The organism is Massilia genomosp. 1, assembly GCF_011682185.1.
Classification (GTDB): Bacteria; Pseudomonadota; Gammaproteobacteria; order Burkholderiales; family Burkholderiaceae_D; genus Telluria_A; species Telluria_A rubra.
On the sequence record NZ_WHJF01000051.1, the window covers coordinates 1 to 48,401 of the forward strand.

Consider the following 48,401-nt stretch of genomic DNA (forward strand, 5'->3'; position numbering starts at 1 on the left):
AAAACGTCGCCTCCGAAGGCAGCTTTGCAAACGGCGGAAATCCGCAAATGCGCCGCAAGGTCTTGTCCATGGTCAGGCGCTCGACCAGCCCGACGGTGGTGGTGATGCCCAGCACCGCCTTCGCCACGAAAGCATTCGCCAGCCAGGCACGTACATGCGGCGGTCGGCCAATGCCGTCCCAGGAATCGTCAGCGAATTCCTCGATACGCGCCCACTCCAGAACGTAGATAAGGCGCTCAAGTTTCGGCGTCACGACGCCCACTTCTGCGCACAGTTCCGGCAGCACGTCATATTGAACTGCGTTCCAGCGTTGCATGATCAGGGCGGGTCGGGTAGCATTCATGGTGTGGGCGTTTTGATTAAGCTTCAGAAACTAAATCATGCCAGAAATGGGCGCCCACTCCCACCTTTTCGCTTGCGCTGCCAAGCAATTTTCATCCGTTCCGCTAGTTTTGCAAGAGGCTCTTATTGTAATGCAGCCCTGTTTCGTCGTCGTATTGCTGTCCTTGGAATCGGAGCGGTTGCTCGATCGGCGTCTGCGTTTCCGAGGTTTCGTTCGTAACTGTTTGATGAGTTGGCGCCGATTTCACCAACCACGGCTCGCCCCAGGTCGTCCAATCGGCATCCCAAACGACCTCGCCCTGCTGGTTCGTCAGTTCCAGCGGGGTGCCGATCTGGTCACAGTGATACCAAAAAACCTCGTCTTGCTGTAGCGTCGCCATCGGAACGAAACTACCGGGCTCGTAAAGAAACGTGGCGCCCTTGCTGCCGCGCTGGCTTTGGACCATCACGTCCCCATCCCACAAGTAGACGGTTCCGCCAAACGCATCGCCTTTCCTCGTCCTCCTGCCCAATGCATCGTACTCGTAGCTGGTCGTGCGTGTCACGCCGTGGCGGACAACGATGGATTTGGCCAATTGATGATTCGCATTCCAGCGAAAAAACGCCTGTTCGTGCGCACCCTTGTTTCGAGTGATGACGTTGCCATAAAAATCGTAGGTGTAGCGCACGTCCTCGACGACGTCGACGCGGTTTCCGCGTACGGGACTGTGTGCGCATTGGGGCTGAACCGGACGAACGTTCCCGGTTGGATCGAATGCGAAAAATTCGTCGCGATTGCCGGTTGAGGCAATCAGGCGCCCGCCACGGTCGTATGTGTAGGTTTTCTTTCCCCGTGCTGCATCGTCAGCAACATCCAAATTGCCGGCGAGATCGTACCGGTATTGACGGTCAATCGCGTGCGCGCTGCCGCGACGCGTTGTAGTGGCCGTGCCCGTCACACGTTGCCGGGCAAGCCGACCCATCGGGTCGTAGCTAAAATGGCTGTCGATATGTCCCTGGTAGCGCTTGACCTCCCGGTGCAGCCCATCGCGCTCGATATCGACGATGAGGCGGTGTGTATCATGCGTGCCCGGCGCTTCGACATTCACCTGGTGAAGGTGCCCGGACCCATAGAACAGGCGATGGATGGCGCGTTGATCCGGGAAGGTGGTCTGGACCCGGTTCCCGAGGACATCGTAGCGGTGGGTCAGGACACGTTTCTGTGCAGTGGGACCGCCGAGCAGCGTCTGGGTTTCACTGAGGCGCTGACCGAGCGCATCGTAGCCAAAACTGAGCTCCGAATTCGCGTTGCGGGCGCTGACCAAACTTCCCAACACATCATATTGGAAGTGAGCGTCGCAATCCGGCTCTCCCTCGCACTGCCTGCCAAGCATCCGCCCGAGCGGGTCGCGCTGGTAGCGTGTTACCTTGCCAGGCCCGAGATCGCTACCTCCGGCTTCGATTTCGTGACTGAGCAAGCCGGCCAAGTCGTAGCAGTAGCGCCGATGGCATCCGTCGAACCCAATCTCGTCGGTGAGCCGGTTCTCGAGATCGTATGCAAAGACGCTGGTCTCGCCATTTTCATTGATCAGTTGCACCAGCCTGCCAACTGCGTCGTACACATACTTCACGCTATGTCCGTTGGCGTCACGTTCCTCGCACGGTTCTCCATGGATGTTGTACCGATAGGCCGTAACCGCACCTAAGGGATCGACATACCGCAGCAAGTTCCCGCCGGCACTCCACTCGTAGCGGTGGGTGGCGCCGTCAGGTTCGATCAGAGCCGTTTGATTGCCCGCCAGATCCCATTCGAATTGCGTGCAGTTCCCGAGCGCGTCGGTTTCACTCACCACCCGCCCCATGCCGTCGTACGCAAAATGCGTGGACTGGCCTGAACAGTCGGTCGATACGGTCAAGTTTCCCGCCGCGTCCCAGTCGAGCCTCGCGATGCCGCCACGCGCATCGGTGACCGATGTCGGCAGGCCCCGTGCATCGTAGGCGTACCGGGTGGTTTGCCCGAGCGGATCCACCTCGGCCACCAGGTTGCCGTGCCCGTCGTACTCGCTCAGCCACGAATGCTTCAGTGCGTTGGTATATTTGACTGGGCGATCGCGCGCGTCATACACAAAGGCGGTGCGGGCGCCTGTGACGTCGACAGCCTCGGTCAGGTTGCCGCCGGCATCGAAACGAAACTGCGCTTGCCGTCCCAGCGCGTCGACCGGTCCACGCGGGTTACCGTTGGCGTCGTAAGGCGACTCGGCGCGGCTGCCATCGGCTGCGACAATGGCGATGATGTCCTTGCGCTCGTCGTATTCGTAGCGGGTGACCCTGCCGATGGCGTCGGTCACGCTGGTGGTGCGGGCGCGCTCGTTGTAGTCGAAGGCAAGGCCCAGCCCGTCGGCGGCGGTATACGACCGCAGTACACGCCCCGCCGGCGAGTATTCGTCGTAATCGGCACAATAGCGCGTGCCGTCCAGGTTGGTGTAGGCGGTTAATACATGATGGCGCCATTCGTAGCTGCGTTGCGCACCGCTGGCATCGGTTTGCGTTGCCAGCTCGCCAGATTCGGTGTAGCTGTACGCTGCCAGCGTCAGCGCTGGCGCGACCGGATCGACTTGCACGGACACGCGTCTCAACAGGCCTTGCTCGGTCCAGTCAAGCAGCAAGCGGCGTGCGCCGGCGTCGACGATCGCCCGCGCGCGCCAGGGAAGGAATACATCGTCCGGGGGGGCAGCGTACTCGAACTTGATCAGATTGCCATTGCGGTCGCTGATACGCGCCAGCGGCAAGACGAACTGGTCGTCGCGCACGCGCCGGAAGTGTTGCGTTTCGCCGTCCTTGAACGCCAGTTCCCATTCGTCCGGCGTCGGGTGCGCTAACGTCATGCCTTCGTACGCATCGACATGCACGACACCTGGCCCGATGGCCGGCAGCGGGACGCAGCGGCCGGATGCGTCGTGGTAGGTCAATTGGTGCGCCGACAGGGTCAGTTCCACCGCCAGCGGCGTGCTCCAGCCCTGGCCGAACCAGCCGAACCGTATGTCGCCGGAGCGGTACTTGCGGATCCATTCCAGGTCGATCAGGCCAGGTAGCGAAAAGTCGCTTTCGGTCAGCGATTTTTCTCCGCTGGCGATGATCACGGGCGATTTTGTGCCGCACGCGCAACCGGTTTCTTTTGGCGGATCTTTTTTGTTGCCGACGTACTTTTCGTCTGTGTCTTTCGCCAGGGTTTTGGCTTTCCCTGATCGTTTGAGTTTGATCTTGCCAATCACCGCCAGCAATACCCTGGCGCCGCCACGCAGTATCCAGCCCTCGAACGCCTTGCGCGCGACTGCTTTCTGGGCCGGGGTCATGGGTTTGTCCCAGGTCCCCATGATTTCTTTCAACTCGGCGTAGACATCGGCTGCGGTCTCGGCTGCGCTTTTTGCACGCATTGCCACCGCTGCGCCACCAATCACCCAACCCACTACCGGTATCGCCGCTGCCGCCGCCATCGCGGCGGTTTTCGCCAGTTCAATCAAGGTCTCTATCGACATCAACTCGTCGAGCATTTCCTTGCCTTCGGCAATGCCTGCTTCTTTCAGGCTTTCCGGGGTGATGCCGCCGATAATATCGTGCGCATTCTCGACTGTCTTTTTCAGTTCCGGGGCCAACTTGCTCCAGACGACGTTGACGGTGGTACTGACACCGTCCATGACCGCCAGGCGGCCCTCCATCCAGAAGTTTTTGGCATACGTCCCGAAGCCATTCGGACCGTTGAGCAGAAAAGTGTATCTGCCCATCAGGACATTCGCGGCATGCCTGCCGTCGTCCAGATAGCTGTGTTCCGTCGCTACCGGCGTGTTGTGATCATTGACGGTATTGGCCGGGTTGGCGATTTTTTTGCTGCTGTTCGCATGCAGTGCGAAGCCGGGGTCGGCCTTGGGTTTGAGAACGACCGGTGATAATTGCTGGCTAACAGTTCCTTGTGCATATTCCGAAATCAGGCTCTTGCCGTTTGTGAAAACGTTGGTTGTCATGGCTTGCCCCGTTTCCGGACATTAGTAAGGGGAACGTTCAAGCACGCAGGCGGCGGTGTCGCCGTTGGCGTCGATCGTCCAGTTCAATACGCTGTTGACGCGCTCGACGCTGTGAACATGCAGCAGCACCGGCAGGATCCAGCAGAGCAGGCCAAGCGCCGCGCCGGGCTGTCCCAGCGATTTCGCGGGGTGTAGAAACGCCGGCAGGCCCGATTCGCCGGCCCTCACCCTTTCCAGGGCCGCCGATTCGATCACCGAGCGCCACTCGGAGCCGTCCATGTCGCTTTCCAGATGGCTGATCTCCGACGCCGCCAGGCACGCGCATGCAAGCGCGCCGGCCAAGCTGTAGGCCAAGGCTGTCGGATCAGCTTGGTTCTCGTTTGGCCAGGGGCGCGTGTTGGCTGCCCGCAGGGTCGGTCGGTGCAGTGCGAAACCGTGTGCGGGCACGTCGGTGATTTGCCCGACCCGGCGCAGGTTGATGCAGGCGGCCGCTTCCCCCGGTATGCATCCTTCCTGGTTATCCGTCTGCAGCAACCAGCCGGCCTCGGCCGCGCTGCGCAGGATCGCTGCTTCGCACGCGCTATCGACGGCGGCGATCAGGATCTCGGTGATCCGTGGCCGCGCCGCCATCGCCCGGAAAGCGTGTTCGAGCGCGATCCACGCGCCCGGGCTGCCCGCCTGGATTACCTGGCGGTGCCGGGTGCCGGCGCACCACGCGTCGTACGACCCGAGCCACTGGTCCAGCAAGCCGCTCATGTGCTCACAGTCCGGTTGCGAAAGCCAGGAGGGCAACACCAGCAATTCGAGGCGTTCGTCCTCCTCGGCGCAAGGCCCTGGCATCGCTATCACATGGTCGAATGCCTCGGCAACGGCCGACCCCAACAATGCGGCAAGGCGCGCCGTGCCGCTCAGGCCACTGGTCACCGTGTGACAGTCGATGATGGTGAAGGGATCGCTGAAACCGTCGAGCTTGATGAGCCTGAGCTTGCGCGCGTGGGTCAGCCACGATGCGGTCGTTTGCAGCGACGAGTTGCCAATGGCGGTGACCGCGCCGAAGGCACGTATAGCGAGCAGAGGATCGGCAGCGGCGTGAGATGTCATGGCATGGGGCTTCCGGTTTTGAACAAGTGCAGCGAACGCAGCGCGCCGCCCTGCACGCCGTCGGGAAGCAGCGCGCGCCACACCACCGAGAGGCGGTCGTGATCGGGTTCGATAATCAGGGTGTCGGGACGCAGCGCCATGAGCGGGCGGGTGTCGCCACCTGCGGTGCGCCCTTGTACCGCCAGCGCAAGGGCCGGGAATTGACAGTCGATGATGGCGCGGCTGGCCAGATGCACCAGCCGGATCGGCGTGCCCGCCGCCGGCACATCGGGCAATTGCAGGCTCGGATGGGCCTCGTTGTAGAAGCGCGTGTTGAAGTCGCCGGGCAGGTCGGCGCTGTGCGCGCTCCCGCGCGCCTTGCCGAAGGTGCCGACATGGCATTGGCGGTGCGCGGCAGCTTCCGGCCAGTAGCCCAGTCCGGCCGGTACGCGCGCATGCCGGTCGTGCTGGCATTGGCTGTCGGGTGCTTCGATCCAGGGCAGGCGGGCGGGCTCGGCGTCTTCCTGGCGGCCTGGCGCTCCCAGTGCGAAGCCGGCGTCCCAATCGGCCAGCGCATAACTGATCGGCACCCGCCGCACCGCCGGCGCCAGCGCCCTGGCCTTGTAGCCAAGCCAGGTCTTTTCCCAGATCCGCGGCGCGAATGCGCGCATGCTCGCGCTGCGCGCGCCGATGCGCAGCCCGGCGTCGATGAACAGATGGGGGTGGCCGGGGGGCGCTGTGACATAGCCGGCGACCAGGACGTCGAACGCCGGCTTGGGTGGCGATACATCGTGGTTGACCCAGACAATGTCCTCGTCGAGGCGCGTCCTGAGGGCCATTGTCTGGGCTGGTTCGAGTTCCAGGTCGCCCAGGCGCAGGCGCAGCGGCTGGCGATGGATGCCCACCTGCTGCTCGGCCGGCGCCAGGCGCCCGTTGCTGAGGCGCCAGCTGCCTTTCGCGATGACCAGCAGGTGGGCTTTGCCATGCTGGTCGCGATGTGGCTGGACGGTCGCGGGCAGCGGGGTTTGGTTAGTCAGCATCGGCCTGGTCTGCCAGTTGGGCAATCATGAGCGCCAGTTCCTGGCGCCGCGCCACGTCGACTGCCGACATGGAAAAGGGAACGTTGGCGCAGACGGCACGTTCAATATAGAGCCACTGACGCAACCCATGTGTGAGCTCGGCCATCGCGGCGTCGAAGGGCGGCACGAAGCCGCGCAAGACGGCGCCATGGCGCACCCGCACGCCGGCGGCGATGTGCGGATGGGCGAGGATGGCGTCGGCTTGCCAGGCGCAACGGTCGGCGTCATTGCTCACGCCAATGTGACAGGCGCGGCAGACGCGCAACACCAGCTTGCGCAGCGCCGCTGACTTGCTCTGGCGATCGTTCGGCTCGACGCGCGCCTCGAGCGGCACCTCGCCAAGGCCGAGCAACAAGACATCGGCTTGCTCCGGGCTAATTGCGTTCTCGCTGGCGGCGATGTCGGCACAGGCGGCGATCAGTCCATCCATGTAGCCGGCCAGCGCAATCACGCGCGTTCGTAGCGCTACGGGCAGGTCGATGAGGGTCGCTGCGCAGTCGCAGCGCGCGCGCGGATGGCGGCAGGTCAGCATGGCCCAGGCAAGGTCGTCGATGGCTCCGGGCGCACCGGCATCGATGCCCGCGCGGCAAATGGTGTCGAGCAGGCCGTCATCGGCCAGGCGTGGATCGGCAGCGGCGATGGCAAGTGCGCTGCCGATGCTGGCCTGTTGGCCCGAGCCAAGCACGCTGGCGACATAATGCCGGGTTGCTTTGCCGGCCACGCCCATGCGCGCCAGTGCCAGGTGCGCCCAGGCGGACAGCGGCTCGACCTCAAGCAGTGCCTCGATCGGCGCCTGCAAGCGCGCCACTTCGCGTCGGCCGGCCAGTTCGAGGGCGAGCGTTTGCACGCTTTCGTGCTGCGCGCCGGCCTGGAACAAGCGCTCAATGTGGTCGACGCTGTCGTCGAAGGTGCCGAGCGGGCGGGGGAAGAACCAGTAAGCGTCGTGTACCGACCTGCGGTGAAGCGCACTGTACTTCAATGCCAGATCGGGCAAGGCCCCGTCCCTCCCTTCGATAGCGAGCGCGATGCGCAGGAAGACGGCGGCATCGCGCACGCGCCCGGTGGCGGCGGCGATGCGCGCATCGAGCAGCAAGGCGGCATCGCGGCCGTACAAGCAGGCGCCGATGACTGCCCGGTCGATGGCCATGTCCGGTACGCTCAGGGCGCCCAGGTGCATTCCCGGATGATCGACGACCAGCACGCGGCGCTGGCGCGCGCGGATGGCCTGGTCGAGCGTATCGTCGAGCAAGCCGGGCAACGGCGGCAAGCGCAGGGGGCGTTCCGCCAGATCAGTTGAGGTCAATGCTTGCTCCCTCGATCCGGTTCGACCCGACCGCTGCCGAGACAATCTCCATCCCTTCCAGATGCACCCGGCCATCGAGGCTCAGGCGCAGTAGCGCGTCGCCGCAGCGCAGTTCGATGCTCGCCAGCGCCGCCAGCGTCAGGCGCGCCGCGTCGATGCACAGCGTGCCGGTGGCCTCATCGAAGCGCAGGGGCGCGCTGGAATGCCCGGGCGCGGGCCAGGCGGCGTAGACCAGCCAGCCGGCATCGCCGGCGAACAGTGCCGCCACTTGTTGGCCGACAATGAGATGCAGCAGATGAGGCGACACGCTGGCGCGGTAGGTACGCGCCGCGATTTCGATCTCGCAACCGCTGCCGGCAACCGATGTCAGGGTCGCTGTCGCGCTGGTGCCCGGTTCAAACAACGCCTCCACGGGCGCGCTGCTGGCCTTGTTGAGCATGAAACACCCCCGGAAGTTAATTGTTGTGGATATTCGGACTGATGATCGACACATTGTCGGCACCGATGACAGTGAGCTTGTCGCCCGTGAGCGTAATCTCGCCGGATTTTTTCAAGGTGAGTGACGACTTTCCGATCGACAGCGTGATCGAATCGGCATCCATGTGCAGCGTGCTTCCGCCGTCGCCACCGGCTTCCACGGTGTAGCTTGTCCCTGCCGAGTTGGAATAGGCGGCGCCGACACTGGTCATCTTGTCTACGCCGACAACGGTCGACATGATCATGCCGACATTGAGGCTGTATCCCATGCCGACGTTTTCCAGCCGGCCCATGCCGACATTTTGCATGTAGGCCATACCGATGGTTTCGGTCTTCATTTTGCTGACATTGATCGACCAGTTCTTGCCGATCCTGTCCTTTTGGTTCTTGCCGACGGTTCTGCTGCGGTTCGCGCCGATGCTGATCTTTTCGTCGTGGTCGACCCGTTCGCTGCGGTTGTTATGAATGGTGATCGTCTCGTCATGATCCACCGTTTCGGTACGGTCGCGATGGACCGTGATGGTTTCATCGCGCTCAACCGTTTCGCTGCGGTCTCGCTTGATCAGGCTGGTCTCGTCGCGATCGACGGTCTTGCGGCGGTCGTTGCCGACCCATTTGTCCTCGTTATGTTCGACTTCGGTCAGCTGGTCCTTTTCCGCATGCAGCCAAAGTTGCTCCTGGCCCTTCTTGTCTTCGAAGCGCAAGGCGTTGGCATTGTCGTAGCTACCTTGCGGTGTCGAGCGGGTCAGGATGCCGCTCTGGGTTTTGTTCGCAGGCAAGGTCCACGGCGGCATCGTATCGGCGTTCGGCACCATGCCGGTGATGATGGGCCGGTTGGGATTGCCGTCCAAGAACTGCACCAGCACTTCCGTTCCGATGCGTGGAATGGCGGTCATGCCAAAGTTCGCTCCAGCCCACGGCGTGGCGACACGCAGCCAGGCCGAACTCTTTTCATCGTTGCTGCCGGCCCGGTCCCAATGGAACTGCACCCGGACGCGCCCATATTCATCGGTGTGGATTTCCTCTCCTTCGGGACCGACCACGGTGGCTGTTTGAATGCCATGAATCTTCGTTTCCACGCTGTTGTGGTCGCGGCCTGCACGCCACGGCACAATTTTTCTCAGCGCGGTCAGGCTGTTTTCGTAATGCGACTCGCGCGTTTCTTTTACATGATAGTTATTCGAGGCCGTATGGGTGACCGATACAAGCAGAAATTCCCTCGCTTGGGCATCGTCACCCGTGCCGCTCGTGTCGAAATGTCCGGACAGGCGAAACCAACGTCCCGGCATGAGATAGCGGTTATTGCCGATGCCATCGAACTGCTTGGCCGCTGCTTCGATCTCTTCCATGCGAAGCTGGGCCAGTGGGCGCCCGCCTTCCTTGAAACCGAGAGCGCCCGTGTATTCATACGATTCAATGTTGGGAACGTCGCCCTGCTGGTTGACGCTGGGCAGCGCCGTGACGACAGGGTGGGGCGCTTTGAAGTCGAACGATGCCAGTGCGACGCTGCCCTGCGCCACCCGGCGCGACGGTGACCACTCGCCGAGACCGTCTTCTTCGGTGGCGCCGCCATGCCGTTGGAACGGTACTTCCGGATCGCCGTCGATGGGCGCGACGCTGGTGGTATCGTCGGACAGCACCAGTTTGTGTCCGCGTTCCGTATGCTCGAACCAATAAACAATGCCGGCAGCGACCCAGCGCCGCTCGAGGAAGTTGCGGTCGCTCTCGTCATACTGGCAGCAGTCCGTCAGCGTGTCGGCGGCGCCCTGGACGCGCCAGTCCCAATCAGCCAGGCTGCCATAGTCGCCGAAAATGCTGGCGGTCTGCTGGTACATGGTGGTGTAATGAAACAGATAGTTATCTTTGCGTAAGCTCAGATACTGGTACCAGGGACCCAGCCTGGCTTCGTAGAACGACATCCCGCCGTCGACGGATTTCAGGCGAAAACCAAAAACCCGCCCGGTGAAGTAACGCATGCTGCCGTCCTTGCGCACCATCTGCACGCAGAGCATCTTGCCCTGGAGGTCCTTGAGCGGCACGTGGGGGTCGTGCGACAGCAATTCGACCGTAAATTCGAAGGGACGGGAAAGGCCTTCGATGGCCTCAAGGGTGTTTACCAACAATTCCGATGCCGGCCCATCATTGTTTGGAAACGAAAGTCGTAGAAGCCGATTGTGCTGGTGTTCGCTGATCGCTGCTGTCAAACCGGTTGGGGCGTCGTTCATGCCTGTTCCTGTCGCTCGATAACTGCTGGTGTTGGCGCCATGCAGGCGCTGGGAAACACATGCCGCTGCGTTTTGCTCCGACATGACCCCGCTATCGCTGTTGGCAATGCGCAGGAACGCCGAGACACAGCGTGAAAGAGAAGAGCCTACGCCTGCGTCATCAGGACGAGGTTGCAACTGCTCAACTCTAGGAGAGATGGGTTGATCCCAACGGTAAAATTCTCATACATACCACTCGTCAACTTGCATTAATTCTAATGCAGTAAATATGATGGAATCTGTGCCGGACCGGGTTTTTTCTCATTTGGGCGCAGAAGCGCCACAATTTCATGCATTGCGCATGAAGTGATCAGCAATCGGGTTTGCCCCACGGGTTGTCATCGTCATACGGCGCGCCATATCCGAATGAACTTAGCTCGACTTTGTCCAACTATCTCGCGTAACGGACGGTTCCCGTCAGGCGCTCGAACAGGGCGCGCGCAATGTTCACCCTGTCGCCTTGGCTCCCCGCCCCTTTCTGATTGCCGTTACAACTGCCCGCTTTCCTTGATGTCCAGGTAGCGGTTCACCAGCGCGGTGCTGAGCTGGTCGGGGGTGATGTCGATCAGGCGCTCGGCGCGGATGCCGAGGCGGCGGATGGCGTCGCGCCGCTGCTGCAGGTAATGCACCGTGGCGCTGTAGCGCAGGGCGCTGGCGAAGGTGTCGACCTGCTTCGCGCGGGTGCCGTCCATGACCTTTTCGCGCAGGCTGGCGCAGATCACCAGGTGCTTGCTCGACATTAGCTCGCAGGCCGAGCGCAGCGCCGTGTCGTCTTCGTCGCGCAGGTTGGTGATGATGACGACAAAGGCGCGCTTGCTCAGGCGGTTGAGCAAATTGCTGGCCGCTTGCAGGTAGTCGGGCGCCATTTCGGCCGGCTGCACGTCGTACACCCCGGCCAGCAGGCGATCGAGCCCGTTGCGGCCCTTGCTTGGCGCCAGCCAGCGCGTCTCTTCGCCGCCGAAGGTCATCAGGCCGACCGCGTCGCCCTGTTTCTGGGCCAGGAAGCCGAGCGTGAGCACGGCGTTGAGCGCGTGGTCGAAGTGGGTGGTGACGTCGTCGCGCGCGAGCATGCGGCGCCCGGTGTCGAGCAAGAACACGACTTGCTGGTCGCGCTCTTCCTGGTATTCGCGGGTGATCGGTTTCTGGCGCCGCGCGGTCGCTTTCCAGTCGATCGAGCGCATGCTGTCGCCATCGCGGTATTCGCGCAGCTGGCGGAAATCGGTGCCTTCGCCGCGCCGGCGCTTGCGGATCGCGCCGGCCGCCGGGGCGCGCCGGTCGGTCGCCGACAGGGTGTGGCCGAGCAGCTTGGAAAAATCGGGGAATACCTTGATGCTGCTCGACTCGCCGAGGCGGTGCATGCGCTGCCACAGGCGCAGCGGCGAGCGCACGCGCAGGTGGGCCGCCCCGAAACTGGCCGGGCCGCGCTGGTCGGGGCACAAGGTGTAGGTGACGGCGGCGTAGGCGCCGGGCGCGATCGCGCTGGCGTGCGGCAGGCCCTGCATGCCCCAACTGGTGGGATAGTCGTCGTACAGGTCGAGCGCGAGCGCGCGCGCGCCGTCGTTGTGCAGTTTGAGCGTGACCTTGTTCCAGGTCCCCACCGGCCACACGCCGGCCAGCTCGCGCTCGACCCGCAACTGCGGCGTGCGGCGCGAGAGCCAGGCGTCGGCGCAGGCGGCCACCAGCGCGGCCAGCCCGGCGCCTTGCCACAGCGGCAGCAGCGCCGGCACGTGGCTGGCGGCCGCGCCCAGCAGCGCCCAGCCGCCGGCGACTAGCAGCAGGGTGCGCGACGGCGTCAGTGCGTCAGCCACGCGGAGCGGCGATTTCTTCGATCAGGCCAAGCAGCAGGTCGTCGCTGGAGAGGCCATCGAGTTCGCTTTCCGGGGACACCGCGATGCGGTGCCGCAGCACCGGCAGGGCGGCCGACTTGATGTCGTCCGGGGTGACGTAGTCGCGCCCGGAGGTCAAGGCCATGGCGCGCGCCATGCGCACCAGCGCGATGGACCCGCGCGGGCCGGCGCCGATGGCGATGCCCGGCCAGTCGCGCGTGGCGCGCACCAGCCGCACGGCGTAGGCGGAGACGGCGTCGTCGACACGGATCTTGGCCACCAGTTGCTGCAGCACGACGATGGTTTCGGGCTTGACCAGGGTGGCCACCTGGTTTACATCGAGGCCGTCGCCGACGCGGTCGCGCGTGACCATGCGCAGCATCTGTTCTTCTTCCTCGACGCTCGGATAGTCGATCCGCACCTTGATCAAGAAGCGGTCGAGCTGCGCTTCCGGGAGCGGGTAGGTGCCTTCGTTCTCCAGCGGATTTTGCGTCGCCAGCACCATGAACGGCGGCGGAAGCTGGTGCGATTCGCCTTCGATCGTCACCTGGCGTTCCTGCATCACTTCGAGCAGCGAGGACTGGGTCTTGGCCGGGGCGCGGTTGATTTCGTCGGCCAGCAGCAGGTGCGAGAACACGGGACCCTTGCGCACGCTGAAGGACTGGCTCTTCATGTCATAGACGGCGTGGCCCATGACGTCGGCCGGCATCAGGTCGGGCGTGAACTGGATGCGCGAAAACTCGCCCGAGAAGGTCTTGGCCAGCGCCTTGACCAGCAAGGTCTTGCCCAAACCCGGCACGCCTTCGATCAGTACGTGGCCGCCGGCCAGGCAGCAGGCCAGTACCTGGTCGACGACGGCCTGCTGGCCGATCACGGCGCTGCGGATTTCTTCGCGCATGCGCTGGACGATGCCGATCGCCTGGGCGAGGCGGTCGGCCGGAATGGCGGTGGCGGTGCTATCGTTCATAGTGATTTCTCAGTGTTTGTAGGGTGCGGATCTGGCGTGTGAATCGGGTGACGTGGCTGGCCGCGTCCTGCTGCAGGGCCTCGCTGACGTCGGCTTCGGGCAGGGCGCAGGTGCGCGCCAGGGTGGCCCACAGTTCGCCCTCGGGCATGCGGAACAGGGCCGGAACGCGGCGCCGGATCAGCGCCAGCGTGTCGTCGCGCGCCGCTTCAAGCAACACCTGGCGCCCGCCGTCGGCTTTCCACAGCCAGGCGCCGGAGGCGTCGATATGTTCGAGCAGCGAGCGGCGCTCGGCCTTGGGGGCCGGCAGGAGCGGGCCGAAACGGCGCAGCGCGCTCCACAGCAGCAACGCCAGGCAGGCCGCCAGGCTGATCAAGACCAACTTGTAGTGGCGCCACAGCGCCTTGTACCACGGCAGCACGTTGAGGCGCTTGACGATGGTGACGTGCTTGCCCGGCGTCAGTTCGGTCAGTGCCAGCAGCAGTTGGGCGTGGTCGCGCTGCGGCAGCTTGCTGTTGGTGAAGTAGCCGTCCGCGACCAGCACGATGCGGCCCTTGCCTTCGGCGTACACGCGCACCGCGCCGCCATCGTCGTCGCTCCAGAGCGGGGCGACGGCGCCTTGCAGGCTGACCATTTCGGTGGTGCCGGCGTCGAGTTCGAGCGCGTAGCTCCTGCCGGGCAGGGTCAGGCGGCTCAGCGCCTGTTCGCGCGCCCGCTTGGCGGCGGCGATCGCCTCCGGCTTTTTCTTGTCCTTCTCGTCCGGTTCGGTGCGGCACTTGCAGGCCAGCGCATCGGTGCGCGCGCGCACCCCGAGGTGGTCGGTGAGCGGGTCCTTGTCGTTGTCGGCCGGGTCGGCGCTGGCTTCATCGTCGGCGCTTTTTTCTTCGGCGCTCTCGCCCGCCGCCGCCGGCGCTTCATCGGTAGTGCTGGCGTCTTCGCCGGCGGCCGCTGGCGACGCATCTTCTTCCGCTTCCGCTTCTTCTTCCGGCTCTTCTTCCGGATCTTCTTCCACTTGCGCATCGTCGCTGGCGCCGGTCTCCACGACCAGCGCTTTTTCGGCCGGCGAGATCCAGCGCGGTTCGGCGATCAGCGTATTGCCGCGCCGAACCCACTCGAGCAGTTCGCGCGCCTGGTCGGGCGTGGCGGTGCCGGAAGCGCCGCTGACGATCATGGTGCCGGCCCCGGTCTGTGGCACCACCAGTTCGCCCAGCGAGCCGGCGCCATTGACGCTGCGGCCGTTCTGGCGCAACAGGCGGGTGGCGGCCAGCATCGGATCGGCCGAGGCCAGGCTCGACTCGCGCTGCACCGAGGTCCAGCGCAGTTCCATCTGGTCGTGCCACCACCAGTAACCGAGGGCGCCGAGGATCAGCAGGGCGAACGCGATCAGGATGCCTTTTGTGCTGTCGTTCATGGCGTCACCTCGCGCTTTGCGCCGAATTGGGTGTCCCAGGCGGCGCAGCAGGCCAGCAGGGCGTCGTCGTCCGGCCAGCGCGCGGCGTAGGCGCCGTTAAGCCAGAGCGTGGTGGCGCTGTCGGCCACGTCGAGCCGGCCGCGCGTCAGTTGGCCGCGCTCCCCGGCCTGGCGCGCCAGGCGCAGGCAGTCGCCTTCGGTATTGCCCTGGCGCAGGGCCAGCGCATCGTCGGTCACCAGGCGCGACAGGGTGGCGCGGTACAGCAAGGCCAGCGCGGCGCGCTGCTCGCCCCTGGCCCAGAAGGCGCGTACCTCGCTCGTCACGTCCGGCGGCAGCGATTCGGCGCGGATATTGAGGCCGCCGATTTCGGTTGCCATGCGCACCTTGGCGCCACGCTCGAAGGTGGGCAGGTGGTGACGGTAGCGGTACAGCAGCCAGCCCACCAGGCCGATGGCGAAGGCGATGACGAGCACTTTGAAGATGTCGGCGGCGAAGTTCATATTGGCCGAAGGCAAATCGAAGTCGCGCTCCTTGTCCTTCTTCTTTTCCTCGTCCGGCTTGCTCTTTTCCTTCATGTGCCAGGTTTCGATGCAATCATAGCCGCGCAGCTCGTCAGTGGCGTACAACTGGTCGATCTGCTTGCGCACGCCGGCTTGTTCGGGCGCGAGCAGCGGGCCGCGTTCGGGCTGGCGCGGGCCGTCCTCGGGCGGCTTGCACTTGGCCGCGGCGGCGGCCGGCGCGCTGACAGCGGCGGCGAGGGCCGGCAGCGGCAGGCTGGCGGCCGACAGCAGCACGCCGGCGCCGGCCAAGGCCAGCAGCGCCGACAGCAGCGGCGCGGCGCGCGTGCGCGCGGCCGGACGCTTCATCTGGCGCAGCTTGATTTCGATATCCCACGCTTCCATGCTGGCGCGCCGGTTCAGGTAGAGGGTGAAGCAGCACGCGGTATAGACCGGCGCCATGATGGCGGTGGCCACGCCGAAGGCGCCCAGGGTCATCAACGCCACCTCCATCGTCTGGGGGGCGGCGCCGTCGGCGGTGACGTACATGACGAAGGGATTGGTGGTCTTGCCATCGCTGATGAAAATGCCGATGAAGCCGAGCACGCCGAGTTGCAGCACCACTTCGAGGTGGGAGCAGACGATGCCGAACCAGGCGGCTGCGGAGGCGGTGCCGTTGTTGCCGAGCGTGCTGCGGCGCAGGTTGGCGACGCGCCCGCGCGCGCCTTCGAGCATCCAGACCGGATGCGACAGGCCGCGCCCGGCGCTGAACGGACGGCCCCAGGTCAGCAGGCGGAAGGCGCCGCCGCCGATCTGGCGCGGCCAGGCGCGCACCGCTTCCTGCCAGGTGACGGTGGTGCCGAACACCTGGCGCGAGAGCACGTACAGGGGCGCGCGTTCGAGCAGCGGCTTGAACCACCACGCCAGCAAGACCCAGGCCCAGCCCAGTTCGGGCTTCCAGACGGTCAGCGCGGCGCACAGCGCCAGCAGCGGCAGCCACAGGACCAGGAAAGCCATGTAGGCGGCGCTGGCGTGCGAATGCAGCAGGGAAAAGCCCAGGTCGAGCGCCTGCGCATTGGTGCGCGGACGCAGTTCGATCTGCAGTTTATCGATTTGCATGGCGGCCTCTTATTGCTTGCCGCGGCCGGCGAACAGGAAAAATCCGATCACCAGCACCCAGCAGGTGCCGCCGACGGCGTATTTGACATGGATGGGTATCACAGCCGAGGCCGACCAGAAGGCTTCGATGAAGGCGGCCAGGAAGGTCATCAGGCTGCCGCCGACGATGACCGGGAACATGTACTGGCTGGTTTCGTGCAGGGCGTGGGCGCGCGTGCGCCGGCCCGGATGGATCAGCGCCAGCCCGAGGCGGATGCCGGACATGCCGCATAACAGCAGGCCGGTGACTTCGACACTGGCGTGGGTGATCACGAACGACCAGAACTGGTGCGCGGTGGCCGGGTCGCGGCTCAGCCAGGCGGCGATCACGCCCAGGTGCATGCCGTTGAACGCGACGCTGACGAGGGCCGGAATGCCGCCGAAGATGCCGCCGGCGAAGGTGCGAAAGCCGATCGAGACGTTGTTCCAGATATAGTGGCCGAACATCATCACGTCGCCTTCGCTGCCGCCGCGCCCGACGCTGGCCTTGCCCGGCTGGTACATGGCGCGATATCCGTCGAGGTCGCTTGCCGAGGCGAAGCTGTAGGCCCACTGCGGCTTGAACCAGATCAGCAGGCCGACCCCGAGCGCGACCCCGAAAAACGCCAGGCAGGTCAGCAGCAGCAAGCGCCATTCGGCGCGCACGCGGCACGGAAAATCGACCAGCATCCAGCGCACCAGCGTATTCGGGCGCTCGATCGCGGTGCCGTACAGGCGCCGGTGGCAGGCGCCGACCAGTTTTTGCAGATAATCGGTGAGGGCCGGCGAGTAGCCGCGCTGGCTCGACAGCGCCAGGCACTGGCACAGGCGGCGATACAGGGCCGGCAAGGCGCGCTGGTCGTGGCCGGCGCCCTCGAGCAGGGCGCTGATCTCGGTCCAGAGGGCGGCGTTGTCGGCTTCGAACTGTTGCTGTTTCATTTGTTAAAGCCTGCCACGTAGCCGCGCATGCGTTCGACCGAATCGGCGCCCTGGGCGCCGGTCAGCGCTTCGGCGATGGTGCCCAGCTCGGCCATGCGGTCGAGCGGCAGCCGGTTTTCGCGTTCGAACAGGTCGATCAGGGTGCGCTGCTGGTCCGGGCTGAGCGGGAAAGGCAGCGGCAGCGGGTCGGTCGAGGGCGGGGTCGGGCGCGGCATGGGTTTTTCGAAATAGATGACCTGGGTGCCGGCCACGATGTCGCCCAGGCGGCGAAAGCGCACATCGAACAGCATGCACACCAGGCCGCTGGCGTACAGGAACGGCAGGAAATCGGCCACCAGCAGCAGGTTGCGCAGGGTCGATTCGCGCCAGCCGACCGGCAAGCCGTCGCTGCGCACCACTTCCAGGCCGAGCGCGCGCTTGCCCAGCGTGCGGCCATTGAAATACACTTCGCTGATGATCGGGTAACCCCAGTAGGAGACGAACAGGATGACCAGGAACAGGCCGCTGCCGAGTTTGCCGCTGGGCATGATCAACTGGGCCAGTCCGCAGAACAGCAGCCAGACCAGCACGTCGATCAGCCAGGCGGCCGAGCGCAGGAACGGACCGGCGGGCGTCAGTTGCAGGCTCACGCCTTCGGGCGTGGTCAGGGACAGGCGGCCGTCTAGCAAGCGAGTGCCTCTTTGCGCTGCCCGGATGCGACTGATGTGATGACCGCCATGCTTATACCGTGTTAAATTTACTGTAGGATGTATTTATTGTAACCAAGAAACGATGTAACGATGGCAAAAATGTGAGAATTACAGCCCATTTGTTGGGAATGGACCACTTTTTTGCTCATATTGCCAGCTTGGGCCTTGCATTTCTGCAAGGCGTGCCGGTCGCGCGACGCTGCGAGTATACTGCGCCGGCGCGGGTCCCGTCACAGATTACCGGGTGGATTTTTTGAACAGAAAATTGATCATTGGCGTATGCATCGCCGCCGCCGCCGCTTCGGTGGCGCAGGTGCCGGACAAGCATGCGGCGCCGGCGTCCGCGACGCCGGCTTTTCCGCGTCACTTGCTGGCCGATGCCGGCAGCTGCCCGCTGCCGGCGTGGCCGCGCGAAGCGTTGCTGTACGACCTGCAGGGCAGCACCACGGTGTCGTTCGCGATCGGGCCCGACGGCGCGGTGGAACAGGTGCGCCTGCTGCGCGGCAGCGGCTGGAGCATGCTCGACGAGGCGGCCCTGCGCGCCATTGGCGCCTGCCGTTTCAAGGCCGGGCTCGATGCGGCCGAGCGCGCCGGGCCATATCCGATGCAGTTCGCCTGGAAGCTCGACGGCGAGGCCGGCGTGGCGCCGCTGCTGCGCGCCGGCAGTTGCCGCGAATCGGCGCGCTTTGCGCGCTTTGTCCCAGGGGCGACTGGGTCCGCTACGGCGACCGGCGGCGCCGGCGGCGTGCTGGTGCGCTTCATGGTGGGCGAGGGCGGCGTGCCCACGCGCGTGGCCGCCGAAGCGAACGGGCAGGCGCCGGCGCTGGTGGCCGAGGCGCTCGACTTCATCCGCTCATGCCGCTTCGATGACGGCGCCGCCAGCCCGGGCGAGCGCAGCGCCAGCCTGAGCGGGCGCGTGCTGGGGCATTAGTTGCAGATCGCGCGCCTTGAAAACAAGCTGATTGTCGTCAGCGAGCCGGTCGGCGTGGCCGCCTACGACTTCGACCCTGGCCTGCATTTTGCCTGCACCCATCCGTACCGGATCGAGGGGGAAGAAACGTGCGTGCTGCGCATTGGCCCGATTGCCGATTACGCGGCCGAGTTCGAGGACAAGCTGGGCATGGGGCTACGGCTGGTCAATTCACCCCAGGAGCATGTGCGCGCCAGCGAGCTCGAAGCGTGGTACCCGCTGCTCGGCGCGCTCACGCCGCGCACCGAGGTGTTCGACAGCCTGCCATCGGCCGCCACGATCGAGGCCGCATTCGCGTGGCCGGTGTTCATGAAGGGCTCGCGCCAGACCAGCAAGCATGATCCCGAGCTGTCGGTGATCTGCAGCCGCGCGCATTACGAGCTCGCCGCGCAGCGCTACCGGGACGATCCGATCCTGCACTGGCAAAAGCCGGTGATCCGCGAATTCGTGGCGCTCGAACCGGTGCGCGGGCAGGTGGCCGGCAAGGTCCGGCCATCGGTCGAATACCGCTCGTTCTGGTGGCACGGGCACTGCGTGGGATGGGGCCGTTACTGGAACCAGGTGGCGCCGTACGCCTGCGCCGACGAGCACGCCGGACGGGCCCTGGCCGCGCAGGCCGCCGCGCTGGTGGCGGTGCCGTTCCTGGTGGTCGACGTGGCCAAAACGGCCGACGGGCGCTGGATCGTCATCGAATGCAACGACGCCCAGGAATCCGGCTACACGGGGATCGCGCCGCAATTGCTGTGGCGCGCGCTGCTGGCGCGCATCGTCGCCTGATCCGAACCGTGACCAGCGCTTTCGTTTCCCAACCGGGGTCTGACCCTCATGGCGTTAACTTAAGCTCCGTCTTTCCCGCGCAGGCGGGAAAGACGGTTTTTAGCTTTGTGGCCAGAAAGCCGCTTGACTTAACGCCATTAAGGTCTGACCAAGGTTCAAAAAAAGGGAGGCGAATCAAAGCGAAAAAATGCTGGGGGCGCTTACTTCCAGCTTGCGCGGTAGGCAGCGAAGCGGCTGGCGGAGGCGGGGCTGTTGAGGGGTTCGATGACGTCGTCGGTGCAATCGCCATCGGCCACACAGAACACGACCGCCACCGCGTCGCGCTCGGCGCCGCTGCCGAACAGGCCTTCGTCGGCCAGTTGGCGCAGCGCGTCGGCGCAGGCCCCGAAGACCCAGCTGCGCAGGGCGTCGATGTCGACCTCGTTCGGAATGTCGCGGTGGTAGGGCAGGATCATGCGGTAGGCAATGTCGAGGTAGGCGCCTTCTTCGAAAAACGACCATTCCTGCGGCGCCCAGCGCATGTCGTCGCCGCCGCCGTCGTCGGCCAGCGCTTGTTCACTGTTCGCTACCGGGACGATGGTCATGGCGCTTTCGTCGCTCATCAAGGCGAAGCCGTTCATGGCCTGGTCTGGATGGGCCGCGCGCATGGCCTTGAAGGCCTTGCGGGCGCCATCGCGGATCTCGGCGGCCAGCAGGGCGGCGTCCAGCCGGTTCAGGTCGATCTCACGCTGGCGCGTGGGGGTGAAGCCGGTCGCCACGGCCTCGGCGCACAAGGCGTCGTAGCGCTCTTGCGCGGCGGCCGGGCTGGCCAGTTCGTCGAGGGCGTCGGTGCCCCAGGTTTCGGCCATGCCGGTGGCGTGCCAGACGGCCTTGCCAAGCAGGCGGACTTCGAAGAACTGGCGCGGTTTGGCGCCGATGTGTTTGTGGAAAAGTGACCAGTTTGTCGTCATTGTTGCGTGTGTGCTTTATGGTGGGGAAGTGGGGGCGGCGCGGCCAGTTTCGGAAAGAAGTATGCAGGTCGCGCCGCCTTCTGTCACGCCCAATCTGGGATGCCCGCATGCTCACGGGCCGTGCCGACGACAGCGCGCCGGCCCGGCTGTTGCTTTTATCTTAACGTAGGCTATCATGGCGCTTCTTTATCGAGCGAGTGAAAGCGGCGCCATGTCCATCCCGGTCGATAGCAGGTATGTGCAGGTTTTGTTCGAGGAACACGGGATCGCCAGCGTGGTCGTCAACGGCACGGATTGCGCGCCCTGCAAGCGTGCCCGTGGACGCCGGACGAGCGCTACTATGTTGTGCGGGTGTTCCTGATGCTGCGCCGCGCGACGCACCAGTGCTCGTGCCGGCGCTAGCCTAGCGCTTCCAGCGCGGCCTGGTCGACCTCTTCGGCGCGGTCCGACGCGCTCGGGTGCGCGGCGAGCCGGCGCAGGTCGTCGGCCAGCGCATCGCGCAGGGCCGGCGAGCGCATCACCAGTTGCAAGATGAGGTTGGTTTTCCAGATGGCGTCATCGCCATCGAGCACCTGCCTGACGGCGGGCGCGAGCGGCGCACCGATGCTGGCCAAAAACGGCGCGAGTGGCGTCGCCACCGGCCAGTTCATATCCTGCACCCATTCCAGCAAAGCGGGCAGCAGCGGGAGCACGGCGGGCCACCCGGCTGCAATGGCCGCTTGCACAGCGTCCAGATCGTGCTTGTGTGCGGGAATCAAGGCGACGGGAATCGAGGGCGATGGTGGCGGCATGGGGTTTGGCCTGGACGCCGTTGCCGGCAACGGCGGCAACGGTATCACGCGCGCGCGCTGAAGGTCAACGCGCGCCGGCGCCGCTGGTGAGGGCGGCCGGCAGATTGTCCACGTTGTCGAGCTGGTACGGGAACAGGGGGGTGTCGCCGAATACCTTGGCGCCGGTATCCTTGTCGGGATCGGTTTCCGACTTGCCGGTGTAGCGGTTGGAGGCGATGTTGGCGTCGATGAAGGCGTCGTTATTGTTCCAGTGCGGCTTGGCGCTGTTGGCGAAGAAATTGCCTTCGACTTTTACCTGGGCTGCGCCGCCGGCGCCGATGGCGAAGTAGGGCACGTCCAGCCAGTAGTTGTTGAACAGGTGGGTGCGCGAGGCGGCCCCGTCGAGCTTCGGATTGCGGCCCGAGGTCTTGTTCCAGAAGTTGTGGTGCATGCTCACCTGCGAGTTGCTCAAGGCGTTGGTGTAGTGGTGCTGGTTGCCGCAGACGGCCGGGTTGACGCCGTCGAACCGGTTCCAGCTCAGGGTCACGTTCTTGCTGTCCTGGATGTCGATGTGGCCGTCGCTGATCAGGTTAAAGCGCACATGGTCGACCCACACGTGGCTCGACTTGCTGATGGTGATGCCGTCGCCGGCTTCGACCAGGCCCGGATTGATGTTTTCGATGGCCAGGTTGCGGATGATGACGTTCTTTGCGCCCGAGACGTTGAGCGTGGCGCCGACGATGCGCGCGTCCTTGTTCAGGCCGACCAGGGTCTTGTTGGAGCCGACCCGGATAGTGATTTCATCGCGCGCACGCATGAAGCGCGTTTCGCTGGTCGAGCCGAGTTCCTTGCAGGTCTGCGCGCCGACCGGAAGGCGGTAGGTGCTCTTGCCGGGGTCCTGGTAGGTCGGGCAGGCCACCGCGCAGGTGCTTTCGGAACGCACGGCGGTGCGGCAATCGATGGTCGTGCCGGCGGGAATCTGGATCACGGCGGCGGCGCTCGCTTGCAGGGCGCTCGTCAACGCGCCGCAGGAGCTCACGCTGAACGGCGCGGTGTTGCCGCCGCCGGTGGTGCCGCTCAAGCCGTCGGCGCCCGCCTGGGCCGCGAAGCCGTCGGCAGCCGGGCCGCCGCAGGAACCGTTGGTGGGGTTGAAGTACCAGCGTTGCAGGCCGCCGCCGGTGTCGCTGGCCTGGTAGGCGCGCGCGCCGCTGTTGTTGTCGGCCACGGTGAGCGACTTGCTGGCGTGGCGGGCGACGACGTTGTAGCCGCCGCCGCTCGATTTTTTGAGCAGCCATTGCTGGTTCTGGGCGCCGGTGGCGTTCCACTGGATGATGTTCGCGCCGTCCTTGGCCGCCAGGTTCAGCACGTCGAGCAGCAGGCCGCTGTGCCTGGCCTGCATGGTCCAGTAACCGTTGCCGGCGTCGCGCAGGGTGAACTGCTGGTTGGCGCTGGCGGCGTAGCCCCACTGCTGGACTTCGGCCGCGCCCTGGGTCGAGCCGGCCACCACGTCGAGCGCTTTGCCGGAGGCGGCGTTGACGATGCTGTACATGCCGCCGTTGACCACGGCGGCGTTGCAATTGGCGGCGCTGGCCGGATTGGCCAGCAGGTACAGGGGCATGGCCAGCACGGCGGCCAGGGTGGTCAGGCGGCGTGCGGGAAGCAGGCGCGAGGGCGCGTCTGAAACAGGAAAATTGCTCATCTGGGTGGAACTCCGGGGAGGGTTGTCAATCGGGCTAGGTGGTGGACGCGCTTGTGTTGGCGAAATGAAAAGAAAACGATGCTATCAGCAAAGTTATGCATATAAATATAGGCATTTTCTCGTCACGCATGCCAATTTCGTATGCCTTCTCTTGCCTGCGCCACCTCACGCGCTGCATGGCAGGGCGCGGTCGAGCTCCTCGTGCTTGCCGCGCCGGAGCAATTCCCTGATCTGGGCCGCCGCCAGCGGCTTGCCGTAGTAATAGCCCTGCGCCTTGTCGCAGCCGTTGGCGCGTAAAAACGCCCCTTGCTCCTGGGTTTCGATCCCTTCGGCCACGGTTTCCATCTTCAGGCTCCTGGCAAGGGCGATGATGGCGCGGGTGATGGCCGCGTCTTCGGTGCTGTGCGGCAGGTCCCGCACGAAGCTGCGGTCGATCTTCAGGGCGCTGACCGGGAAGGTCTTGAGGTAGCTCATCGACGAGTAGCCGGTGCCGAAATCGTCGATCGCCAGCGCGATGCCGGCGCGCTTGAGCGTGTGCAGCTTGTCGATCATGCCCGCCGAGGCGTCCATCAGCATGCTTTCGGTCAGTTCCAGTTCCAGCCAGCGGGCGTCGATGCCGCTGTCGTCGACGCTGGCCAGCACCGAGGCGACCAGGCCGTCCTCGCCCAGCTGGCGCCCGGACAGGTTGATCGACATGCGGATCGCGTGGCCCTCGTCATGCCAGACGCGCAGTTCGCGGCAGGCTTCGCGCAGCACCCATTCGCCGATCGCCACGATCATGCCGGATTCTTCGGCCACGGGAATGAACTCGGCCGGGCTGATCAGGCCGAGGTCCGGATGAATCCAGCGGATCAGCGCTTCGGCGCCGCACACGGCGCCGCTGCGCAGGTCGATCTGCGGCTGGTAGTGCAAGACGAATTCCTTGCGTTCGAGCGCGCGCCGCAGGTTGTTGTCGAGCGTGAAGCGCTTGCGCGCGTCTTCCTGCATGCTGTGGGTGAACAGGCGGTAGGCGTTCTTGCCGCTGTTTTTGGCGTAGTACATGGCGCTGTCGGCGTACTTGAGCAACTCGTGCATGCTCGACGCGTGGTCGGGATAGACGCTGATGCCGATGCTGGCGCTGATGTGGATCTCGTGGCCCGAGATGGCGATCGGCTGGGCAATCTTGAGCAGGCATTTTTCGGCCGCCACGGCGGCATCGTCGATGTGATGCACGTTGTCGAGGATGATGGCGAACTCGTCGCCGCCGATGCGGGCGATGGCGTCGCCGGGGCGCAAGGTGTCGGTCAGGCTGCGCGAGACCAGGCGCAGCAGCTCGTCGCCGATATCGTGCCCGAGCGTGTCGTTGACGGCCTTGAAGTTGTCGAGGTCGATGAACATCACCACCGCGCGTTCCTGGCGCTGCCCGGCGCGCGCGATGAGCGCTTCGAGCCGCTCGTTGAAGAAGTGGCGGTTGTGCAGCCCGGTCACGTTGTCGAAGTGGGCCAGGCGGTCGAGCTTGACCTCGACCCGCTTGCGCTCGCTGATTTCGGCCTCCAGTTCGCTTTCGCGCTTCTGGATGCGCTCGAGCATGGTGTTGAAGGTGGTCGACAGCGTGCCGATATCGGCCAGCGAACTGACTTCGGCGCGGATCGCATAGTCGCCCAGGCGCGAAATCCGGGCGCTGGTGTCCGCCAGCGCGCGCAGGGGATCGGTAATGAAGCGCTGCAGGCGCGAGAGCACCAGGTGGGCGATGGCGAGCACGGCGAGCATGACCGGAATGGTGAGCGCCAGGTACAGCGCCAGCTGGTGGTAGACGCTGGCGAGCGAGCTTTGCACGATGAGCGTGCCGACCCGCTGGCGCTTGACGCTCAAGGGCGCGACCACGGTGACGTGGCGGTAAGAGAGCGTGTAGCCGGCGGCGCTCGCCGGCGGCGGCGCGAGCGGCGTTGCCTGTCCCGCGCCGGGGTCGCGCAGGTAGCTGGCGAAGCGGCTGTTGGTATTGTCGTACACCACGGCCGACTGCACATCGTGTACCACGCGCAGGGCCGCCAGGATTTCCCTGGCGGCGAGGCGGTCGCCGAAGAGCATGGCGGCCGACATGTTTTCGCTGCCCATGGCCGCTTGCGCCTGGGTCTGGCGCACCAGGGCCGAGGTGAAGAAGTAACTCTGGATTCCGAGCAGGAACAGGGTCGAGAGCAGGATCACGGTTCCGCTGGTGACCAGGTTGGCCCATTTGAGCTTGGTGCTCAGGGTTTGATGCCTGCGTTTGCGCTGCCAAGGGCGTTTCATGATGGGTCCGTTTCGTGGGTTCAGTGTACCGCGCGCGCGAGGCGCATCACTTTGGAGCTGAGCGTGATGCTGGCGGCGCGCGCCGCCTCGGCGTTAAATTCGAAGGCGATGCGCTTGTCCTCGACGGCCAGTTCGAGCATGATCCCCAGGCGCGCCGCGCCCTTCGCATCGGACACGGTCAGCACGCCTTCCCGGGGCGCCGCCTGCGCCAGCCGGGCCACGCTGTCGCTCTCGGAGGCGCTGACGAAGACGATCTGGCACTGCCTGAGCGCGTCGCCGCCCGACGGCGGATAAGCGATCGTCATGGTCGCTTCGCCCAGGGGTTTGCCCTCCAGGCTGGCGAGCAGCTTGCCGAAGGGGTCGCGCCCGAGCACGCACAGCCTGACCAGGGGAGCGTCCGGATTCGGAAACGTGCTGAACAGGGCGATGTTGTAGATGAAGGCCGCTTTTGCCGCGAATTCGGCGGCGGCCTGGGCTTGCGCCTGGGCCGGGGCGGGCAGCAGCAGGGCCAGCGCGAGGGCGCAGAAGCGCCGCCGGCGGGTGGCGCCGGCGCGCCAGGCGGCAGGCACGGAAGGGGAGCGATGGCGCATCATCATTGGAAGGTGTAGCTGGCCTGGATGCGCCAGTTGCGCCCATCCTGGCCGATGGCGTTCAGGTAGCGGGCCGGCGTGCCGCTGTCGTAATGCTCTTCGCTGGCGGAATCGGCGTAGTGTTTGCCGAGCAGGTTGTAGACGCTGGCGGACAGTTCGACGTGTTTTCCCAGTGCGTGGCTGAGCACGGTCAGGTTGAGCAGGCCGAAGCCGCCCACCTGGCCGCCGGCCGTGGTGCGGCGGCGGCTGGTGAACTGGCATTCGAGCGCGGCGCGCAGGGTATCGCGCCAGAATGGTTTGGCGTAGTTCAGCTTGAACAACTGGCGCGGCGAGTTGCTCAGCCATTCGCCGCTGACGCCGTTACGCGCGTATTGCAGGCTGACGCTGGTCTTGAGCGCACTGCCGTCATCGCGCAGCCATTCGGCTTCGAACTCGGCGCCTTTGGAGCGCGCCGAATCGATGTTCGAATGCATCAGCCGGCTGTCGAGCGGGTCGGTGGTGAGGGCGATCAGGTCGATCAAGCGGTACTGGAACAGCGAGGCGCTGGCCCTGAAGTTTTCGGATGGAAAATACTCGCCGATCAGTTCGTAGGTCCGGATGCGCTCGGGCTTGAGTTGCGGATTGCGTTTGTAGCCTGTGCTGGTCGCGTAGTAGCGCTCGTAGGCGTTGGGCGAGCGGTAGGCGGTGCCGTACAGGGCCTTGAGGGTGCTGTGCGCGGCCGCTTTATAGATCAGCGCCACGCGCGGGTTGCTGGCATTGCCGCCCTCGTCGTCGCGGTCGTGGCGCAGGCCGGCGTTGAGGATGAGGCGCTCGCCCAGGCGGAACTGGTCCTGCAGGTAGACGCCGGCGCGTCGCTTGGGGTGGTCGCTGGCCAGGTAGGAGGCGTAGGGGGCCAGGTCGTCATTGCGCATCATGCGTTTGGCGTCGCTCGCATATTCGGCCCCGGCAATGATCTTGTGATCGCGAAACGCCGTGCTCAGCAGGCGCAATTCGGTGGACATGGTGCGGCTCTCGGCGGTGTCGATATTGACCGTTGCGCTGTCGGGTACGTAGATGTAGGTGCCCTGGTAGCGGTAGCTGCGCAGGCTCAGGCCGGCGTGCAGTTCCAGGGTCGGGCTCAGTGACGCCTGCCAGGCGGCGCTGGCGGACGCGTAGGCGTCGCTGGTCTGGCTGCGCGGATCGTTGAACTGTTGGCCGTAAGACGCGGTCGGGATGCCCTTGGTGCGCCGTCCGGCATAGGCGCTGGCCGAGAAGCCGCCCCAGCTCAGCTTGGCAAAGACGCGCTGGTAGCGGTCGTGGTCGAGATGGCGCGCCACGCCGAAGTTATGAAAGGCATCGTCGTATTCGGGGAAATACGGCTCGCCTCCCTTGCGCGCGAGCCAGGCTGCGCCCAGCAGCAGGTCGGGCCCGTTGGCGTAGCCGAAGCCGGTCGCGATGCGCGCCTTGCGCGTGCCGACGCTGGCGGCGCCGGCGGCCAAGGTGGTGCCCTGGTGCGCCGCGCCAGTCTTGGTGAGCACGTTGACGACGCCGAAAAACGCGCTGCTGCCGTACATGGCCGAGCCCGGCCCGGGGACGAATTCGACCCGTTCGACCAGGCTGACATCGATCGGGAATTCGGTGCCGAGCGCGCCCTGGTCGTACACCATGTCGTTGAGGCGGCGGCCGTCGACCAGGATCAGCAGGCGGGTGTTGAAGTCGCCCGGGCGCCCGGAGCCGCGCGTGCCGACGTAGCTGTAGTTGCGGTCGTCCGTCACGTATACCCCGCGCACGCTGCGCAGGATGTCGGCCAGGGTGCGGTAGCCGAAACGGCGGATGTCGTCGGCGGTGATCACCGACACCGAGGAGGGCGCTTCGCTGATCTTCTGGGCGAACTTGGAGGCGGTGATGATTTCCAGATTGAGCAATTGTTCGATGGGCAGGGCGTTCAGGTCTTGCTGGTGGTCGGGGCCGGCCACGGCGGGCTGGGCCAAGCTGGCCAGCGCGGCGGCGAGCGCGACGGCGCGCAGGGGATGGTTCGGTGTCGGAGTCATGTCCAGGTCCTGCGCGGTGGCCGCCAAGCGATGCCGGGGCGGAAGGCCCGCGTGCTAGGCGGGAATGTTTCCAATGGTTAACTTCGTAGTCCAGTGTAAGATTGTCCGACACGCGCCCTGTTGATTCAGGTTAAGCAAGGAAGAGCGGGGTGGGATTGCTGCAACAGGGCTGGCGGGCTGGCGAATTGCCGGTTTGGTATCGTTATCGGGTACGCGCCGTCGTGCCAGGAGCGTCTTTGCGGTCGATGGGCTTGCGGGGCGTTAAGGGGCGGCTATTTGCTTGATAATCAACAATGAGGTCATCGCTGTTCCAGCCTGTCGCGCGTGGCGTGAGCGCCGGAAATCGATGACATATACAAGCAGCAAATTGGCTGGCACTTTATCTCCCTGCGCCGCAGTGCGTGCCGCGTCGGGAGAACACAACGTGGGGAATGGAATGAACGGTTTAATCTACGGCGCATGCCTGCTGATATTGATGTGCTTCGGCATGCTGTATGCCCTTTTCAAGGGCCGCAAGAGCTGGTGGAGCCGGATAAAGTCGGTCGGGGTCGTGGTGCTGATCAATTTCGCGGTCATCGGGGTCGTCATCCTGTTCGATGAATTCATGCCCGAGTCGATCAAGGACCTTCTGAACACACCGATTCCCTGGTTGATGGGGGCGATTCCGGGTTGGTATTACGCGTATCTGGTGGGCCGGGGCGAGGTCGCCGTGCCACAGTGAGTGGGATCGTTTCATGTGCTGGTTGCTCATTCGCCGGCCGGAGGTATCTGGTCGGTGACGACGTCGCGTTTTGTTGTCGGGTCTGAAACCTGTTGTTGAACAGCGCGCCGCTTTAGCCGGACGACAGTCAATGGCCGACGCTCGTCGCTCGCGGACTGATCGAGCGGCACCGGGAGGAAAGTGCTCCGTTCCGCCAAAATCAGAATCGCCAAGGAGGCAGGATGAAGCTGCTATTGCTCTGTTTCACAATCTTGATTTCGCAGGCTACGCATGCGGCCCGGCCGGATCGCAACCTTTACGGGGTATGGAAAATCTCGGCGGTGCTCGATAAGCAGGAGAGCACGTCGCTGTCCAGCGAAGACGCAAGCAAGCTCGTCGGCACGAGGCTGGTGATCGCGCCGAACAGCATCCGCTTCGGGACGGCCGATTGCGTGAACCCGTCTTTCAAGGTGGCGCAGCGGCGTTTCTATTCTTACTTCGTGAAGCACTATAACCTTGAGCCGAAGAAGCTGCCGTTGCCGGACAAGGTCCGCGAGATCACGGTCACGTGCCGGGAACCGGTGGGCATCGATTTCATCTACGTGCGCGACCGCGAGCAACTGGTGCTGTATTGGGAAGGCTACTTCCTGAACGCCGTGAGGCAACAGCGCTGATGCGACCGGGCTTGAAACGATGCGCCGCGACCATGACTCATCACGACACATGATACTTGCGAATGCAAAAAAGGGTTAGTAAGCCGAAGCTTGCTAACCCAGTTCTGTACTGCTGTATTCGTGGTAGGCCGTGCGGGATTCGAACCTGCGACCAACGGATTAAAAGTCCGCTGCTCTACCAGCTGAGCTAACGACCCGAAGAAGCAAGATTATAGGGGGCATCCACGCTTCTGTCAAATGCCCCAGCACACATTTTTTACCGTGGTGTGACGATCACCTTACTTCAGCACCGCCAGCCGGTCCTTGGCCGCTTGCGCCGCGCTCGAGTCCGGATATTTGGCGACCAGGTCCTTGAGCGCCTTTTTGGCGTTCTTGGTGTCCTTCAGTTCGGTATAGCTGCTGGCGATGTTGAGCATCGCGTCCGCCGCCTTGGCGCTGTCGCGGTACTGGCTCACCACCGTTTCCTGGGCCGAGATGGCGTTCTTGTAGTCGCGCAGCGCGTAGTAGGCGTTACCCAGCCAGTACTGCGCGTTGGCGGCATAGCCCGAGGCCGGAAAGCGGCGCACGAACTCGCCGAGCGCCGACGCCGCGCTCTTGTAGTCGCCGCCCTTGAACATGACCATGGCCGCGTCGTAGGTGCGCTGCTCGTTCGGATCGACCGCCGCTTCGCGGCCGTCGATGGTCACCTGGCGCGGTTCGAGCTTGCGCAGGCGCTCGTCGAGGTCGGTGTAAAAATCTTTCTGGCGCTTCTGGGCATTGGCCAGTTCGTTGGTCAGCACTTCCAGCTGGCCGCGCAATTTGGCGATCTCGGACAGGGTCTGTTCCTGCTGGTTCACCATGTCGAGCGCGCTGCTGCGGTCGGACTTGGTGTCGATGCGGGCGTTGAGCTCGCGCGCGATGGTGTCGACCTTGGCGCGCAGTTCGAGGATGGCCTTGCGCGCCTCATCATCGTCGAGCAGGCCGGCGTGGCTTTGCAGCGGCACCCAGGCGGCCAGCGCCAGGCAGGCGGCGGCAATGCGGGACTTGGACAGTGTGATCATGATCGTGACTCTTTCAAAACCGTTGAAACTAAAACACCGTGGCACAAGGTCAGCGGGGCGGGCACAGTTCGCACTGCGCGCCGCCCCGATGGCCCGGATGCCGGTTACGGCAAGCGATTAATAGACGATGTCGGCACGACGGTTTTCCGCCCATGCCGCTTCGCCGCCACCGGTCGCTTTTGGCTTTTCTTCGCCCAGCGAGACCGCTTCCATCTGCGACTCGGACACGCCCAGCGAGGCCATCGACTTGCGCACGGCTTCGGCACGTTTCTGGCCCAGGGCCAGGTTGTACTCGGTGCCGCCGCGTTCATCGGTATTGCCCTGGATGATGATCTTGCGGGTCTTGTTCTTGGTCAGGTAGCCGGCGTGGTTCTCGACGATTGGCTTGCCATCTTCACGCACGACATAGCTGTCGAGGTCGAAGTAGACGCTGCGTTTTGCCAGCGCGCCGCTTGGATCGTTGACAGGATCGACCACCGATTCGGTGGTTTGGGTCTTGACTTCGCGCGTGTCGTCGGTCACGACGGTCTTGCCGGCAACCGGCTTTTCGGTCACTGGTACGGGGGTGTCTTTGACCGGGGTGTTGCAAGCTGTGAGCAGGGCGGCGCTCGAGACGATGAATGCGAGGGTTTTAAAATTGCGCATGGGTGTTTTCTCCTGGACGGTGTTAAAAATAGCGTGAACGACGTTGATACTGCGATTACTTCATGAAGGGACCCCAGTTGGGCTCCCTGATGTTTCCTGCCTGGGTTGTTAAGCGCTGCTTGACCCTTCCATCGACCGACACCACAGCGAGCGAAGTACGGCCGCCGCCTTTGGTTGCGTACATGATGTATTTGCCGTTGGGCGAAAAACTCGGTTCGGTGGCCCCATCGGCCAGGCGCAGTTCCTGGCTGCTGGCCAGGTCCATCGCATAGAGGGAATAGCCACCGTCACGCTGGGAGACCCAGGCCAGGGTTTTGCCGTCCGAGGAGACGCGCGGGCTGATATTGTAACTGCCATTGAAGGTCACGCGCTGCGCGTTGCCGCCAGCGGCTGGCATTTTGTAGACTTGCGGGCCGCCGCTGCGGTCGCTGGTGAAATAGATGGTCTGGCCGTCGGCCGAAAATTGCGGCTCGGTGTCGATGCCGTTACTGTTCGAGACGCGCCGCAGGCCGCTGCCGTCGATGCCCACCACATACACCTGGGTGTGGCCGTCTTTCGACAAGGCCATCGTCAGGCGCGTGCCGTCGGGCGACCAGGACGGAGCCGAGTTGCTGCCTTTTTCATTGACCACGATCTTGCGCGCGCCGGTCACCAGGTCCTGTACGTAGATGATCGGTTTACGCTTTTCGAACGAGACGTAGGCGACCTTGCTGCCGTCCGGCGACCAGGCCGGCGAGATGATCGGTTCGTTCGAACGCACCGCCACCTGCACCGCTTCGCCATCGGCATCGGCGATTTCGAGGCGGTAGTCGCGCGCACCGCGGTTTTCGTTGACGTAGGCGACGCGGGTGGCAAAAGCGCCGCGGCTGCCGGTCAGTTTTTCGTAGATATCGTCGGCGATCTTGTGGGCCGACAGGCGCGTGTATTTCGCTTGCGCGGACTGGGTCATGCTCGAGAGCTGATTGGTCTTGATGGTGTCGTGCAGCTTGTAGCGCACTTCGAAGCGCCCGTCGGCCAGCTTTTGCACGCTGCCGACCACCAGCGCATCGGCGCCGCGCGACTTCCACTGGCTGTAGTCGACCGGGGAGGATTCGGACAGGGTGCTGCCAGCGTCGATGATCTTGAACATGCCGCTGCGTTCGAGGTCGGCGCGGATGATGGCCGAGACCTGCGCGGGCGCCACGCCTTCTTCGGCAAAGGCGGCAATCGCGATGGGAATCTGGTTGCTGCCGACGCCGACCACTTCCACGCGCATTTGCGCGTAGGCCGAGGAACCGGTGATGAGGGCACCGGTCAATATCAATGTGCTGAGTTTAGTCATGGCTTTTTTGGGTTTCCTTCAATTTGAATGCGGCGGGAACTGACGGGTCTACCGTACCATCTTTTTTCTTCGGTAGCGGTGACGATTTGGCAATCGCGTTCTCGACCGCCTGGTCGTACGCCGGTACGCCACTGCTCTTGATCTTCTTGACCGACTTGATCTCGCCGGTCGGCCATTGTTCGATCTGGTACACCGCCTGCGGATCGCCCGCCATGCTGGTGCTGCCCGTGTAATTGAGGTTGCTCTTGATCTTGGCGCCGATCGCGCCGAAATAACTCGGGTCGCCTTTCGGTGCGCTGCGCTTGTCGGCCTCGCCGTTGCCGCCGGTGTCGCCGGTGATGCGGCGCATTTCGGCGTCGCGCAGCTTGTCGAGTTTTTTCTGCTCCTCGGCCAGTTTCTTGTCCTTGGCGGCTTTTTCGGCCTTGGCCGCTTTGTCCTGGGCCTGCTTGTCCGCCAGCTTGTCCTGTTCCTGCTTTTGCTGGTCGAGTTTTTGCTGCTCGCGTTTTTCCTGTTCGAGCTTTTTCTGGTCGAGCTTCTTCTGGTCGTCGAGTTTTTTCTCTTCGCGTTTCTTTTGCTCGGCCAATTCCTTGCGCGCCAGTTCCAGCTCGCGCTTTTGCTCGGCCAGGCGCTGCTCCTGCTGGAGTTTTTGTTGCTTGAGTTTCTTCTCGCGTTCGAGCGCAATGTCGGGCGGCTTGACGGCGGGCGGCTTTTCCACCGGCTTCTCAGGCGGCTTTTCGAGCGCTTTTTCGACCGGCTTTTCGACTGTTTTCTCGACCGGTTTCTCGACCGGCTTGGGCGGCGTCACCGGTTTCGCCACGCGCGGCGGCGGTTCCGCTTGGGCCAAGGGCGCGGCATCTTGCACTTGCGGGTCCCACAGTTCCGCCTCGGTTGTGGTCGGCGCCACGTTCTGCCAGTTGATGCCAGCCCACAGGAACAGCAACAGGCCGGCGTGTACGGCCAGCGCCAGCGCGACCGAAGGGACGCGGCTTGGCTCGGGCGGCACGGTGTAGGGGCCGCCCGGATCGGCGGCGGGAGTCAGGGGCGCCATCGTCTTCACTTGGTGGCAAGGCCGACCCGGTTGATGCCCATTTTTTTCGCTTCGGAAACGAGCTGGATCACATCGTCATACTTGCTGTCGCGGTCGCCGGCGATCATCACCGGGTAGTCCGGATGCTCGGCGTGCAAGGTGCGCAGGCGGCGCATCACGGCGTTACGGTTCGGTAATTCCTCGGCCGCGGCGCTGTTCTTGCCGTTGATGCCGATGCTCAGGCTGGCGTTCGGTTTCAGCACGATCTGGATGTAGTCGTCCGGCGGCAGGGCGGATTTCTCCGCGCTCGGCAGGTTGATCACGCTCGGGCTGTTGGCCGGCGGCACGACCATGAAAATGATCAGCAACACCAGCATCACGTCGATGTAGGGGACGACGTTGATCTCGGACTTGAACTTGCGTTTGCGTCCGCCGCGCAGGCTGCTCGAAAACGATGCCATGAGTGCCTCCGATCAGCGCGACTGGCGCTGCAAGATGTTCGAGAATTCTTCGACGAAGCTCTCGAAGCGGATGGCCAGGCGGTCGATATCGTGCGTGAAGCGGTTGTAGGCGACCACGGCCGGAATGGCCGCGAACAGGCCGATGGCGGTCGCGATCAGCGCTTCGGCAATGCCGGGCGCCACGGCGGCCAGGGTCGCTTGCTGCACGTTGGCCAGGCCGCGGAAGGCGTTCATGATGCCCCACACGGTGCCCAACAGGCCGATGTACGGCGAGACCGAGCCGACCGAGGCCAAAAAGTTCAGGTGCGAATCGAGGGCGTCGAGTTCGCGCTGGAAGGCGGCGCGCATGGCGCGGCGGGCACCGTCGAGCACGGCGCCGGTGTCGAGCGGATCGCGCTGTGGGGACGCTTGCTTGCCCTTGATGAATTCGCCCATGCCGGCTTCGAAGATGCGCGCCAGCGCGCCGCCCTGTTCGCGCGTGGTGCTGGCGTTCTGGTGCAGGGTATGCAGGTTGCCGCCGGCCCAGAAGCTGCGTTCGAACTGTTCGGTCTGCTGGCGGGCGGCGCGCACGGCGAAGGCCTTGCGGAAGATATAGGTCCAGCTCATGATGGACAGGCCCAGCAAGAGTGCCATGATCAATTGCACGATCAGGTGCGCGTTGCCGATCAGGGCGATAAAGGAAAGGTCTTGGGCTGCATTCATTGGCGTTGGATTTTTCTAGGTGTGAAGTGTCAGGCGGCACGCATTTTAGCAGCGCTAGCGTCGGGCAGGGCGCGGGGACGCAGGGTGACCGCGTCGACGCAGCCCACTTTGACCGTCGCGCTGGCCAGCAATACGTCGCCGTGCCAGGCTTGCTGGAGGAACTGGACCGATGCGCGCCCCAGTTTTTCTATACTCAATGTCAAGTTTAATGCATCATCAAGCCTGGCTGGCGCGTGATAGTCGATGCTGGCGTTCTTGACGACGAAAATCGCGCCGTGTTCGTCGCGCAGCGCCTGTTGGCCGATGTTGGCCGCACGCAGCCATTCGGTGCGCGCGCGTTCGAAAAATTTGAGGTAGTTCGCGTAAAAGACGATGCCGCCGGCGTCCGTGTCTTCGTAATAGACCCGTACCGGCCAACTGAATACTGAGGGCATTTCATTTGCCATAAGTGAATATCGGAAACATTTTACGCGGTTTTTTGCGGTAAATGTACGCAAGCGTACATAAAGATGGCGCCCAGCGGGCCGGATGGCGCACAAGTAGACGTGAGCCGTGGCGAAGTGCCAAGTTCTGTAACAATCGCTTACATGGGCGATGAGTTGTGTTACGCAAGCCGCAGTTCTCACCTACACCCTCGTCGTTCCCGGCCTCGGCGGCCCCCTTGGTGGGAACCCAAGTTGGTGGTTTAGCAACTGCAGTACGAGCTTGGGTTCCCGCCTGCGAGGCTGTCTCAAAAGGGAAGCGTTCAACGACTACCACCTCCAGCACCGTCATTCCCGCGCAGGCGGGAATCCAAGTTCGCTGCTATGCCACGGAATGGGATTCCCGCCTGCGCGGGAATGACGGATAAGAGTCTACCGCCTAGCGGTGATTTTAGCGTTTTGAGACAGCCTCCTGCGCGGGAAGTCGGTTCCGGCAGTGCCGGGAATGACGAAAGTTACGTCCGCTTGATCGCAAACGGGCTGAACCCTTGGCAAGTCGGCATCATCTCGATCGAATTGATATTGATATGCGGCGGCAAGGTGGCGATCCAGAACGCGGTGGCGGCGATATCCTTGGCGGTGAGCGGCTGCGTGCCTTCGTACACCTTGGCCGCTTTTTCATCGTCGCCCTTGAAGCGCACCTTGGAAAACTCGGTTCCGCCGCACAAGCCCGGCGCCAGGTTGGTCGCGCGCACGCCGGTGCCGGCCAGGTCGGCGCGCAGGTTCAGGGTGAACTGGTCCACGAAGGCCTTGGTCGCACCATACACATTGCCGCCCGGGTAAGGATAGCTGCCGGCCACCGATCCCAGATTAATGATCAGCCCGCTTCCGCGCTCGACCATGGCCGGCAGCAGCGCGCGCGTCATCGTCACCAGGCCGGTGCAGTTGGTGGCGATCATGGTTTCCCAATCGGCCAGCGGGGCTTCGTGGGCCGGCTCGGTGCCCAGCGCCAGGCCGGCATTGTTGATCAGCACATCGACCTGGCGCCACGATTGCGGCAGCATCGACAAGGCTTCGTTGATCGATTCCTTGCAGGTGACATCCATGACGATCGGCAAAGCCAGGTCGCCCAGCTCGGCCGCGAGGGCGTCCAGGCGGTCCTTGCGGCGCCCGCTGATGACGAGCTGATGGCCGTTGTTGACGAAGGTACGCGCCATTTCGGCGCCGAAGCCGGCCGAGGCGCCGGTGATGAAAACGATCATAGTGGTGTCCTGGAGAAGTGCAAAGCTGTGCCGGATTGTAGCCCAAGTGACCCGATTGGCCGCTACCTGCCAATTAGGCAATCCCATTCCTTGCCCTATTCAAGGACTTAACTTACAATTTGGGCTCCATTACGTCTCACGTAACTGGCGAAAAGTCGCGGCGCATTGCTGCCTGGCGGCGAAAGGTGGGCATCCACCGGGGAACGTGAGATTTCATCAGCCGTTCGCCTGGGCAGCCACCGATGGAAGCGCACGATGAGGCTGCCTGTTCCATTTCCGACGGCTCCCCTCATTCGATCCTTGCAATCAGGTGCCTCGCACTCTTATCGATTGGAGTTTTTTCATGTTTTCAAAAGAACACACGCTCGCCCATGTTGACCCGGAATTGTGGGGCGCGATCCAGAAGGAAAACGCACGCCAGCAAGATCACATCGAACTGATCGCGTCCGAGAACTACACCTCGCCGGCCGTCATGCAAGCCCAGGGCTCGCAGCTGACCAACAAATACGCCGAAGGCTATCCGGGCAAGCGCTACTACGGCGGCTGCGAATTCGTCGACATCGCGGAACAACTGGCGATCGACCGTGTCAAACAACTGTTCGGCGCCGAAGCGGCCAACGTGCAGCCGAACTCCGGCTCCCAGGCCAACCAGGGCGTGTTCTTCGCCATGCTCAAGCCGGGCGACACCATCATGGGCATGTCGCTGGCCGAAGGCGGCCACCTGACCCACGGCATGGCGCTGAACATGTCGGGCAAGTGGTTCAATGTGGTGTCGTACGGCCTGACCGAGCAGGAAGACATCGACTACGAGGCCATGGAGCGCCTGGCGCATGAGCACAAGCCAAAAATGATCATCGCCGGCGCCTCGGCGTTTTCGCTGAAGATCGACTTCGAGCGTTTCGCCAGGGTCGCCAAGGCGGTGGGCGCTTACTTCATGGTCGACATGGCGCACTACGCCGGCCTGATCGCCGCCGGGGTCTACCCGAACCCGGTGCCGCACGCCGACTTCGTCACCTCGACCACGCACAAGTCGCTGCGCGGCCCGCGCGGCGGCATCATCCTGATGAAGGCCGAGCACGAAAAAGCCATCAATTCGGCCATCTTCCCCGGCATCCAGGGCGGCCCGCTGATGCACGTGATCGCCGGCAAGGCCGTTGCCTTCAAGGAAGCGCTGGAGCCATCGTTCACCGAGTACCAGAAACAGGTCGTGAAAAACGCCGACGCGCTGGCCAAGGCGCTGATCGCGCGCGGCCTGCGCATCGTGTCCGGCCGCACCGAGTCGCACGTCATGCTGGTCGACCTGCGCGCCAAGAACCTGACCGGCAAGCAAGCCGAAGCCTTGCTGGGCGCGGCCCACATGACCTGCAACAAGAACGGCATCCCGAACGATCCGCAAAAACCGTTCGTGACCTCCGGCATCCGCCTCGGCAGCCCGGCTTTCACCACGCGCGGCTTCAAGGAAGAAGACGCCACCACGGTCGGCAACCTGATCGCGGACATCCTCGACAATCCGAACGACGCCGCGGTCGTGGAGCGCGTCAAGCTTGAGGTCAAGAAGCTGACCGACAAGTATCCGGTCTACGCGGCTTGATCTAAGCGACACTCACAGCAGCAGCCCCGGCCCCATGAAATGTCCCTTCTGCCAGCATGAAGATACGCAGGTCCTCGATACGCGCGTATCCGAGGAGGGCGATTCGATCCGGCGCCGGCGCCGCTGCGTCAAGTGCGACAAGCGCTTCACCACCTATGAACGGATCGAATTGTCGATGCCGATCATTGTCAAGAAAAACGGCAGCCGCACCGAGTACGCCTCGGTCAAGCTGCGCGGCAGCCTGATGCTGGCGCTGCGCAAGCGGCCCGTGTCGGCCGAGGCCATCGACCAGGCCGTCGCGTCGATCGAGGAAAAACTGCTCACCAGCGGGCAGCGCGAGGTCGATACCGGCCACGTGGGCGAGCTGGTCATGCAGGAGCTGAAACGCCTCGACAAGATTGCCTACATCCGTTTCGCGTCCGTGTATAAAAACTTCGAAGACCTGGCCGAGTTCCAGGATGCGATTGCCGAAGTAGGTCACGAGCGCAAACCGCGTAAATAGTTCGGCTCACACTCTTGAGGCAGGCCATGCGCGCCTGTCCCCAGCGCTGTTAACGTAGCTCCCAAGCGATCCAGATCACACCACGACCGACCTTGCAGCCCTGGCTGAGAGGCTGCGGCGGCATGACCGGGCGCGTCGTTCAACGTTGCGGGGGAGTCATGCGCATATTGCGAAACCATGTCGCCGGCGGATTCACGCTCATCGAAGTGCTGGTGGCGCTGGTGCTGCTGGCCGTCGGCATCCTCGGCGCGCTCGGCACCCAGGTCGCGGCGCTGCGCACCCGCCAGGAATCGAGCCTGATGTCGCGCGGGGTACACCTGGCCAGCGGCCTGGCCGAACGCATGCGCGCCAATGCCGCGCAAATGCGCCTGGGCGACGCCCTCAATCCCTATTTGCAACTGCGCTACGAGGCGGGCGAGGGCGCGCCGCCGCCCGCGCCCTCCCAGTGCTACGGCGCGGGCCGCTGCGACAGTGCGCAACTGGCCCGCTTCGACATCGCCGATACGGTGGCCGCGCTGCACGCCGGTTTTCCGGGCGGGCGCATCGCGGTGTGCCGCGACGCCGCCGTGTGGGACGATGCGGGCCAGGCGCTGGCGTGGGAATGCGCCGGCGCGCCCGGGGCGCCGGTGGTCATCAAGCTCGGCTGGCATGCCCGCGCCGCGCCGCGCGCCGGGCCTGGCGCCGCCGCGTCCTCCGCTCCGGCGCTGGCGGTGATGCTGGGCACGGGGGCGCCATGAGGGCGCGTCCCGCTTCGCGATGGCTGCGCCAGGCCGGCCTGGGCCTGGTCGAACTGATGGTCGCGCTGGTGCTCGGCTTGCTGGTGACCCTGGCGGCGGCGGCGCTGCTGGTGTCCGCCCAGTCCGGCTACGCCGCGCAGAACGCACTGGCGCAGACCGACGACGCCGGCCGCTTCGCGCTCGAGGCCATCGAACGGGCGGCGCGCCAGGGCGCCTGGGTCGATCTCGAGCGCGAAGAAGCGCCGCCATCGTCGGCCGCGACGGCCGCCCGCATCGGCGGACTGGACAACCATGTGCTGGCGCGCGGCGGGCCTGGCATCGCCGGCGCGCGAGCGGGCGGCGTCAACGGCAGCGACGTGCTGGCGCTGCGCTTCGATGGCGCGGGAGCCGGGCCCGATGGCGACGGCAGCGTACACAGCTGCGCCGGCTTCGCGGTGGGCGCCGCGAACGAGGGCTGGAGCATTTTCTATGTCGCGCCAGATGCCGCCGGCGACGCCGAACTGCGCTGCAGATACCGTGGCCAGAAGGACTGGCGCAGCGAGGCGCTGGTGGGCGGGGTCGATACCTTCCAGGTCCTGTACGGGCTCGATACCGACGAGCCCGGCGACGGCTTGCCCGACCGCTACCTGGCCGCCGGAGCTGTCAACGCGCTGGACGCCTCCCTGATACTCGACGGCGCCACCCCGGCAGAGCGCGAGCGCGACCTGCGCCGCAAGACCCACTGGAAGCGCGTGGCCAGCGTCAGGGTGGCGCTGTTGCTGCATGGCGCGCCCGGCGGCGCCGGCGCGCGCGCACCGCTTGCCTACGAGCTGTTCGGCCCCGGCTACGGCGGCGCCGACGACCCCGGCACGCGCATCGACGAAGCGCGCCTGCCGCCGGCGCTGCGCTGGCGCGAGCGGCGCACCTTCGTCACCACCATCGTGATGCGCAACGCGGCCCTGTGAAACGCCATGCCAAGCCTTCCTTGCCACCGTGACCGCCAACATGGCGCCGTGCTGCTGACGGCGCTGTTCGTGCTGCTGGCGCTGATGATCCTCGGCGTGTCCGCCGCCCGTAGCGCGCTGAGCAGCGAAAAATCGGCGCGCCACGAGCGCGACCGCCAGATCGCCTTCGGTGCGGCCGAGGCCGCGCTGGCCGACGCCGAACACGATATCGAGGGCGGCGGCGATCCCTCATCCGGGCGCGCGGCACTGTTTTCGCGTGGCAATGCGCTCGGCTTCGTCGACGGCTGCGGGGCCGAACGCGAGGTCAATGCCGGCTTGTGCCTGCACGTGCCGGGGCACGCGGCGTGGCAGCATGCCGATCTGTCGGGCAATGACGCAACGGCGCCGGCTGGCGTGGCGTACGGCCGCTTCACGGGTGCGCAGCTGCCGTCGGGCAAGGGCACGCTGCCGCTGCGAGCGCCGCGCTACCTCATCGAACTGTTGCCGCACACCCAGGCCGGGGCCGATGCCGCCCGTCCTCCAGGCAACTTTTATCGCATCACGGCGATCGGCTTCGGCGCACTCGATGCCACCCGGGTGGTGCTGCAAACCTTCTACCTCAAGGCGGCGCCGGAGGAGGGCACATGAGCACCGTCCTTCAACGCTTGCGGGCGCCGTTACTCACTGCACTGCTGACCTTGCTGCTCGCTTGCCGGACCTGCGCGGCCGGCGCCGCGCCGCCGCTGTTGCAAGTGCCCGACGGCGTGCTCGGCGCACCGGGCCAGATGCCGCCCAACCTGCTGATCAATCTGTCGCTTACGTTCGACGACGCCGGCGCGGCCTATCGCGGCGCGTATGCGGGCGCGACCGATTATCCCGGTTACTTCAATCCGCGCCTGTGCTACCAGTATCCGATGAAGGCCCCCGCGCGCGCGGTGCGCGAGCCCGACCTGGACGAACGCCTCGGGTATTTCGCGCCGCTCGGGCCGGCGCGGGCGGACCACGGCTGCGGCGGCGATGCTTTCAGCGGCAACGTATTGAACTGGGCCACGGCCTCGACCCTCGACCTGGTGCGCCTGGGCCTGACCGGCGGCGACCGCGTGATCGACGAGGCCGGCATCACCGTGCTGCAACGCGCCTGGTTGCCCGATGGCGCGGCGCATGCCGATTTTTATGCGAACGCGCTGCATTTCCCGCGCAAGATGCTGCCCGCCGCCGAGAGCGCGGCGCTGACCCCGTTCGGCAAAAGCGAGCTGTACATCGTGTCGTGCCGCAATCGGGTGCTGTTCAGCGGCACCAGCAAAGGCAAGAGCTGCGACGCGCCCCGTTATGGCGCGGACGGTACGCGGCTGGTGTCCGATAAATTCCACGGCGAATTTCTCGCGCGTGTGCGCGTCTGCACGCCTGAGGACAGCGCCAGCCGGCCGGCCTTATGCCGACCGTACGGCGGCGCCTTCAAGCCGGAAGGCGCGCTGCAACGGCACGCCGGCAGCGCGCGTATCGGCGTGATGGCCTACGCGGCAGGCGAGCGTGAACACGGCGGCGCGCCCGATGGCGGCGTCCTGCGCGCGCCGCTCAAGTTCATCGGCGCCCAGGCCATCGAGGCCCCGCGCTACGAGGCGCAGCCCAACCCGCGCGCCGAATGGCGCGACCAGACCGGCGTGTTCGTCCCCAATCCCGATCGCGCCAGCGGCGGCGCGGCCAGCGGCAGCATTGCCGCCATCAACCTGGCGGGCAGGAGCATGCCGGCCAGCGCCGGCAGCTACGCCGTCGGCGACCCCGGCGCGGAACTGTATGACGAAGCGCTGCGCTATTTGCAGGGCCGCGAACCGGGCGCGGCAACTGGCGGCGTCGCGCCGGATGGCTTGCCGGTGTGGGCTAGCCGCACCGACCCGGTGAGCGCCGCCTGCCAGCGCAACGTGATCGCGACCATCGGCCACCCGGCCTTTATCGACGACCGCCACGTACCGGGCAACACCCGGACCGGGCGCAACGACGCCGCGCGCCCCGCCGACGCTTTCGCCGCGGTCCGTTTCGACGTCATGCAGGCAACGCGCCGCGTCGGCGAGATGGAAGCCGACCGTGGCGGCGCCTACGGCAACAGCGCGCCCCGGTCTGACCTGGGCGAGCTCGACCTGCGTAGCGACGGGCCGAACAATGCCGGCAGCCTGTACCTGGCCGGCGCGGCCTGGTGGGCGCACACCAACCCGATCCGGCGCGACAAGCCGGTCACCATCACCAGCATGGCGCTCGAGCTCGGCGTACCGGAACGCGAGGGCGCCAGCGCGCTGTACCTGGCCGCCAAATACGGCGCCTTCGACGACCGCAACGGCGACGCCAATCCCTTCATCACCAGCGGCGAGCGGCGCGACGATACGGAGTGGCGCGCTGCCGGCGGCAGTCCGGCCGGCTTCTTTGCCGCCAGGGACGCGTTGGCGATCGGGCCGGCCATCGACGCCCTGTTCGCTTCTGCGGGTCACAGCGGCGGCGAGACGCCCGGTGCGCTGGTGGCCAGCCCCGTCGGCAAGGGGCGCGGCTTCGTGCTCCAGGCCAGCGGCGACCTGTCCAGGGCCAGCGGCAGCCTGCGGCGGCGCGCGCTTACCGTGGGCAAGGACGGCGCACCGTCCATCCCGGACAAAGTGGAATGGGACGCCGCCGAGCTCTTGAGCGGCAACGATGGCGTGCGGCCGCCGCTGCCACCCCGCACGGTGCCGGCGGCGCGCAAGATCTACACCTTGGCCTACCGGCCCGACAAAACGGTGACGATCCCGTTCGACTGGGCCAGCCTGCCGCCAGAATCGCGCGCCCTGCTTGACGTGGCCGTTGCCGGCGGCGCGCCGGACGGACTCGGTGAAGCGCGCACGGCCTTCCTGCGTGGCGAGCGCGGCATGGAAACCGGCCTGCCGGGCGGCGTCTTGCGGCGCCGCGCCAGCGTGCTCGGTGATGTGGTTCACAGCGTACCCCTGCTGGTCGGGCCGCCGCCGCCCTCGCGCGGCGAGCCGGCCTATCTCGACTTTTACAAGCGCCAGCGCGCGCGGCCCGGCGTGGCCTATGTCGGCGCCAACGACGGCATGCTGCACGCCTTCGACGCCAGCACCGGCGTCGAACTGTTTGCCTACGTGCCGCACGCCTTGACGCCGGCGCTGGCGCGGCTGGCCGACCCTGGCTACCGCCACCGGCCCTATGTCGACGCCAGCGCCGGCAGCGGCGAAGCGCTGCTCGACGGGCGCTGGCGCACCATTCTCGCTTCGGGCATGGGCATGGGCGCGCGTGGCGTCTTCGCGCTCGACATCTCCGACCCGGCCGCCTTCCACACCGGCCTTGGCGCGCTGTGGGAATTCACCGGGCGCGACGACCCGGCCATGGGCCATGTCGGCACGCCGCCGCAGGTGGCCAGGTTCCGGACCGCCGTCAAGGATGGCGTGCCGCAGTACCGCGACTTTGTCGTCGTCGCCAGCGGCATCAACAATGGCGTCGAGGATGGCGGCGGCGCGCTGTTCCTGCTCGCGCTCGACAAGCCGGCCTCCGCGCGCTGGCAGCGCGGCGTCAATTACTACCGCTTCATCACGCCGGCGTTCGATCCGGCGCAGCCCAACGCGCTCGCGCCCCCGGCGCTGGCGCTGGCCGGCGACGCCAGTGTGCGCCATGCCTACGCGGGCGACTTGCAGGGCCGGCTGTGGCGTGTCGATTTCAGCGGGCCGGCGCCGTGGAACGCGGCGCTGTCGCCGCTGTTCGACGCCCGCGACGCCGGCGGCAGGCCCCAGCCCATCGCGCATGCGCCGCGCATCGTGTTCGCCCCCGGTGGCGGCTACCTCGTGCTGTTTGGCACCGGCAAGTTCATCGAAGCGGCCGACACCCAGCGCAGCAGTTTTCTGCCGCAATCGTTTTACGCCGTCCACGATGCCTTGGGCAAGCAGCCGCCGCTGTCGCGCGCGCGGCTGGTGCCACGCATCCTGAGCGGCACGGCGCGCTATGCGGTGGCGGGCGCGCCCGCCGAACTGGACGGGATGGACGCGCCAAAAGGCTGGTTCTTCGATTTCCCCCAAACCGCCCTCGACGGAGAACGGGCCGCCGCCAGCCCGGTAATGCGCGGCGGCGCCCTGATCGTCGACACCTTGCTGCCTGGCGCCGACCTGTGCAGTGCGCCAGCGTCGCGCAGCTATGTGCTCGACGCGCTGAGCGGCCTGGCCATCGGCGCCGACGGCCGGGTGCGGTCGGGCGAAAGCACGGGCGAGCGCTACCCCACCTTGGCCGGCGTGCCGCCGCTGCTGATCGAAATCAGCGCCAGCACCGGCGCGCGCGGCGCCAGCGGGCGCGCCGAGGCGGCGCACACCTACGCCATCGTGCGCCCGCAGGACGGCGGCAAGGCGGCGCCGGCCCAGCAGGTCGGCATCCGCACCCCGTCGCGCCGCCTCGGCTGGCGCGAGCTGCATAACTGGCAAGACCTGCACGATGCGGCAAAGAAAAAGTAACCACCCAAGCAAAGGAGCCGGCAATGAAACGCAGTCGAGGCTTTACCCTGATCGAAACCATGATCGTGATGACCATCATCGCCCTGCTGGCCGCGCTGGCCTATCCCGGTTACCAGGGCTTCGTGGTCAAGGCGCGCCGTACCGAAGCCCAGGCGGCCCTGCTCGACCTGATGCAAAAGCAGGAGCGTTACTACACGCAGCACAACCGCTACCTTGCGTTTTCGGCCGACCAGGACGGACCGGAACAAGCGCGCTTCAAATGGTGGTCGGGCGGCAGCGCGAAGTCGAGCGCCTACGAACTGCGCGGCAAGCCGTGCGCCGGCCAGGCGATCGCGCGCTGCATCGTCATCGAAGCCATACCCGGCACCGACAGGGTCGACGCCACGTTCCGCGATGGCGCATGCCAGACCCTGACGCTCGACAGCGCCGGCGAACACACGGCCAGCGGCAGCGCCACCGGTTGCTGGCCATGAGGCGCGCAGCACCGCCGCCGGCGAGCGCGTTTTCGCTGGTCGAGTTGATGGTGGTGGTGCTTGTCGCCGCCATCGGGCTCACCGTTGCCGTGCCGGACGTGCGCGCCATGATCCGCCTGTACCAGCTCAACGCCGCCGTGAACGACCTGTCCGGCGCCATCGGCACGACGCGTGCGCAAGCGATGGCGCGCGGCCAGCGCGTCGTTCTCGCACCGCTTGAGCCCGCCGGTGCCGACTGGAGCCAGGGCTGGGTGGCGTTTGTCGATCACGACGGCGACCGCCGGCCGGGCGCCTCCGACGAGCTGATCGTCACGCACGGTCCGGTGGGCAAAGGCATTGTGGTCAGCGCCGTGTTTTCCAGCCAGAAGCTGCCGGATTACCTGGCTTACAACAGCGCCGGACGCAGTTGCACGGCCACCAGCAGCGCGGCGGCGCGCTGGGGCACCTTGTCGCTGTTCCAGGGCGAGCAGACGCGGCGCATCAAGATCAATATGCTCGGCCGCGCCCGCGTGTGCGATCCGGCCCGGGATGGCGCCAATTGCGAAGGGGAAGAGGAGGATTCCTAATGTCCCGAGTTACAAATTCGTTGAATAAATATGGCGATAATCGCAGCGATACTGCGTCACAAATGCTCGCCAGGCCTCGGCCTGTCTGCGCTTTGTTCCTTGTCTCGTTACGATTGCACCACATGTAATCATCAACGAATTTCTAACTCGGGACACTAGCGCTGACGCTGACAGCCTGCGGCGCGATGGCCTTGTCGCCGGCGCCGCTTGCATCGGCACTGGCGCGGCGCCTGCATCGGCGCCGCTGTAGCGCGTGGCGCGTCGATGGCGGAACGTTTGCCTCGTCACGGGCGCGGCTGAAGCGGGGCCAGATTCAGGCTGCGAAAGAGCCGGCATCGCAGCCTCCCCGGCGGGAACGGCTGTCTTGGCGTAAAATCGCGGTCAGCCATTTACGCTGGGACACTTGTGCAACGACTTACTGATTCAGCAGCCATGACCCTGGCCCTCGACTGGGCCGCCAAAGGGCTGTACACCACCTCGCCGAACCCGCGTGTCGGTTGCGTCATCGTGCGCGACGGTATGGTCATCGGCGCCGGTCACACGCAACCGGCCGGGCAGGCCCACGCCGAAATCGCCGCCCTGCGCGACGCCGAGGCCCGCGGTAACGACGTGCGCGGCGCCACCGCTTACGTCACCCTCGAGCCGTGCAACCATTTCGGCCGCACGCCGCCGTGTTCGGACGCCCTCGTGCGTGCGGGCCTGGGCCGCGTCGTCGCCGCCATGGTCGACCCCAATCCGCTGGTCGCCGGGCAAGGGCTGGCCAAGCTGGCGGCGGCCGGCATCGCCGTCAGTTCCGGGCTGCACGAAGCCGAAGCGCGCGAACTGAACATCGGCTTCCTGTCGCGCATGCAGCGCGGCTTGCCGTGGGTCCGCCTCAAGACCGCCGCCAGCCTCGACGGCATGACGGCCCTGCACAATGGCGCCAGCCAGTGGATCACGGGCCCAGAAGCACGGGCCGACGGCCATGCATGGCGCGCGCGCGCCTGCGCCATTCTCACCGGCATCGGCACCGTCAAGGCCGACGACCCGCAACTGAACGTGCGCGCCGTGGAAACCACGCGCCAGCCGCGCCGCGTCATCGTCGACAGCAAGCTCGAGATCGACCCCGCCGCGCGCGTGCTGGCCGGCGCGCCGAGCTGGATCGTGGCCGCCGTGCCCGATCCGGTCAAGCAAGCCGTGCTGCGCGCCGCCGGCCATGACGTCATCCTGCTGCCCAACGAGAGCGGCAAGGTCGACTTGCCGGCGCTGATGCGCGAGCTGGGCCGGCGCGACATCAACGAACTGCACGTCGAAGCCGGCGCCAGGCTGAACGGATCGATGATCCGCGAGGGCTGCGTCGACGAACTGCTGGTCTACCTCGCGCCGAGCCTGCTCGGCGAAGCCCAGGGCATGTTCGCGCTGCCCGCCCTGACCAGCCTCGACCAGCAACAGCGCCTGCGCTTTCACGATATTGCCCCGCTGGGCGAGGATCTGCGCATCCTCGCCCGCTTTACCCATACCAAGGAATAGACCAGCATGTTTACAGGAATCGTCGCCGCCGTCGGCAAGATCAGCTCCGTCCAACCACTCGAAGGCGGCCTTGACGCAGGCGTGCGCCTCGACATCGACGCCGGCGGCCTGCCGCTGGCCGACGTGGCCCTGGGCGACTCGATCGCCATCAACGGCGCCTGCATGACCGTGGTCGCCAAGACCGACGCCGCCTTCAGCGTCGACGTCTCGCGCGAAAGCCTCAACTGTACGGTCGGCCTCGACGCCCCGGGCGAAGTCAACCTTGAAAAAGCACTGACCCTGGCCGAACGCCTGGGCGGCCACCTGGTGTCCGGCCACGTCGACGGGCTGGGACTGGTACACCGCTTCGACGCCGTGGGCGAATCGTGGGAACTGGTCATCGACGCCCCGCGCGAGCTGGCCAAGTTCCTCGCCTTCAAGGGCTCGGTGGTCATCAACGGCGTCTCGCTGACGGTGAACCGGGTGCAAGACCTGGACGCTGCCTCGGGCAAGCTGTGCCGCTTCTCGATCAACCTGATTCCGCACACGATCTCGGTCACCACGCTCAAGCACTTGCGCGCCGGCAGCAAGGTCAACCTGGAAATCGACCTGATCGCCCGCTACGTCGAGCGCATGCTCTCGGTCGGCAAGTCCTGACCGCCATCAAAGTTTCCATCCGGCGGCGCACCCGCGTCGCGCCGCCATCCCCAGCGCCACCGAAAGCCGCCGCATGACGATCACCCTGCAAGCTGTTACCGAAGACAATTTCGACACCCTCATCGAGCTGCCCCTGCTGCCGGAGCAGCAGGACTACCTCGCCAGCAATGCCTACTCCATCGCCCAGGCAAGTTTCTATCCCGACAGTTTCTTTACGCGCGCCATCTACCTCGACGACAAGCCGATCGGTTTCCTGATGTATGTATCGCTGGCCGATGAAGGCCAGCCGGGCGAGTACGCGATCTACCGGTTCATGATCGACAGCGGCGAGCAGGGCAAAGGCTACGGCCGGCGCGCGATCGGCCTGGCGCTCGACGAGATCCGCAGCCGTCCCGATGCGAAGGTGATCCAGATCTGCTACTGGCCGAGCAACCCGGTGGCCAAAGACTTTTACGCCAGCCTGGGCTTCGTCGAAACCGGGCTGGACGAACAGGGTGAGATGTACGCGCAAATCCGCCTGGGTGGCGCTTAAGTAAGTGCGCATAAATTCTGGTGATTAGCGCTGATCTTCAGCTAACCGACACCACGCTTCGGTTCGGTTGCCCGTGGCGACAGCAGCGTACAAGAGGCGCGTCAAAATGGTCGACAAATCGAAGCGCCGGTTAAATCGATACTGAG

42 protein-coding genes, 1 tRNA gene, 1 pseudogene and 1 riboswitch are annotated in these 48,401 nt (G+C 65.3%); of the genes and pseudogenes, 15 read left to right on the plus strand and 29 right to left on the minus strand.

Going from position 1 to position 48,401, the window contains the following annotated elements; all coding sequences use genetic code 11:
- The 13 genes from F1735_RS18835 to F1735_RS18895 form a co-directional block, all read right to left on the minus strand.
- Positions 1-343 (minus strand): transposase (locus F1735_RS18835; RefSeq protein WP_187364294.1); only part of this gene is annotated, 343 nt, incomplete at its 3' end.
- Positions 344-446: 103 nt separating this feature from the next.
- On the minus strand, positions 447-4,340 hold the full coding sequence (locus F1735_RS18840; RefSeq protein WP_167238368.1) for a DUF6531 domain-containing protein: 3,894 nt from the start codon (positions 4,338-4,340) through the stop codon (positions 447-449).
- Between the two features lie 21 nt (positions 4,341-4,361).
- Positions 4,362-5,441 carry a hypothetical protein gene (locus tag F1735_RS18845; RefSeq protein ID WP_167238369.1) on the minus strand — a complete coding sequence of 360 codons (1,080 nt, stop codon included), beginning with the start codon at positions 5,439-5,441 and terminating at the stop codon, positions 4,362-4,364.
- Entirely contained in the window at positions 5,438-6,460 is a 1,023-nt protein-coding gene (locus F1735_RS18850) for a DUF2169 domain-containing protein (protein ID WP_167238370.1), read from the minus strand. Before F1735_RS18850 ends, F1735_RS18845 begins: the two co-directional genes overlap by 4 nt.
- Positions 6,450-7,802 (minus strand): hypothetical protein, encoded by a 1,353-nt coding sequence (locus tag F1735_RS18855; RefSeq protein WP_167238371.1) that lies wholly within the window; start codon positions 7,800-7,802, stop codon positions 6,450-6,452. Before F1735_RS18855 ends, F1735_RS18850 begins: the two co-directional genes overlap by 11 nt.
- On the minus strand, positions 7,789-8,241 hold the full coding sequence (locus tag F1735_RS18860; protein WP_167238372.1) for a hypothetical protein: 453 nt from the start codon (positions 8,239-8,241) through the stop codon (positions 7,789-7,791). Before F1735_RS18860 ends, F1735_RS18855 begins: the two co-directional genes overlap by 14 nt.
- A 16-nt stretch (positions 8,242-8,257) precedes the next feature.
- Entirely contained in the window at positions 8,258-10,504 is a 2,247-nt protein-coding gene (locus F1735_RS18865) for a type VI secretion system Vgr family protein (protein ID WP_229505853.1), read from the minus strand.
- A 527-nt stretch (positions 10,505-11,031) separates the two neighbouring features.
- Positions 11,032-12,351, minus strand: coding sequence for a DUF58 domain-containing protein (locus tag F1735_RS36580; RefSeq protein WP_167238373.1), 1,320 nt, complete (start codon positions 12,349-12,351; stop codon positions 11,032-11,034).
- Complete coding sequence (locus F1735_RS18875; RefSeq protein WP_167238374.1) at positions 12,344-13,336, minus strand: AAA family ATPase; 993 nt, start codon at positions 13,334-13,336, stop codon at positions 12,344-12,346. The genes F1735_RS36580 and F1735_RS18875 overlap by 8 nt, the downstream gene beginning before the upstream one ends.
- Positions 13,326-14,744: a DUF4350 domain-containing protein gene (locus tag F1735_RS18880; RefSeq protein WP_167238375.1), complete on the minus strand. Its 1,419-nt coding sequence runs from the start codon at positions 14,742-14,744 to the stop codon at positions 13,326-13,328. The genes F1735_RS18875 and F1735_RS18880 overlap by 11 nt, the downstream gene beginning before the upstream one ends.
- Positions 14,741-16,360, minus strand: a complete 1,620-nt coding sequence (locus F1735_RS18885) for a hypothetical protein (protein ID WP_167238376.1) — start codon at positions 16,358-16,360, stop codon at positions 14,741-14,743. The genes F1735_RS18880 and F1735_RS18885 overlap by 4 nt, the downstream gene beginning before the upstream one ends.
- Before the next feature lie 9 nt (positions 16,361-16,369).
- A complete protein-coding gene (locus F1735_RS18890; RefSeq protein ID WP_167238377.1) occupies positions 16,370-17,317 on the minus strand; it encodes a stage II sporulation protein M in 948 nt (315 codons plus the stop codon).
- A complete protein-coding gene (locus F1735_RS18895) occupies positions 17,314-17,985 on the minus strand; it encodes an RDD family protein (protein ID WP_167238378.1) in 672 nt (223 codons plus the stop codon). The genes F1735_RS18890 and F1735_RS18895 overlap by 4 nt, the downstream gene beginning before the upstream one ends.
- 274 nt (positions 17,986-18,259) lie before the next feature.
- Here F1735_RS18895 and F1735_RS18900 point away from each other — a divergent pair, with 274 nt between their 5' ends.
- Positions 18,260-18,937: an energy transducer TonB gene (locus F1735_RS18900; protein WP_167238379.1), complete on the plus strand. Its 678-nt coding sequence runs from the start codon at positions 18,260-18,262 to the stop codon at positions 18,935-18,937.
- Complete coding sequence (locus F1735_RS18905; protein WP_167238380.1) at positions 18,938-19,753, plus strand: ATP-grasp domain-containing protein; 816 nt, start codon at positions 18,938-18,940, stop codon at positions 19,751-19,753.
- Between the two features lie 200 nt (positions 19,754-19,953).
- Here F1735_RS18905 and F1735_RS18910 read toward each other — a convergent pair whose 3' ends face one another.
- The 6 genes from F1735_RS18910 to F1735_RS18935 all read right to left on the minus strand — a co-directional run bounded on the left by F1735_RS18910 (position 19,954) and on the right by F1735_RS18935 (position 28,060).
- Entirely contained in the window at positions 19,954-20,703 is a 750-nt protein-coding gene (locus F1735_RS18910) for a DUF4303 domain-containing protein (protein WP_167238381.1), read from the minus strand.
- 398 nt (positions 20,704-21,101) lie between these two features.
- A complete protein-coding gene (locus tag F1735_RS18915; protein ID WP_167238382.1) occupies positions 21,102-21,494 on the minus strand; it encodes a DUF5071 domain-containing protein in 393 nt (130 codons plus the stop codon).
- Between the two features lie 64 nt (positions 21,495-21,558).
- On the minus strand, positions 21,559-23,172 hold the full coding sequence (locus tag F1735_RS18920; protein ID WP_167238383.1) for an RICIN domain-containing protein: 1,614 nt from the start codon (positions 23,170-23,172) through the stop codon (positions 21,559-21,561).
- A 165-nt stretch (positions 23,173-23,337) separates the two neighbouring features.
- Positions 23,338-25,440, minus strand: a complete 2,103-nt coding sequence (locus tag F1735_RS18925; protein ID WP_167238384.1) for a putative bifunctional diguanylate cyclase/phosphodiesterase — start codon at positions 25,438-25,440, stop codon at positions 23,338-23,340.
- A gap of 20 nt (positions 25,441-25,460) precedes the next feature.
- Positions 25,461-26,030, minus strand: coding sequence for a YfiR family protein (locus tag F1735_RS18930; RefSeq protein ID WP_167238385.1), 570 nt, complete (start codon positions 26,028-26,030; stop codon positions 25,461-25,463).
- A 2-nt stretch (positions 26,031-26,032) separates the two neighbouring features.
- The gene (locus F1735_RS18935; RefSeq protein ID WP_167238386.1) at positions 26,033-28,060 is read right to left on the minus strand and encodes a TonB-dependent receptor plug domain-containing protein; all 2,028 of its coding nucleotides are present in this window, start codon (positions 28,058-28,060) and stop codon (positions 26,033-26,035) included.
- Between the two features lie 436 nt (positions 28,061-28,496).
- Here F1735_RS18935 and F1735_RS18940 point away from each other — a divergent pair, with 436 nt between their 5' ends.
- Complete coding sequence (locus F1735_RS18940; protein ID WP_167238387.1) at positions 28,497-28,781, plus strand: hypothetical protein; 285 nt, start codon at positions 28,497-28,499, stop codon at positions 28,779-28,781.
- Positions 28,782-29,002: 221 nt separating this feature from the next.
- Complete coding sequence (locus F1735_RS18945) at positions 29,003-29,434, plus strand: hypothetical protein (protein ID WP_167238388.1); 432 nt, start codon at positions 29,003-29,005, stop codon at positions 29,432-29,434.
- 121 nt (positions 29,435-29,555) lie between these two features.
- Here the strand turns inward: F1735_RS18945 and F1735_RS18950 are convergent.
- The 9 genes from F1735_RS18950 to F1735_RS18990 form a co-directional block, all read right to left on the minus strand.
- A tRNA-Lys gene (locus F1735_RS18950) sits at positions 29,556-29,631 on the minus strand.
- An 81-nt stretch (positions 29,632-29,712) separates the two neighbouring features.
- Positions 29,713-30,474 carry a tol-pal system protein YbgF gene (gene ybgF, locus F1735_RS18955; RefSeq protein ID WP_167238389.1) on the minus strand — a complete coding sequence of 254 codons (762 nt, stop codon included), beginning with the start codon at positions 30,472-30,474 and terminating at the stop codon, positions 29,713-29,715.
- A gap of 117 nt (positions 30,475-30,591) precedes the next feature.
- Positions 30,592-31,119, minus strand: a complete 528-nt coding sequence (pal, locus tag F1735_RS18960; RefSeq protein ID WP_167238390.1) for a peptidoglycan-associated lipoprotein Pal — start codon at positions 31,117-31,119, stop codon at positions 30,592-30,594.
- A 55-nt stretch (positions 31,120-31,174) separates the two neighbouring features.
- Positions 31,175-32,440, minus strand: coding sequence for a Tol-Pal system beta propeller repeat protein TolB (gene tolB, locus F1735_RS18965; protein WP_167238391.1), 1,266 nt, complete (start codon positions 32,438-32,440; stop codon positions 31,175-31,177).
- Positions 32,433-33,488, minus strand: coding sequence for a cell envelope integrity protein TolA (gene tolA / locus F1735_RS18970; protein ID WP_167238392.1), 1,056 nt, complete (start codon positions 33,486-33,488; stop codon positions 32,433-32,435). Before tolA ends, tolB begins: the two co-directional genes overlap by 8 nt.
- Before the next feature lie 5 nt (positions 33,489-33,493).
- A complete protein-coding gene (locus F1735_RS18975; protein ID WP_167238393.1) occupies positions 33,494-33,928 on the minus strand; it encodes an ExbD/TolR family protein in 435 nt (144 codons plus the stop codon).
- A 12-nt stretch (positions 33,929-33,940) separates the two neighbouring features.
- On the minus strand, positions 33,941-34,630 hold the full coding sequence (tolQ, locus tag F1735_RS18980) for a protein TolQ (RefSeq protein WP_167238394.1): 690 nt from the start codon (positions 34,628-34,630) through the stop codon (positions 33,941-33,943).
- 29 nt (positions 34,631-34,659) lie between these two features.
- Entirely contained in the window at positions 34,660-35,064 is a 405-nt protein-coding gene (gene ybgC / locus F1735_RS18985; RefSeq protein ID WP_167238395.1) for a tol-pal system-associated acyl-CoA thioesterase, read from the minus strand.
- A 503-nt stretch (positions 35,065-35,567) separates the two neighbouring features.
- Positions 35,568-36,314 (minus strand): SDR family oxidoreductase, encoded by a 747-nt coding sequence (locus F1735_RS18990; RefSeq protein ID WP_167238396.1) that lies wholly within the window; start codon positions 36,312-36,314, stop codon positions 35,568-35,570.
- A gap of 130 nt (positions 36,315-36,444) precedes the next feature.
- A riboswitch (ZMP/ZTP riboswitch) is annotated at positions 36,445-36,555 on the plus strand.
- Positions 36,556-36,657: 102 nt separating this feature from the next.
- Here F1735_RS18990 and glyA point away from each other — a divergent pair.
- The 11 genes from glyA to F1735_RS19045 all read left to right on the plus strand — a co-directional run bounded on the left by glyA (position 36,658) and on the right by F1735_RS19045 (position 48,255).
- The gene (gene glyA, locus F1735_RS18995; RefSeq protein WP_167238397.1) at positions 36,658-37,905 is read left to right on the plus strand and encodes a serine hydroxymethyltransferase; all 1,248 of its coding nucleotides are present in this window, start codon (positions 36,658-36,660) and stop codon (positions 37,903-37,905) included.
- 34 nt (positions 37,906-37,939) lie between these two features.
- Positions 37,940-38,407: a transcriptional regulator NrdR gene (nrdR, locus tag F1735_RS19000; RefSeq protein WP_167238398.1), complete on the plus strand. Its 468-nt coding sequence runs from the start codon at positions 37,940-37,942 to the stop codon at positions 38,405-38,407.
- A gap of 158 nt (positions 38,408-38,565) precedes the next feature.
- Positions 38,566-39,144 (plus strand): type IV pilus modification protein PilV, encoded by a 579-nt coding sequence (pilV, locus tag F1735_RS19005; protein ID WP_167238399.1) that lies wholly within the window; start codon positions 38,566-38,568, stop codon positions 39,142-39,144.
- Positions 39,141-40,088, plus strand: a complete 948-nt coding sequence (locus F1735_RS19010) for a PilW family protein (RefSeq protein WP_167238400.1) — start codon at positions 39,141-39,143, stop codon at positions 40,086-40,088. Before pilV ends, F1735_RS19010 begins: the two co-directional genes overlap by 4 nt.
- Before the next feature lie 6 nt (positions 40,089-40,094).
- Positions 40,095-40,715 carry a pilus assembly PilX family protein gene (locus tag F1735_RS19015; protein WP_167238401.1) on the plus strand — a complete coding sequence of 207 codons (621 nt, stop codon included), beginning with the start codon at positions 40,095-40,097 and terminating at the stop codon, positions 40,713-40,715.
- Positions 40,712-44,539 (plus strand): pilus assembly protein, encoded by a 3,828-nt coding sequence (locus tag F1735_RS19020; RefSeq protein ID WP_167238402.1) that lies wholly within the window; start codon positions 40,712-40,714, stop codon positions 44,537-44,539. The genes F1735_RS19015 and F1735_RS19020 overlap by 4 nt, the downstream gene beginning before the upstream one ends.
- A 23-nt stretch (positions 44,540-44,562) precedes the next feature.
- Complete coding sequence (locus F1735_RS19025; protein WP_167238403.1) at positions 44,563-45,012, plus strand: type IV pilin protein; 450 nt, start codon at positions 44,563-44,565, stop codon at positions 45,010-45,012.
- A complete protein-coding gene (locus F1735_RS19030) occupies positions 45,009-45,578 on the plus strand; it encodes a GspH/FimT family pseudopilin (protein WP_167238404.1) in 570 nt (189 codons plus the stop codon). The genes F1735_RS19025 and F1735_RS19030 overlap by 4 nt, the downstream gene beginning before the upstream one ends.
- A gap of 432 nt (positions 45,579-46,010) precedes the next feature.
- On the plus strand, positions 46,011-47,087 hold the full coding sequence (gene ribD / locus F1735_RS19035) for a bifunctional diaminohydroxyphosphoribosylaminopyrimidine deaminase/5-amino-6-(5-phosphoribosylamino)uracil reductase RibD (protein ID WP_167238405.1): 1,077 nt from the start codon (positions 46,011-46,013) through the stop codon (positions 47,085-47,087).
- 6 nt (positions 47,088-47,093) lie between these two features.
- On the plus strand, positions 47,094-47,723 hold the full coding sequence (locus F1735_RS19040) for a riboflavin synthase (protein WP_167238406.1): 630 nt from the start codon (positions 47,094-47,096) through the stop codon (positions 47,721-47,723).
- 73 nt (positions 47,724-47,796) lie between these two features.
- The gene (locus F1735_RS19045) at positions 47,797-48,255 is read left to right on the plus strand and encodes a GNAT family N-acetyltransferase (RefSeq protein ID WP_167238407.1); all 459 of its coding nucleotides are present in this window, start codon (positions 47,797-47,799) and stop codon (positions 48,253-48,255) included.
- 24 nt (positions 48,256-48,279) lie between these two features.
- Here the strand turns inward: F1735_RS19045 and F1735_RS19050 are convergent.
- Positions 48,280-48,401 (minus strand): annotated as a pseudogene (locus F1735_RS19050) (IS1595 family transposase); the annotation flags it as partial.

Excerpts from the sequence above, each read along its gene's own strand:
- tolA (WP_167238392.1), bottom strand. The coding sequence starts at position 33,488 with ATGGCGCCCCTGACTCCCGCCGCCGATCCGGGCGGCCCCTACACCGTG.
- F1735_RS19045 (WP_167238407.1), top strand. The coding sequence starts at position 47,797 with ATGACGATCACCCTGCAAGCTGTTACCGAAGACAATTTCGACACCCTC.
- glyA (WP_167238397.1), top strand. The coding sequence starts at position 36,658 with ATGTTTTCAAAAGAACACACGCTCGCCCATGTTGACCCGGAATTGTGG.
- ybgF (WP_167238389.1), bottom strand. The coding sequence starts at position 30,474 with ATGATCACACTGTCCAAGTCCCGCATTGCCGCCGCCTGCCTGGCGCTG.
- F1735_RS18975 (WP_167238393.1), bottom strand. The coding sequence starts at position 33,928 with ATGGCATCGTTTTCGAGCAGCCTGCGCGGCGGACGCAAACGCAAGTTC.
- ybgC (WP_167238395.1), bottom strand. The coding sequence starts at position 35,064 with ATGCCCTCAGTATTCAGTTGGCCGGTACGGGTCTATTACGAAGACACG.
- F1735_RS18945 (WP_167238388.1), top strand. The coding sequence starts at position 29,003 with ATGAAGCTGCTATTGCTCTGTTTCACAATCTTGATTTCGCAGGCTACG.
- F1735_RS18915 (WP_167238382.1), bottom strand. The coding sequence starts at position 21,494 with ATGCCGCCACCATCGCCCTCGATTCCCGTCGCCTTGATTCCCGCACAC.
- F1735_RS19040 (WP_167238406.1), top strand. The coding sequence starts at position 47,094 with ATGTTTACAGGAATCGTCGCCGCCGTCGGCAAGATCAGCTCCGTCCAA.
- F1735_RS18925 (WP_167238384.1), bottom strand. The coding sequence starts at position 25,440 with ATGAAACGCCCTTGGCAGCGCAAACGCAGGCATCAAACCCTGAGCACC.
- F1735_RS18930 (WP_167238385.1), bottom strand. The coding sequence starts at position 26,030 with ATGCGCCATCGCTCCCCTTCCGTGCCTGCCGCCTGGCGCGCCGGCGCC.
- F1735_RS18840 (WP_167238368.1), bottom strand. The coding sequence starts at position 4,340 with ATGACAACCAACGTTTTCACAAACGGCAAGAGCCTGATTTCGGAATAT.
- ribD (WP_167238405.1), top strand. The coding sequence starts at position 46,011 with ATGACCCTGGCCCTCGACTGGGCCGCCAAAGGGCTGTACACCACCTCG.
- tolQ (WP_167238394.1), bottom strand. The coding sequence starts at position 34,630 with ATGAATGCAGCCCAAGACCTTTCCTTTATCGCCCTGATCGGCAACGCG.
- F1735_RS18885 (WP_167238376.1), bottom strand. The coding sequence starts at position 16,360 with ATGCAAATCGATAAACTGCAGATCGAACTGCGTCCGCGCACCAATGCG.
- F1735_RS19020 (WP_167238402.1), top strand. The coding sequence starts at position 40,712 with ATGAGCACCGTCCTTCAACGCTTGCGGGCGCCGTTACTCACTGCACTG.
- nrdR (WP_167238398.1), top strand. The coding sequence starts at position 37,940 with ATGAAATGTCCCTTCTGCCAGCATGAAGATACGCAGGTCCTCGATACG.
- F1735_RS19010 (WP_167238400.1), top strand. The coding sequence starts at position 39,141 with ATGAGGGCGCGTCCCGCTTCGCGATGGCTGCGCCAGGCCGGCCTGGGC.
- F1735_RS18890 (WP_167238377.1), bottom strand. The coding sequence starts at position 17,317 with ATGAAACAGCAACAGTTCGAAGCCGACAACGCCGCCCTCTGGACCGAG.
- F1735_RS18850 (WP_167238370.1), bottom strand. The coding sequence starts at position 6,460 with ATGCTGACTAACCAAACCCCGCTGCCCGCGACCGTCCAGCCACATCGC.
- F1735_RS18920 (WP_167238383.1), bottom strand. The coding sequence starts at position 23,172 with ATGAGCAATTTTCCTGTTTCAGACGCGCCCTCGCGCCTGCTTCCCGCA.
- F1735_RS19025 (WP_167238403.1), top strand. The coding sequence starts at position 44,563 with ATGAAACGCAGTCGAGGCTTTACCCTGATCGAAACCATGATCGTGATG.
- F1735_RS19030 (WP_167238404.1), top strand. The coding sequence starts at position 45,009 with ATGAGGCGCGCAGCACCGCCGCCGGCGAGCGCGTTTTCGCTGGTCGAG.
- tolB (WP_167238391.1), bottom strand. The coding sequence starts at position 32,440 with ATGACTAAACTCAGCACATTGATATTGACCGGTGCCCTCATCACCGGT.
- F1735_RS18990 (WP_167238396.1), bottom strand. The coding sequence starts at position 36,314 with ATGATCGTTTTCATCACCGGCGCCTCGGCCGGCTTCGGCGCCGAAATG.
- F1735_RS18875 (WP_167238374.1), bottom strand. The coding sequence starts at position 13,336 with ATGAACGATAGCACCGCCACCGCCATTCCGGCCGACCGCCTCGCCCAG.
- F1735_RS18865 (WP_229505853.1), bottom strand. The coding sequence starts at position 10,504 with ATGAACGACGCCCCAACCGGTTTGACAGCAGCGATCAGCGAACACCAG.
- F1735_RS18880 (WP_167238375.1), bottom strand. The coding sequence starts at position 14,744 with ATGAACGACAGCACAAAAGGCATCCTGATCGCGTTCGCCCTGCTGATC.
- F1735_RS18910 (WP_167238381.1), bottom strand. The coding sequence starts at position 20,703 with ATGACGACAAACTGGTCACTTTTCCACAAACACATCGGCGCCAAACCG.
- F1735_RS18845 (WP_167238369.1), bottom strand. The coding sequence starts at position 5,441 with ATGACATCTCACGCCGCTGCCGATCCTCTGCTCGCTATACGTGCCTTC.
- F1735_RS18860 (WP_167238372.1), bottom strand. The coding sequence starts at position 8,241 with ATGCTCAACAAGGCCAGCAGCGCGCCCGTGGAGGCGTTGTTTGAACCG.
- pal (WP_167238390.1), bottom strand. The coding sequence starts at position 31,119 with ATGCGCAATTTTAAAACCCTCGCATTCATCGTCTCGAGCGCCGCCCTG.
- F1735_RS18940 (WP_167238387.1), top strand. The coding sequence starts at position 28,497 with ATGAACGGTTTAATCTACGGCGCATGCCTGCTGATATTGATGTGCTTC.
- F1735_RS18935 (WP_167238386.1), bottom strand. The coding sequence starts at position 28,060 with ATGACTCCGACACCGAACCATCCCCTGCGCGCCGTCGCGCTCGCCGCC.
- pilV (WP_167238399.1), top strand. The coding sequence starts at position 38,566 with ATGCGCATATTGCGAAACCATGTCGCCGGCGGATTCACGCTCATCGAA.
- F1735_RS19015 (WP_167238401.1), top strand. The coding sequence starts at position 40,095 with ATGCCAAGCCTTCCTTGCCACCGTGACCGCCAACATGGCGCCGTGCTG.